This is a genomic window from Streptomyces sp. NPDC001770 (genome assembly GCF_053596135.1).
Genome location: NZ_JBSFFN010000020.1, coordinates 1 through 55,040 on the forward strand (window position 1 = coordinate 1; position 55,040 = coordinate 55,040).

The following is a 55,040-nucleotide window of genomic DNA, read 5'->3' on the forward strand; positions in this document are numbered from 1 at the left end:
TGGGAGTAGACCTGCCCGGTCGTGACGTTGGCGGAGCCGTCGAGGTCGACGTCGAGGAAGCGCTCGTAGTGGCCGATGTCCAGGTCGGTCTCGGCTCCGTCGTTGGTGACGAACACCTCACCGTGCTGGAAGGGGTTCATCGTCCCCGGGTCGACGTTCAGATAGGGGTCGAGCTTCTGCATCGTGACCCGCAGGCCCCGCGCCTTGAGGAGCGCGCCCAGGCTGGAGGCAGTCAGACCCTTGCCGAGGGAGGAGGCGACACCCCCGGTGACGAAGATGTGCTTGGTCGTCGTGGAATTCAGCTGCATGGCCAAGGGAAAACTCCTGTGATCAGGGCATGGACGAGGGACGGTCCCGCGGTGCTATCGCGGTGTGTTGCTGATGATTGACGCGCGTTTATAGCTTTTAGTCACGATTTCCGTCTCGATGCCCATGATCTTGGGAAACGGCGCAAACGTGAGGGAGAGGAAGTCGTACAGGCTGTTCTCGTCTTCGAGGCACACGTCCGCCACCAGGTTGTGCTGCCCGGTCAGGGCGGCGCAGCGGCGCACGCGGGGGCACTCCGCGAGGGCTTCGCCCACCGTGCCCGTCTCTGCGGGGTGGGTCTTCAGCCAGATTCGGGCCTCGACGGGGTAACCCACCAGGGCCGGGTCCACGATCGTGTGCAGGCGGAGTACCTGACGTTCCAGCAGCGCGGCTACCCGTCGGCCGGCCGTGGCGGTGGAGAAGTCCAGCTGCCTGGCAAGGTCCGTCAAGCTGATGCGGGCGTCGCTGATCAGAGCCGCGGCCACGCGTTCGTCGGTGGGGGTGAGCTCGTACCGGCCCGTGGTTGCGGGCAGAGGGTGGGCCATGCTTGCCCGCAAGCGCGCCTGTTCCTCCTCGGCCAGGACGGGGGCGTGCCACTGTGCCGCGGTTTTGAAGTGGCGCAGGCCGATGTGGGTGCTGAGCGCCTCGACGTCGTGGAGGCGCGGAAGCTCCTCCGTGGTCAGGGAGTGCAGGAGTGACCGCGAGGCGGCGAGCACTTCGCACCAGAGGTGCCCGCCCCTCCCGCTGACGGCGGCGAGGTCGAGTACGTCGCCGCGCTTCGCCAATGCGTCGGCGACGTCTTCCAACCTGCCCCGGGGGACTTTGAGGTGGACCTGCGCGGTGCGGCCGAGCCCGCACCGCGCGGGGTCGTACTCCGCCGTGGCGTGTACGACGCCCTCGGCGGTGAGCCGCTGCACCCGTCGTGCCATCGAGCGTTCGTGTTCGCCGAGGATGCGTCCCACTTCCGCGACGCCCGCCCGGGGGTTGATCTGGAGGGCGGCCACAACACGTTGGTCGATCATTTCAAGACAGTCTGTATCTTTCATAACGCAGACATGATGGCATGTTTTCCATCGAGAACGATATTGTTATTGTCGCAATCAATCATCCGACGCGAACTGTTGATCCGTCACGTAGGTGACGGCTGGTGAGCGTGGTGCAACCGAGCGGGCCATCAAGGCCGAGAGGACCGAGCTTGTTAGGCGAGAGCACCTCCACAGCTGTTCCGATCCAGGTCACCTCCGACGCCTTCCGCTCGGTCATGGGGAACTTCTGTTCCGGCGTCACGGTGGTCACTGCCATGGGCCCACAGGGTCCCGTGGGGTTCACCTGTCAGGCGTTCTCCTCGCTTTCCCTCGATCCACCGCGCATCGTCCTGGGAGTCAGCCGCACTTCGACGAGCTGGCCCGCCATCAGGGACCGTGCGCGGTTCTGCGTGAACGTGCTGGCGCAGAGTCAGCTTGCGCTCAGCGAGCGGTTCGCCCGGTCCGGCGGTGACAAGTTCACCGGTGTCGAATGGACCGAGTCACCGGATGGCTCTCCTCGTCTGGCCGGTGCCGCCGCATGGATCGACTGCTCTTTGCACACCGAGTACGACGGTGGCGACCACCTCCTGGTGGTCGGCGAGGTGCGTCGGCTCGACGCTCCGGACGCCGCTCGGGAGCCTTTGCTGTACCACCGCGGCCGCTACGCGCGAATCGCCGCTCTCCGCTGACCCCGGTCGCGGTCACCCCTCTGCCGGTGTCGACACCACCGTCGAGGGCAGGGGGCGCGCTCCGGCGTGCACCGAGCCCGTCGGCCGCTACCCGTGCCGGCGCATGCCGGTCCGGTGGCCGCCGCCGGGAAACGAGGCTGTCGTCCGACCGCCTCTCATCGAAGACGCCCCTGCCGGTGGGGCGTCCACCTTCATCGAAAAGGACCAGTACGCCATGACACACGCGTCCACCAAGGCAGCGGCGCTTACGCAGAGTGGCCTTCTCGCAGGGCTCGATGTCTTCGTCGGCGGCCCGATCCAGCACGCCATCCTGGGGAACGGTTTCGCCAACGACCTGGAGACCGCCATCACCAAGGCGATCGGCACGGTCAAGGAGCACGGTGGCAACGTCTTCTCGGCTCACGTCGTCGAGAAGTTCGGCGCCGAGACCGCGGCTTTCACGCCGGAGCAGGTCTCCGTACGTGACTTCCGGTGGATGAAGAAGTGCGACGTCTTTGTTCCCGTCCTGCCCGTGCTGGAGGACGGGATACTGCGGCGCACGGACGGCACCCACGTCGAACTCGGCTGGGCCACGGCCATGGGACGCCCCATCGTCCTCATAACCAAGCAGCCGTTCGCCGAGTCCGCGAGCCACCTCCTCAAGGGTCTGCACCGGGTGGGCTTCGTCCAGGCGATCGACTTCGATGAGTTCGCCGAGAAGCCCGGCCTCCTCATCGACGCCTTACTCGCCGCGACCGAACGGCAGCGCGAGGCGGTCGGCGCCAGTCTCGTCGCCTAGCACGTCCTGGCCCCTTCCCGCTCGTCGCTCAGAAGGTTCCGGCACCGCCCCAAGCCCCCCACCCTCGTCGTGCCTCACCGTTCTCCACCTCTGGACGGAGTCACCCAGTGCCCGATACGACCATTCTGGGTCTGTCGATCGCCACCCCTGTGATCGTCGGATCCGGACTGCTGACGGACCAGGAACGCAACATCCGCAAACTCTTGGAAAGAGGAGCCGGCGCAGTAGTCACCAAGACCATCCACCCCAACCCGCCCCAGGGGCTGGACGAGCGGATATTACGGTTGCCCGTCGGCATGCTGAACAGCACCACCTACTCCAAGAGGCCGGTCAACCACTGGCTCCAGGTGCTGCGCTCGTTCGCCGACGACCAGCTCCCCGTCATCGCCTCCCTGCACGCCGACTCCCCGGCCGAACTGGCCGCCCTCGCCAAGGACGTCGAGACGGCCGGCTGCCGGGCGCTGGAACTCGGCATCTCCTGCCTCAACGAGGAGGACGGTCTGGAGGACGACAGCCCCGACCGGGTCTACGCCTACACCTCCGAAACCCGCAACAACACCAGTCTGCCGCTGTCGGTCAAGCTGGCCATCGGGGAGGGGATGCAGGACCGGGTGCGCGCCGCCATCGCCGGCGGGGCCGACGCCGTCACAGTCAGCGACACCATCTCCGGTGCCGCCGTGTCCCCCACGACGGGTGATCTGGAACTGGGCGGCGTCTTCGGCTACTCGGGGCCCGGCATCAAGCCCCTGGTCCTGGCAGCCATCTGGCAGTTGCGCCGGCGCGGCATCGACTTACCCGTACTGGGCTGCGGCGGTGTCGCCGGCGGCCAGGACGTGGCCGACTACCTCAACGTCGGCGCGAACGCGGCCCAGGTCTACACGGCGCTGCACACCGACATGTACCAGACGCTGGACCGCATTCTGGCGGAGACCAGAGAGCTGGTCGTCCCGCAGAGCGCCACCCCGGGACAGACCGACCGCGAGCCCGAGGGGGCGGTGACGTGATGAGCGGGCAGTCCGACGTCCAACGGCTCACCGACCTGACCAGCAGTCAGGTGACCGAAGCGGTACGGGGGCGTACCGTCATCTGGCCGGTCGGGGCCATCGAGCAGCACGGCCCCCACCTCCCGCTCTCGGTCGACCTGCTGCTCGCGGAGGCATTCGCCGACGAGATCGCGCGAGATCTGGGCGCCTTCACCCTTCCCGCGCAGGCGATCGGCGCGCGCTCGCTGCCGCAGAGCGGTGGCGGACTGCACTTCCCGGGCACCGTGCACATCGCCGGAGACACCCTGATCCGCTTTCTGCGCGAGACGATCAGCTCCCTGGCCACGCTCCCCCTGAGCCGTCTCATCGTGGTCAACGGCCACTACGAGAACGAGCCGTTCCTCTTCGAAGCGCTGGACCAGGCGCGCGGGCAGGGCTTGCTGGACAGCACGGAGGTCTTCGCCTTCAGCTGGTGGAGCCTGGTGCGCGACTCCTTCACCGACGCGGAGATCCCCCGCTTCCCCGGATGGCACGCCGAGCACGCCGGAGTCACCGAAACCAGCCTGATGCTTCACCTGCGTCCGGACCTCGTCACCGACGAGCGTCCCGACCACGACCAGCCGCCCCGGGCCGGCGTCTACCTCCACCCCGTCGACGTGGAGAAGACCACCAACCAGGGCATCCTCTCGTCCACATCGGGGTCCAGCGCCGCGCTCGGCGAGAAGCTCCTGCACCACGTCGTCGACGAGGCGACGGCCATGGTGCGCGAGGGCAAGGGTCTGTTGTTCGCAGGGTTGCAGCCAGACCGCCGGCGCACCACGCCGGAGCCTCAGTCCGCCGCACGTCCCGGAGGGAAAGACCTGTGACCCAGAAGTTCCATCTCTCGTTCATCTGCAACTTCACCCCGGACGACTGGCAGGGCCCGTTCGGCACGGGCGGCTCCCCGTGGGACGGCAAGTTCTACACCGAGGTGGCCCAGGACCTGGAGCGCGCCTGCTTCGACTACGTGATCATCGAGGACAAGCTCATGGTCCCTGAGAGCTACGGAGGCTCCTCCGAACGGGCCCTGGGCCAAGGCATCGTCGCGCCGAAGCACGACCCGGTCCCGCTCGCCGCCGCGATGGGGCTGGCCACCTCTCACCTGGGTATCGTTGCCACTCTGTCGACGATGGCGTACCCGCCGTTCATCACGGCGCGGCTCTCCTCGACGATGGACAGCATGCTCGGCGGCCGGTTCGGCTGGAACATCGTCACCAGCGCCGAGAACCTGGCCGCCCAGAACTTCGGGCTGGCGGAGCTGCCGTCGCGGGAGGCCCGTTACTCGGCGGCCGACGAGTACGTCGACGTGGTCCGGCAGCTGTTCGCCTCCTGGGACGCGGACGCCGTGGTACTCGACCGGGAGAAGGGGGTCTACGCCGACCACACCAAGGTCCGGCCGATCCACTTCAAGGGCGAACACTTCCAAGTGCGCGGCCCGTTGAACACCGTGCCCTCCCCGCAGCACAGGCCCGCGTTCGTGCAGGCCGGCGCCTCACCCCGGGGCCGGCGGTTCGCGGCCCGCAACGCGGACTCGGTCATCGCCATCGCCAACGGCGTGTCCGGCATGAAGCAGTTCCGCGACGACGTGCGCAAGCACGCCGAAGAGGCCGGACGCGACCCCGACGACGTGAAGGTGCTGTTCTGCGTGACGCCGACCGTCGGCGAAACCGAACAGGACGCCCGCGACAAGTATGAGCGGGCGGTCTCCTCGCCCCAGTTCATCCACGACATCCTCGCCGAGACCTCCGCGCTCACAGAGATCGACTTCGCGCAGTTCGACCTCGACAAGCCACTGCCGTACCGGCTGGAGACCAACGGCGAACAAGGTTCATTGGACCAGCTGCAGCAATGGGGCAGCGGGAAGACCCTGCGCGAACTGGTCATCGACGGTGCCGGAGGGCTCGTCTCCTCGCTGGAGCTGATCGGTACGCCGGACCAGGTGGCCGAGCAGATGGGCGCGGCGATGGAGGAGGTCGGCGGCGACGGGTTCATGCTGACCACTCCGGTGCTGCGGCTGAACCGCCGCTGGATCGCCGACATCACCGACGGACTGATCCCCGCGCTCCAGCGCCGGGGCCTGACCCGGACGGCTTACACGCCAGGCAACACGCTGCGGCAGAATCTCAAGGAATTCTGAGCCGGGCCGTAGCGATCGGCACCCGCCGGTTCCTTCGGCCTTCGCCCCGCATCACGCCGTGGGGTGAAGGCCGAAGGGTGCCTCGCGGCGTATCGTCTCGCGGTACCAGCGGCCCCATTTGTCCAGTTCGTCGGTGATGGACTCCAAGCTCTGCCCGACCTCGGTGAGCGCGTACTCGACCCTCGGCGGCACCTCGGCGTACACGGTGCGTGTCACCAGGCCGTCGGCCTCCAGTTCCCGCAGCTGGCGGGTGAGCATGCGCGCGGTGACACCTTGCAGCGCGTGCCTCAGTTCACCGAACCGGTGGGTGCCCGAGACCAGCTGTTTGAGCACGGCCAGCTTCCAACGCCCCCCGAGCATCTCCATGGCGAACTCGACCGCACATTCCTCCGGGACGTCCTCGACGCCAGAACGCACTGCTGACCTCCATTGGTATACAGAATGTGCCTAGGGGACATCAAAGACCGTACTTGTGACGGGTGTTGGTACTCCCCGAAGCTGAGCGTATGGCAAAGAAGCAGGCACCGTCACCGGTGCGGGTCACCGGGAAGACGGAGAACACGGGGCCTTCTCAGCCCCCGTCCAAACGGCGGTGGCTGGTTCTGGCCGTGGTGTCGGGAAGCCTGCTGCTGTGCGGCATCGACCTCACCGTGCTGCACGTCGCCGTGCCCAGCATGAGCCGGGAACTCAATCCCACGCCCTCGGGGCTGCTGTGGATCGTCGACGTCTACTCACTCACGCTCGCGGCCCTGCTCGTCACCTGCGGCACGCTCGGCGACCGCATCGGTCGGCGCCGCATGGTACTCAGCGGGTTCGCCGCCTTCGGACTGGCCTCGGCGGCGGCGGCCTTCTCCACCTCGACGGCGCAGCTCATCGCGGCGCGGGCCGCACTCGGAATCGGTGCCGCCATGATCATGGCATCCACGGTGGCGATCATCAGGGTCGTCTTCCCCGACGACCGTGAGCGCGCCTTCGCCATCGGGATCTGGACTTCCGCCCACAGCGTCGGCGCGACGATCGGCCCGCTGATCGGCGGTCTGGTCACCGCGCGGTGGGGCTGGGGTGCGGTCTTCCTGATCAACGTTCCGATCGTCGTCGTCCTGCTGGCCGTCGGTGTCAGAGTCATTCCCGAGTCGAAGAATCCCGTCCCCCGCCGCTGGGACCTGGCCAGCGTGGCGCTGTCCGTCATCGGTCTGGCCTGTGTGGTCTACGCGCTCAAGCAGGCCGGCGAACACGCGGGCGTGAACTGGCTCATTCTCACCGCGGCCGCCGTCGGGAGCTTCCTGCTCCACCGTTTCGTACGCCGCCAGCGACGCATCGACGAGCCGCTCCTCGACTTCTCCCTCTTCGGCGAGCGTCGCTTCACCACCGCCACCCTGTGCGTGATCGGCTGCTTCGGCTCCTACGTCGCCCTGCTGTTCTTCCTCACCCAGTGGCTGCAGCAGGTGGGTGAGTACACACCCCTGCGCGCTGGACTGGCTCTGATGCCCCTCGCGGCCGCCAACGCCATCGGCGCGATCACCGCACCCTGGGTATCGAGCCGATGGGGCAACCGGTGGGCGCTCACCGGAGCACTCGTCCTGTTCGCCACCGCCCTTTCCGCCATGGCCGCCACCGGCGACACCAGCCACTACGGTGTGCTGCTCCTCCCGCTGCTCGGCGCGGGATACGGTGCCGGCATCGTGATGACACTCGGTGCCGACTCGATCATGGGCGCCGCCCAGCCGGAGCGTTCGGGGGAGGCGGCGGCGATCCAGGAGACCTCCTTCGAACTCGGCGCCGGCCTCGGTGTCGCCGTCCTGGGCAGCGTCCTCGGCGTCGTCTACCGGACCAGTCTTCCCTCACTGCCAGATCTCGATCCGGCCCAGCGGGCAGCGGCCGGTGAATCGTTCTCCAGCGCCGAGAATGTCGCCGCCGGCCTCCCGTCCGAAACCGCGCGGGAACTGCTGCGCACGGCACGACAGGTCTATGACCAGGGCTTCACCACCGTGCTGGTCATCGCCGCCGTCGGCCTGATCGCCACGGCTGCCGCCGCAGCCGTGATGCTGCGCCCGCCGGAGAACCCGTAGAGCGACCTGCCAGAACCGGCCGGGCGAGCAGGCGCCGGCTTCGAGCGGCCCACGACGGCACCTCGGAGGGCTCCCTGACCATCCGGCTGCGAGGGGCACGGGAGCACCGCGCGTGGGGCGCCGCGCTCGGTCGGCATCGGGCTGATGAGACCGAGCGGCTCGCGGCCGTCGCGCCGTACGACGGTCCGGCCGGGCGCCCGGCGCTCAGTCCCCCGGGGCCCAGAGCTCGTCGCCCTCACCGCGGTCGAGGTGCTCGGAGTAGACGCCGATCTTCCAGACGATGACGGAGTGGCACTCCTCCAGGGCCCGGATCTGTGCTTCGACGCGCTTCTGGTGGGCATCGAGGAGCTGGAGCCGGTCGGCCTCGTTGCCCGGCCCGTTCCGTACGAGCTCGGCGAACCGCCTGAGTTCGGCGAGCGGCATCCCCGACTCCCGCAGTTTCACGCAGACCATCAGCCATTCCACGTCCGCCGCGGTGTAGCGGCGCCGGCCGGCCGCGTCCCGTCCCACCGGTCCGACCAGCAGGCCCTCACGCTCGTACAGGCGCAGGGTGTGCACGCTCAGGCCGGTCCGCTCGGCCACCTCGCCGATGCTCAGCGGCACTTGGCGGGTCCTGGTAGTCGTCATGCCCTTCAACCTAATCGCCGTCCGCGGTTGTTGGCGGATGGTCTGCTCGCGGCTGTCGGCGGAGTTGACCTAGACCGCGCTCCAGCTCGTAGCGTCCTTCGCATGACCATCAGCGAACAGCAGCCGCTCGGCTCGCCCTTCTCCGCCGCCAGCACCGCCGAGGACGTCATGGCCGGGACCGACCTCTCCGGGAAGACCGCCGTCGTGACCGGGGGCTACTCCGGGCTCGGCCTGGCGACCACCCACGCCCTGACGGCCGCCGGAGCCCGGGTGATCGTGCCCGCCCGCCGCCCCGAAGTCGCCGAGGCCGCCCTCGTCGACGTGAAGGGTGTCGAGGTCGTCCCCATGGACCTGGCCGACCTCGACAGCGTGCGGGAGGCCGCCGCGCGGATCACCGCCTCCGTCGCTCGGCTCGACCTCCTCATGGCGGTGGCCGGTGTCATGGCCACCCCCGAGCGGCGTGTCGGGCCCGGCTGGGAGTACCAGTTGGCCGCCAACCACTTCGGGCACTTCACCCTCGCCTGCGAGCTCTACCCGCTCCTGGCCGGGGCCGGTGGTGCGCGGGTCGTCCTCAACAGTTCCGCCGGGCACACCCTGACCGGCTTCCGCTGGCAGGACCCGCACTTCCGCACCGGCTACGACAAGTGGCTGGCGTACGGCCAGTCCAAGACCGCCAACGCCCTGTTCGCCGTGCACCTCGACGCCCTCGGACGCGAGGACGGCGTCCGGGCGTTCGTCCTCCATCCCGGCAAGATCATCACGGGGCTCCAGCGGGAGATGACGCTCCAGGAACAGATCGCCCTGGGGTGGGTGGACGACCGGGGGAACGTCGTCGGTGAAGGATTCAAGACCGCGTCCCAGGGTGCCGCCACCGGCCTGTGGGCCGCGACGTCCCCGCTCCTCGACGGCCGTGGCGGGGTCTACCTCGAAGACTGCGAGATCGCGCACGTATCGGGCCCGGACGACGCCATGGACGCCGGCGGGGTCCGCGCGTACGCCGTCGATCCGGACGCCGCCGCACGGCTGTGGGACCTGTCCGTCGCCGCGACCGGCGCCGCCCCCGTCGGCGGGTGACACCCGTGGGCCGTGCCGGGGAGCCCTGGGGGTGCCGGACAGGCCTGCGGGGCCTTGGACGGGCCTGGGGGTGCCGGACGTTTCCGCGGCGCGGACGGGGCGGAGGCCGGGCCGGACGGGGCTGCCCTCAGTCGGCCGCCCGCTGCTCCCACCCCGTGAGGATGCGGGCGGCCTCGTGGCCGAGGTGGGCGTCCTCGGAGAGCCGGCGGAGCACCTCGGCCCGGCCCTCGCTCGGCCCCGCCTCGCTGAGGGCCGCCAGGGCGTTGTCGCGTACGAGCGGGTCGGTGTCGCCCAGCACGGCGGCGGCCAGGGCGGCGTGGACGACGGAGTCGTCGGCGTACGAGCCCAGTGCCATCACCGCGTACTGCCGGACCAGGTCCTCGTCCGGTTGCTCGACGGCGGACACCAGGACCGCGCCCGCGAGACGCCAGGTCTCCGGGTCCGACGGGGGCCAGAGCCGCAGCGCCTTCGTCGCCTCCAGGCGTGCGAGGTCGAACGCCTCGTAGTCGGCGACGACCTCGATGAGGAAGGACAGGATGCCCGGGTGGTCCGGCTCGGTGGAGAGCATGCGGCCGAGGTCGTAGACGATTTCGCGCCTGCGGTCGCTCTCCTGGGGCAGCGTCCCGTACTCCGTGATCAGCTTTTCCGTCCGGTTCATGGGATATGCGTTTCCCCCGACGCGAGGTTCCACGCATCCACGCATCCCGCCACCGTGCGGGCCACCCGGCCACGAGCCGTGCGGCCCGGAGGTGCGACGGGGCGTACGGGTGCGGCGCGGCCCGGCTTCTCCCCTCGTGGAAGCCGGACCGCGCGTTCGGGGTGGCCTGTCCTGCCGGTCAGGACAGGTACCGGCCGGCCAGGGCGGGAGTGGGGCCGGCGGCCGGACGGGCAGTGGGGCCGGCGGCCGGGCCGGGGTGGTCGGGCAGGGCGGTCAGTCCCACCAGAAGCTCCAGCTCTCGCGGTTCAGTACGGACTTCTCGGCGTACGCGTCGAGGTCGTACGGCGGGTTCTGGTCGATGGTGTCCGGGCAGAAGGCGTAGTGCTCGACGGCGAGCGCCCTGGCCTCCGCGAGGGTGGTCGGCGGGCGTCCGACCGACACCGTCAGGGTGTCGAAGCCCAGCACCACGACCCGTATGCCGAACCGGTCCTCCCAGGAGCGGAGCACCGCGCAGAGGCGGGCGACATCGCTCTCGTGGTTGACCGGACCCGTCCAGCCGATGACGGCGGGGATGTCGGCGCTGCGCCGGGCGGGTACGAGCGCCGGACGCAGACCGGTGCCGGAATCGTCCAGGAGGGCGCTGCTGAGCAGGTCGGCCAGGTCGGCGGCCAGGTGGTCCGGTTCGTCGGGCCCGGCGGTGGCCGGGGAGGGCGCGAGGCCTGGCCACTCGGGCGCGCTGCCGGGGGCGCCGTCCGACCCGCCGCCCGACCCGCCTGCTCCGTGGCCGAGTTCGTCGGCGATCGAGTGGGCGGCCGAGGGCTCCCAGAAGTCGAGAAGCACCTCCTCGGCGTCATGGTCCCCCGGGTACGAGACGCTCGCAGGATCGAGGGACCAGGCGCTCGGCGGCTCCCGGCGCGGGCCCTCGTCGATCAGCACGGGCAGCAGTCCGACCGGCCGTCCGGTGGCGCGCAGGTCCGCGAAGGCGCCCGGTGCCGCTGCCGTGGTCCCGTACCAGAACAGGGGTTCGTGCCAGGGGCCGTCGACCGTGGTGTCCACGAGGGAACCGGACGGAAGATCCAGCCCGTGGGAGGCAAGGGACGGAAGGGGGTTCGGGAGCGTCGCCATGCCGCAGACACTAGGGGGAGCCACTGACAACGCCCCGGCGGCGCCGTTGGCAGCGCTACTGGCAAGGGGGCCCAGAACGGCCTGAAGTGCTCGAACACGCCTTTCTCCAAGCCAGGTTCGCGCGAGAATTTCTCTTCGGGGCATCCGTGGAGCCCTCGCCGCCGAAGAGGAGACATGGCCCCTCAACCGAAACAACCCGAACAACCCGAGCGCCCCGAGCAGTCGAAGCGACCCGAGAGGTCCGCACGGCCGCAGCGGTCCGGACCGGCCCAGCAGGGCACCCAGAAGCGTGAGAGCAGCCAGAGCAGCCCGGGCAGCCGGCCCAACCGGGGCAAGCGGACGAAGACTTCGCGTCTCGCCGACGGCCGGCTGCTCATCGCGGACATCGATCTGGAGCTCCCCCCGGGCCGGAGCCCGCTCCAACGGGCCCTGCGCACGGCCGACATCAACCTCCCGCCCGCCCGGTCCAGGACGGGCGTAGCGGCGGAGGCGGGCGGGCCGGCCGACGAGGCCGGGGAAGCGGCGCCTTTGGGGGGAGCCGCTGCGGAGGAAGCCGCTGCGGAGGGGTGAACGGGCGGGAGGGGTGAACGGGCGGAGGGGGAACGGGCGAGGGCCCCTCGTTCGGAGCCCGCTCCCCGAGCCGGCCCGCTCCCCGAGCCGGCCCGCTCCCCGAGCCGGCCCGCTCCAAACGACAGGCCCCGACTCGCGTGCCCTGTTCAGTCGGCTTTCGGCGTCGTCGCGTACGTGAACGGGCCGACGACGCCCGCACTGTGATGGGCCGCCGCTTCGAGCGCGGCGGTGATCCGTTGGCGCGGACTCAGGTCGAGCGAGGCGGTGGCGTGGAGCGCGCCGAGGGCGATGTCGTCTCCGCAGCCGACCGCCGCGTACTGGTCCGAGGGCTCGCCGACCTGGTAGTCCGAGTGGATGGTGTAGAGCCGTCCGGCTATGCCGACGAGGAACGTACCGGCCTGCTCCTGCTCCGACTCCTTGCGCGCCCAGCCGCCGTCCTTGAGGCAGGAGCGCAGGGCGTCGATGAACTTGGTGACCATGAACCGGTCCAGGTCGCCGCTCGGATGCGGCACCTCGAACGCGTACCGCAGAAGTTGTCCCATGCGGAACGACGAGGTGAACCCCATGACGTAGGGGCCGTTGCGGAACACCTTGAGGTCCCGGCGCACGGTGATCGAGAGCCCGGCGACCCCTGCCGAGTCGCCGCCGAGGTGGACACGGTTCTTGTGGACGAGCCCGACGATCACGGTCATGCGACGGCAACCTCACAAGGGCGCGGTGGGGTGGGTGTGCGGATGTCAGGAGAGGCTTCCCGGGCGGGATCGCCGCGAATCGCGGTGGGGCGGGGCGAGTTCGAGGCGCGTTCGAGGCGCGATGGGGTGTGCGCGAGGCGCGGAGCAGCGCAGGGCGGCGCGCTCACGGGACATCGCGGTGCGCTCGCGGGGCAGGGCGGTGCGCTCGCGGGGCAGGGCGGTGCGCTCGCGGGGCAGGGCGGTGCGCTCGCGCGGCCTCTCCGCCGCGTTCGTCGGGCAACGGGTGAGTACGTCGACGAGGACGGCGCCGTCGTCCGCCGCATCCGTAGCCTCCTTGCCGCAGGCCTGAACACCTCGACGATCCGTACGGTCCTGCCGTGTCTGCGGGACGAGGGCGAAGGGCTCGTCCCCATCTGCTCGGACCTGGTCGCCGGCCTCCACCGGGAACGCGACCGGATCGCGCGGGCCATCACCGACCTGCGGGCCTCCATGGCGGCGCTCGACGGAGTCATCGCCGCCGCCCCGGCCGACGTCACCCGACGGGCGCTCTCCTCGCTCGGTGCCTGAACCGGACCGGCGGGCCGTGCCTGCCGTCGTGAATTCTGTACCTACTGGTATGTACACTCCAGGGTCATGAGCACTGCGGATCGCCTCATCGAGAGCACCCGGGAACTGCTGTGGGAGCGCGGATACGCCGCCACCAGCCCCAAGGCCATCCTGCAGCGGGCCGGGGCCGGGCAGGGCAGTATGTACCACCACTTCACGGGTAAGTCCGATCTGGCGCTCGCCGCGATCCTTCGCACCGCCGAGGAGATGCGCGCCAAGGCCGAAGCGCAGTTCTCCGCTCCTGGTACGGCAGTCGAGCGGATCACCTCGTATCTGCTGCGCGAGCGGGAGGTGCTCAAGGGCTGCCCGATCGGGGGGCTCACCCAGGACCCGGACCTGATGGCCGACCCCGTGCTGCGGGCGCCCGTCGAGGAGACCCTCGGACGGCTGCGAGGCCGCCTCGCCGAGATCGTGGCCGAGGGCCGGGCGAGCGGTGAGCTGAGTGCGGCGCTGGACCCGCGGGCCACCGCGGCGACGATCGTGGCGGTGCTGCAGGGCGGCTATGTGCTGGCCCGCGCCGCCGACTCCGTGGAGCCGTTCGACCAGGCGATCGCCGGAGTGCTGGGGCTGCTGGCCGCGCACACCGCGAACGCGGCCGAAGCCGAGGAGACCACCGAGAGGTAGCGCCGACAAGCGCCGGGAGACCACCGACAGGTGGCGAAAGCGCCGACGGACGGCGCCGGGACACCCCTTACCGAGAGAGGCAGCACCATCATGTACGCCCAGCAGTACGAGATCGCTCTGCCCGCCGACTACGACATGGAGATCATCCGGAAACGGGTGGCCGTGGGCGGCCCCACCATGGACGACCGTGCCGGACTCGGCCTGAAGGCCTTCGTGATCCGCGAGCGAGGGGTGAACGGCTCGCCGGTCAACGCGTACGCGCCCTTCTACCTGTGGAACGACACGGGCGCGATGGCCCGGTTCCTCGTCGGCGGGGGCGGGTTCCAGAACATCGTCCGCGACTTCGGGCGCCCCGCAGCGCACCACTGGACCGGCATCGCCTGCCACGCCGGTCCCGCCCGCGAGGCGACCGCCCGGGCCGCCTCGCGCCGGCTGACCCCGATCCCCGCCGACCCCGGCCTCCGGGCCGACGGCCTCGGCCTGGCCGAGCTGATCGAGCGGGAGGCCGAGGAGCTCCGGGCGCTCACCTGCCGCGAAGGGGTGCACACCGCCGCTCTCGCCTTCGACCCGCAAGCCTGGCAGTTGGCGCGTTTCGTGTTGTGGGCGCAGGACGCGGCACCGGACGAGGACGCCACCGAGCGCTACGAGGTCCTGCACCTCTCCTCTCCCGGCCTGGCCGGCCTCCCGGAAGGCCGCGCCTGGTAGGCGGCGGAGGGCGCGGGGCGACATGCCGGGCGGGGTGGGGGTCACGGGGCGGGCGGCCGCGCGCGCGTAAGGTCTCGGGCCACCCACCCCCGGTACGGGGCACCGTGCCGCGTACCCCACCCGCTCAGCGAGGACTCCGATGCGCAAGATCATCCTGCATATCTCCGTCTCCCTCGACGGGTTCTTCGAGGGGCCGGGGCACGACATCGGCTGGAGCCTCGTCGACGAGGAACTGCACCAGCACATGAACGACACCCTGCGGACGATGGGCGCGTTCATCCACGGGCGGGTGACGTACGAGCTGATGGCCGAGTTCTGGCCCACGGCGGACGCCGATCCCGCGAACGCCGGGGCGGTGGCCGAATTCGCCGGGATCTGGCGGGACATGCCGAAGTACGTCTACTCCCGCACCCTCACCGAGGCCGGATGGGGCTCCACGATCGAGCGCGAGGTCGATCCCGAGGCGATCCGCGCGCTGAAGGCGGAACCGGGCGGGGACCTGGTGGTCGGCGGGCCGATGCTGGCGGACGCGTTCCGGCGGCACGGGCTCATCGACGAGTACCGGATCTACGTCCACCCGGTCCTGATCGGGCGCGGCACCAGGCTCTTCCGCGACACCGACACCGACACCGACACCGACACCGACACCGACACGGACACCGACACGGACACCGGCACCGACGCCCGCACGAACCTGAGCCTCGCGGAGACCCGGCGCTTCGGCAACGGCGTGGTGATGCTGCGGTACGACGTGGAGGGCGCGGAGGGGAGCGGGAGCGGCGGCTGAGCTCACGACGGCGTGAAGTGGCCGGAACGGGTGTCGTCCGCAATCTGAGACCGGGAGCGGCACATGGGTCAAGCCCCTGTCAGGGGGCGCGGGTTCGCCGGACACCGCTTGGTGGCGTCCTTGACCCTCACGTGACGTCAGGCCGCATAGTCGGTGCCGTGGAGGATCACTGGACCGTGGGACGGGTGGCCGCGCTGGCCGGCGTGAGCGTCCGCACGCTGCATCACTACGACGCTATCGGGCTCGTACGTCCGTCGGGGCGGACCCCTGCCGGGTACCGGGCCTACTCCGCCGGCGACGTGGAGCGGCTCCGGGAGGTGCTGGCCTACCGGCGGCTGGGCTTCGGCCTGCGGGAGGTGGCGGAGCTGGTCGGCGACGCGTCCACCGACGCGGTCGCGCACCTGCGCCGGCTGCGCGGCCTGCTGCTGCAACGGCGTGATCGCGCCGATGCCATGGTGGCGGCCATCGACAGGGAACTCGGTACACGGGCGAAGGGACTGCTGGTGACACCGGAGGAGCAACTGGGAATGCTCGGGGCGCGGTTGTACGACGCGATCGGCGGCGCCTACCCCGCGACACGGCGTACCGAGCCGCGGTTCGCCACGCAGATCTGGGACGCGCTCGGGGACGCGCGGACGGTGCTGAACGTCGGGGCCGGTACCGGCTCCTACGAGCCCACCGACCGCGAGGTGACCGCGGTGGAGCCGTCGGCGGTCATGCGGGGGCAGCGGCCCGCGGGCTCGGCACCGTGCCTGGCCGCAACCGCGGAGAACCTGCCGTTCGAGGATCGCTCCTTCGACGTCGCGATGGCCGTCTCCACCGTGCACCACTGGGGGGACGCGATCGCTGGGCTGCGCGAGATGCGGCGCGTGGCCCGCCACGTGGTGGTCCTCACCTTCGACACCGACGAACCCGGGTGGCAGGACCGGTTCTGGCTCACCCGCGACTACCTGCCCGAGTTCGCCGGCGTCCTCGCTGGATTCCCCTCGCTCGCGGGAATGGCCGACGCGATCCGCGCCCGCGTCGAGCCGGTGCCCGTCCCGTGGGACTGCGCCGACGGCCTGTTCGAGGCGTACTGGCGCCGACCGGGCGCGTACCTGGAAGAACACGTGCGCCGGGCGATGTCGGTATGGACGAGGGTCGGGCCGGAGGCCGAGCAGCGGGCGGTACGCAGCCTCGGCAGCGACCTCCGTTCAGGCCGGTGGGCCGAGCGCAACGGCGACCTCGCGGACCTCGACGCGGTGGATCTGGGGCTGCGGCTGCTCGTCGCCTGAGCGGACGTCGGTCGCGGTCCTTGACCAGGCGTCCGGCACGCCCACGGCGCGGAGTTCTTCCCGCCCGGGGAACCTGAGGCGGCTAGGGATGGGCCAGTGCGGGCCGGGGTGAAGCAGGGCTACGTGTCAGGGAAGTTCGCGCTATCGGATGCAGATACAGGACGCCGCCGAGTTGCCGTCGGTGGCTATCGGGCGGACCCAGCGCGGGCCGTGTGGCTTTCTGCCTAAGCGGTGGCCGCGTAGGCGGCGAAAATGCTCCAAGTGTCGGTGGAGACGGTGAGGACGGGGCCCTCGGGGTTCTTGGAGTCGCGGATGTGGATGGCGGCAGGGTGGGCGGCAATCTCGACGCACGCACCGCCTTCTTCGTTGCTGTAGCTGGACTTCTGCCAGGCGAAGGCCACTTCGACGCAGGCGCCGCCTTCGCTGCCGCTGTAGCTGGACTTGAACCACATGTATGCGGTGCTCATTGCTCTCCTAGCAGCCGGTCCAGCAGGCACTTCGACTCTTCTGCGTTGAGAGCCTGCGTTCGCAGCATCGCATATTTCTGGGTGAGGATGCTGACCTCGTTCGCATCGGCCACGAGCTGGCTACCCCGTTGCGTTTCGGTGTATCCGAGATGCTGGAAGTCGGGGGTTTCCAGCAGGATGAACGGACCGTCGAGCGCCGCGTGGTCGGTCCGCCCCAGTGGCATCACCTGCAAGGTGACTCCCGACAGCTCCGCGCATTCGCGCAGGTGGCGAAGGGTCGAGAAGTATGTGGCGTCTCCGCCCAGACGATCCCTGATCACTGCTTCCGAGATGACGAAGCTCAAGGTGGGAGGGGTATCGCGTCGCAGGATGTCCTGTCGCCCGATGCGCGTGCCAACCTGCTTCTCGATCTCTGCCGCACTGAGGGCCGGGACCTTGCTGCGGAACACTGCACGCGCGTATTCCTCGGTCTGGAGCAACCCCGGTAGTACCTGGTTCTCGAACCATGACAGTGCCAGGGCTTCGCTTTCCAGGTCCATGTACCGCTCGGCCCATGCAGGGATCAGGTCCACTTCCGGCAAGTTCTCCACCGCAGTGGCCAACGCACCGTTACTGGGCAGCAGTTCGTCCAAGCGATCGGCCAAGTCAGGAAGGAGCGAGCGCCGGCCCTGCTCGATCGAGGCGATCGTTTCGATCTGTACGCCTGCTGCCGCGGCCAGCTGGGTCTGAGTGAGACCGGCCGCGACGCGGAACAGGGCCACCAGCTTGCCGACGAGTTTCATGGCCGAGGCGTTCCTGCGCTGCGGCTTCCTGGAATACATGGCCTGCCCCTCCCCATCCGGGTCCGTACTTCACGCGCGCGCGACCCGTACAAAAGATCTGTACGGGTGCGCGCACTGCAACAGACTAGTGACTGAGGGTGACTCTTGGTCGGTGAATGAAACAAAGAGGACCACCCCTCACCTGGCGCATCCCGTCCTCCCCATGCGCCCCGAGCCCACTGTCGCCGTCCGTGAACTCTTCTTCTGGCGGCGCCGGAACTCGGTTTCCGCCGTACGGGAGTTCGTCCAGCGGGCCGCTCAGGAGTGGGGGCTCGGTGAGCGTGTTGACGATGTCGTTCTGTGCGCGAGCGAGTTGGCGACCAACGCGGTGCTGCACGGGGTTCCGGCCGGGCGGGGATATCTCGTACGGATCGAGAGGCTGGGTGCGACGGCCGGTCTGCGGATCGAGTTCCACGACAGCGGTGACGGACGGGACTCGGTCCCGGTGTCCGGCCGGGCATGCCCGGCCGAGGCCGATCCGGGCGCGGAGTCCGGCCGCGGGCTGATCATCGTCAACGCCCTCGCCGACCGCTGGGGGGCGGCGGTGCGGAGGCCCGGGAAGATCGTCTGGTGCGAGTTCTCGGACGGTGCGCCTCTTCGGTGACGCCTTGCCCCCTGTGCGGGGCCGGATACGGCCCGGCGGGTGCCGGCTCGCGCCCGGCACCCGCCGTTTCGGGGTCACGTACGGAAAAGGGGGTCAGGTGCGGGAGAGCACGTCAGGGCGGGTCAGAACGAGGTGGCGGTCTCGAAGTCGGACTGCCAGTAAGTGACCTGGGCCGAGCTGTCGATCCAGACCGCCTTGGCGAGGGGGACGGTCACCTGGCCGTCGTTGAAGCCGCCCTGGTTGTCCTGGAAGGAGACCCGCAGCGCCTTCACGTTGAAGCCGCCCTCACCGCTGCCGTCGGCGGCCGAGGTGCGGACGGAGGCGTACGCGGACTGGCCGGGCTCCAGGGCGATGACGGCCTGCGGCACGCTGCTCTCGTCGTACGCCATGACGGCCTGGGCGCCCTCGTAGCCGATGCCCGGGTAGCCGACCGCGTTGCAGGCCGTCGATCCGGTGTTCGTCACCGTCAGCAGGACGTGGTTGATCGGGCGGCTCAGGATGCTGCCCTTCACCTTGCTGTTCGTGCCGTCGCAGCTCGGGTGGTTGGGTGCGTCGTCGCCCGAGGAGGTGCCGGTGGAGCCGGCGGATGAGCTGCCGGAGCCCGAGGTGCCCGAAGCGGAGGACTTGCCCGAGCCGGAAGTGGAACCCGAGGACTTCGAACCCGAAGAGCCGGAGGAGCCGGAGGAACCCGTGGAGCCCGTGGAGCCCGTGGAGGTCGAGGTGTTCGCCTGGGTGGCGGTGGTGCCGTCCTTCGCGGCGGCGGCACCGGCCGGGTCCGGCAGGGCTGCGCCGCCGTCGGCGACCGCCGGGGACGAGGCGATGGCCCGGTCGATCGTGGCCCGGTCCTCCTCGCTGCAGGCCGTCAGGGAGAGGGCGCCGATCAGGGCGGCGACACCGAATACGGAGGTACGGGTGATGCGGCGGGTGCGGAGCTGACGCATGGTGATGTTTCCCTTTCCGGGAATGTCTTGGGCGGAACGGGGCGCGCCGCTTGGGCGTCCCGAAGGTGAACCGGTGTGCTGGACAATGACGTGGTCGTCAGTGCCACAGGTGTGGGAGGACCGCCGCGGAGGCGGCGATCGACACCCCTGGGGCCACGGTTCCGACGACGGCCGCGAGGCCGGATTCGGACATGACGATTCCGTGTGTGAGGTGGGTGGGTACGTGCCGTTCGCGGTCGGCGACCCGGCATGACCACATGCTGTCCGGCTCCTCGTCCCAGCGGCAATGGATCAGGGCCGACATGGGACGCCGGAACGCTGGAACAGCCGCTGACCTGCGGATATGTGAGGTCCCTGGAACGCTCTTCCGGGACGGGAACGAGGGGGGAACGGTCGCGTGGGCACGGAATTCCAGGACTTCGCCGCAGCGCTGGTCGCGCTGAAGGAGCGGTCCGGCCTGAGTTACGGGGCGCTGGCCAAGCGGCTGCACATGAGTACGTCCACGGTGCACCGCTACTGCAATGGCGACGCCGTTCCACATGAGTTCGCGCCGGTCGAGCGGATCGCGAGGCTGTGCCGTGCGACGCCGGACGAGATGGTCGAGCTGCACCGGCAGTGGATTCTGGCGGACCAGGCGAAGAAGCAGGGCGGAGCGCGGAAGGAACAGGCGGCCCCGCCGCCGGTATCCGCCGCCCCCGCTGTCGCCGTCCCCTCCTGGGCCCGGCCGGCCGACGCGGAAGCGGAATCCGTCGTGGACGGGGAAGCGGAATCCGTCGTGGACGGGGAAGCGGAACCGGTTGCGGAATCGGGTGCGGAGGCCGAGGCGGAAGCGGAGGCGGCACCGGTGCGGGGCGGGAAGCCTGACGCGGCTGCGGCTGCGGCTGCGACTGCGGCCCCGGATGCCGTACCCCCCTCGTCCCCGGCCGCACCGGGCGCCGAGGAGCCGCTGGTGACGGGACGCCAGACGAGGACGAGTGGCCCCGGTGGCCCCGGCCGTCCGCGTTCCCGGCGCACGCGGGTCCTGTTGGCCGCCGCCGTGGTGATCGCCCTCAGCGTGCCGTCCGTGCTCATCGCCCGTAACGTCGCGGGCGGCTCCGACGACGGCCGGAACACCGACGTGGTCGGGGCCGGTGCCGCGACCGCCGTACGGAACGCCTCGCCGAGCCCGTCCCACAAGCCGTCCGCCAAGCCCTCGGCGAGCGTCTCCGCGTCCGCGTCCGCGTCGGCGTCGCCGTCCGTGTCCGCCGCCGGGCCGACCGCCACTGCGGACCCGGCGAAGAAGGGTGCGGGAGCGGTGTCGCCGGGCGGGGTTCCGCTGCGCGCCACCATCACCTCGTACAACTGGGATTCGCCCTGCGGGCAGCATGTCCTCCTGGACGAAAGCCCGAACGACGTGCCGCCTCCGCAGGCCGACCGGGCCTGGGCGAAGGCGCTGGGCGGGGTGGACGGCGGCTCGCAGCTGCTGGAACTGACGCTCCAGGGCTCCTCGTCCGAGGCGGTGGTGGTGAGCGGCCTCCACGTGCGGGTCGTCGCGCGGAAGGCACCGCTCCCCTGGAACTCCTTCTCCATGGCCGAAGGCTGCGGCAGCGCCATCACCCCGCAGAGCTTCGACATCGACCTCGACGACAGTCAGCCGCGGACGAGGCCCGTCGCCGGGAAGCAGGGGGACGCCGTCGTCCCCGCGCAGGACTTCCCCTTCCGTACGAGCTCCACCGACGTCCAGGTCCTCGACCTCGACGCCCACGTGGAGGGGCACGACGTGTCCTGGTACCTGGAGGTCGACTGGACCAGCGGGGACCGGAGCGGCACCCTGCGCGTGGACGACCACGGCGAGCCGTTCCGTACGAGCAGCGTCAAGGCCCGGCCCGAGTACATCTACTGGCAGGACCGGGCGCAGTGGATGGACAAGGACTACATCGATCCGTCCATGGCGGACGAGGGGGAGTGACACCGGGGGCACCGGCCCGCCGGTATCGCACGACGGGACGGTGACGGCATACCATGCCCGGCACCGGGCACGCCCCGCTAACCTGCCCGGCATGACCGACCCGTACGCAGCATCCGAGGACGCCGAGATCGCCGCAGCCGGGGCGGAGGCCGGCGCACGGGTGGTGCGCGCCCTGTACGGCCGCCGCCTCGCCCGTGTCGACAAGGGCGGTGGGGACTTCGCGACCGCCGCCGACCTGGAAGCGGAACGCGCGATCCTCGACGTGATCCGGGCCGCCCGTCCCGACGACGCGGTACTCGGTGAGGAGAGCGGGCAGCAGGGCGCGGCCGTCGCCCCACGCCTGTGGCTGGTGGACCCGCTGTGCGGCACGCTCAACTACGCGGCCGGGACGCCGGTGGTGGCTGTCAACATCGCGCTGCGGGGCGGAAGTTCGGGCGGTGGGACTCCGGACGGCCGGGCTTCGCGCGAAGGGACTCCGTCGCCCGGCTGCGTGGCGGCGGTGGCGGACCCGTTCGGCGAAGAGCTGTTCCAGACCGACGGCCGGAGCGCCTGGGTGCGGCGCGACGGCGCCGACACCCGGCTGGAGCCCTCGTCGGCGACCCGGCTGGTGGACGTCAACCTCGACCCGCCGTTCCCGAGCGCGCCCGGATTCCGGGCGGTGGACCTGCTGGCCCACCCCGATTTCGGCCGTTGGTTCCGGCCCCGGGTGGTGTCCTCGACGCTGGCGGTGGCCTGGGTCGCGGCGGGCAGGCGTGCCGCGTACGTCACCGACGGCGGCGACCTGACCGGGAGTGTCCACTTCGCCGCCGGTATCGCCCTCTGCCGGGCCGCCGCCTGCGTGGTCACCGGCCTCGACGGCGCCCCGCTCGGCCCGGCGTCCCGGGGACTCGTGGTGGCCGCCGACGTGGAGACGCACGGGCGGCTGATCGCGATGATCCGGGACTGAGAGGGTTCGGACGGCGGAGGCGGCTGCTGCGTACCACTCCCTCTGGGGCGGCTCCGAGGACGGCTGGGTCGTCCTTCGCGCACGGGTCGCGCCGGGCACCATCTTCCGTACGCGTGAACGCGTTGCCCTCGTCGTCGAAGTCGAAGGCGACGCCGTGCACGCGCAGGTGATTCGGCTCATGAGCGCGTACGGACGGCCGTTCCCGGACACCATCCCGAACCGGGTCAGGTGGGCCACCCCGCGCCCGAGGACGCGGACCGCAGCCCCTACTTCGTGACCTCGCCCGCTTCCCGATGGGTGACGACCGCCTCGCCGTTCTCCCGCGCCCATGCGGTGAGCATTCTGATGGGCTCCTCCAGGGTCCGCCCGAGATCGGTCAGGCTGTATTCCACGCGCGGCGGCGCCTCCGCGTACGCGTGGCGTTCGACGAGTCCGTTCGCCTGGAGGCGGCGAAGCGTCTGGGTCAGTACCTTGCGCGAGATTCCACCGCTCAGCTCGACCAACTCGCCGTGGCGCAAGGGGCCGTCGGTCAGCGCGAAGAGCGTGACCATGGACCATTTGCTCGCGATGATCTCCATCGCGAGGAGAGCGGGGCAGTCGGCGAGGAAGATGTTTCCGGGGCGCAGGCTCACGTCCTGAAGGTTACCTGGAGGTACCTGACGGCTGCCTATCGTCGGTGAGGTGCGCACGCCTCCCATCCGCCTCCCGCATGATCGGGGTCTCCCGTGTTCATCTCCCTTACCGTCACAACCGCCGTCATGGCGGCAGTACTTCTGACATCGGCCGGTGCCAAGTCTCTGCGCACGCGCCACATCATGGAGCAGATGTCCACTCTCGGAGTGCCGCAGCGCATGATGGCGCTCCTGATCGCCGCCCAGGTCGCGGGTGCGGCCGGTGCGGTCGCGGGACTCTGGTGGGCACCCGTCGGAATCGCCGCCGCCGGCGGCCTGACTCTCTACTTCGCCGGGGCCGTCGCCTTCCACCTGCGTGCCGGCGACCACAAGGGTGCGCTTCCGGCGGCCGTCCTCACCGTGGCCTCCGCCGCCCTGATCCTGCTGCGCGCCGCGACCCTCTGACCCGCCGCGACGACGTGGACGGCCCGGCACGCACCGCGGCCGCTTCCGCCAACCGGCGGCCGGGGCCGACCTCGGCCATCGGCCGGTGCCGCTGGGCCGGTCCGCGCCGTCCCGGCTCGCCGAGGTGCTTCCGTCCGGATCGTGCCGGGCTCGCGTGTTCCTCGATGCCGCATCCGGACGATTCGGACGGAAGACCTGGACCGCGGGAGTGGCCCGCCCCATCCCGGGCATCCGGAACGACGGCCGACTCGGTCCCGGTTCCCGCCGGGACGCCGTCCCCGAACCCCGGAGGGGGATCCATGACCAGCAGCAGCATTCTCACCGCCGCCTCCGGCAGCGACGGCAGCGAGGCCGGCGAAGACAGCGGGCGGACCGAACGGGCCGGAGCGACCGGCACGATCGACCCCGAGCTCTCCGCCCAGCGGGTCCAGCGCCTCAGACGGCGGCTGGAACGCCTCATCGGGATCGCCGCGACCGAGGGGAACGAGCTGCTCCCGCTCCGCAACGGCGACGAGATATTCGGCGCGATGCTCGGGGCGATCCGGGCCGCCGAGCACACCGTGGACATGATGACCTTCGTCTACTGGCGCGGGGAGATCGCCGAGAAGTTCGCCGAGGCGCTCTCCGAACGCGCCCGGGCCGGGGTCCGGGTGCGGCTGCTCCTCGACGGGTTCGGCAGCCGGCTCATCGAGAAGGACCAGCTGGCGATGATGAGCGACGCGGGCGTGCACGTCGCATGGTTCCGCAAGCCGCTCTACCTCTCGCCGCTCAAGCAGAACCACCGCTGCCACCGCAAGGTGCTCATCGTGGACGAGCGCACCGCCTTCACCGGCGGGGTCGGGATAGCCGAGGAGTGGTGCGGCGACGCCCGCAACGAACACGAGTGGCGCGACACCCACGTCCGGCTGCGCGGCCCCGCCGTCGACGGGCTCGCCGCCGCGTTCGCGCAGAACTGGGCCGAGTGCCACGAGGAGCTCTTCGACGCCGAGGACCGGTTCGTGCCGGGCGCTCCCGAGGGCGACGCGATCGTGCAGGTGGTACGCGGTTCCGCCAGCTTCGGCTGGCAGGACATGCAGACCCTGATCCGGGTCGTCCTCGAATCCGCCGAGGAACGCGTCCGCCTCACCACCGCGTACTTCGCGCCCGACGAGTTCTTCACCGAGCTGCTCTGCGCCACCGCCCGCCGCGGCGTCGAGGTGGAGATCCTGCTCCCCGGCCCGTACACGGACAAGCGGGTCTGCCAGCTCGCCGGGCAGCGGTTCTACGAGGACCTGACCGCGTGCGGAGTGAAGATCCACCAGTACCAGCCGACGATGATGCACACCAAGACCCTCACCGTGGACCGGGTCGCCGCCCTCATCGGCTCCACCAACTTCAACCGGCGCTCCCTCGACCACGACGAGGAGGTGATGCTCGCCGTGCTGGACCCGGAGTTCACCGCCGTGCTCGACGGCCACTTCGAGCAGGACCGCGACGCGAGCGTGCTGATCGACGGCCGCCGCTGGCGCCGCCGCTCGCTGGTGCAGCGGGCCCGCGAGGCGTCGGTGTACCCGATCCGCCGGTTCCTCTGAGCCCCGCCCCTCCGCCGGTTCCTCTGGGCCCCGCCCCGAGGTGTGGGGTGGGCCGCGCGGGGCACATGAAAGGCCCCAGCCGCCGTACGGCCGGGGGCATCGCCCGCCCCGCCCCCGGGCCGTACGTCACCTGAAGGGAGAGGCCCATGAGCGCGTTCGCCGACACTTCACGGGAAACGACGACGGCGGCGGTGATCACCGAACCCGTGCCGGATCTCCAGCTCCAGCTGCTGATCCAGCTCCTCGACCGTGAACTCCGCTCCAGCCTGCCGCTGACCCTCACCATCTCCGGCGGGGTCCTGCACGGGGACCTGATCGGCCACGAGGAGTGGAAGGCGGAGTGGGCGCGGAGCCTGCGCCAGGTGGAGGGCGAGGGGGCGAACCTCCTCGCGGAATTCCCGGAATCCGTCGACCAGGGGCTGAGCGAGTTCGGCGCCGAGGAGGACCCGGGGCTGCCGCGCTGGATCCACCTGCGGGACGTCACCCTCAGCGTCGGCGGGGTCAGCCCGGTGCTGCTGCCGCTCTGGCGCGGACGGCTCGCCGACGTGTCGGGGTGGGCGCTGGGACGGCCGCAGTAGCCGCAGGCCTGACGCGTACGGACGCCCGCATGGAGAAGGCCCGGCGGATCGGGAAGATCCGCCGGGCCTCCGTGCGTCGACCGCAGGGCCTGTGTGCGCCAGGCGCGCCCCGCCGTCAGAGGCGCTCGGGCGTCCGTGGCACCAGGACGTCAGAGGCGCTCGGGCGTCCGGATGCCCAGCAGCTCCATGCCCGTGTGCAGGGTGCGGGCGGTCAGCTCCACGAGGAAGAGCCGGTTCTCGACGACCTCGGGGGCGTTGTCGTCGCTGAGGACCTGGCACTGGTCGTAGAACGTCGTCAGGTGCGAGGCGAGCTGGTAGAGGTACGCGGCCAGCTTGTGGGGCTCGTAACCCGCCGCGACCTCGTCCAGGGTCTCGCCGAACCGGTCCAGGTGCAGACCGAGCGCACGCTCTGCCGGGGCCAGCTCCAGCTCCGGGTGGGCGGCGGGCTTCGCGTCGCCGGCCTTGCGGAGGATCGAGCGGATACGGGCGTAGGCGTACTGGAGGTAGACCGAGGTGTCGCCGTTGAGCGAGACCATCTGGTCCAGGTCGAACTTGTAGTCGCGCACGGCGGACGTGGACAGGTCGGCGTACTTCACCGCGCCGATGCCGACGTACCGGCCGTTCTCGACGATCTCCTCCTCGGAGAGGCCCACCTTCTCGGCCTTCTCCCGCACCACGGCCGTCGCCCGGGAGACCGCCTCGTCGAGGAGGTCCTCCAGCCGTACGGTGACGCCCTCACGGGTCTTGAACGGCTTGCCGTCCTTGCCGAGGACCGTGCCGAAGGCCAGCTGGTGCGCCTTGACGTCCTCGCCGAGCCAGCCGGCCCGGCGGGCGGTCTCGAAGACCATCTTGAAGTGCAGCGACTGCCGGGCGTCCACGACGTACAGCAGGGTGTTCGCCTTGAGGTTCTGCACCCGGTCGCGGATCGCGGAGAGGTCGGTCGCCGCGTAGCCGTAACCGCCGTTGGTCTTCTTGACGATCAGCGGGACCTGGTTGCCGTCCGGGCCCTTCACGTCCTCGAAGAAGACGCAGAGCGCCCCCTCGGAGCGCACGGCGACGCCGGTCTCCTCCAGGATGCGGCAGGTCTCCTCCAGCATGTCGTTGTAGCCCGACTCGCCGACGATGTCCGGGTCGGAGATCTCCATGTCGAGCTTGTCGAAGACGGAGTAGAAGTAGACCTTCGACTCGTCCACGAACCGCTGCCACATGGCGAGCGTCTCCGGGTCACCGGCCTGCAGCGCGACCACCCGGTCCCGGGCGCGGGCCTTGAACTCCTCGTCGGTGTCGAAGAGCGCGCGGGACGCCTTGTAGAGCCGGTTCAGCGAGGACATCGCGGCCTCGCCCGCCGAAGCGGCGTCGGCGCTCTCGTGGCCCAGCTGGTCCGGGTGCTCGACGAGGTACTGGATGAGCATGCCGAACTGGGTGCCCCAGTCGCCGATGTGGTGGCGCCGGACCACGGACTCGCCGGTGAACTCCAGGATGCGCACCATCGCGTCGCCGATGACCGCCGACCGCAGGTGGCCGACGTGCATCTCCTTGGCGACGTTCGGCTGGGCGTAGTCGATGACCGTCGTGCCCGCGTCCGGCGCGGCCGGCACACCGAGGCGGCCCTCCGCGTCGGCGGCCCGCTCGGCGAGCGTCCGGAGGATCGCCCGGTCGGTGAGGGTGATGTTGAGGAAGCCGGGCCCGGAGACCTCGATCTCCTTGATCAGCTCGCCCGCCGGGATCGCGGCCGTGACCTGCGAGGCCAGCTCACGGGGGTTGCCCTTGAGCTTCTTGGCCAGCGCCAGGATGCCGTTGGCCTGGAAGTCGGCCCGGTCGCTTCGTCGCAGCAGCGGGTCGGCGGCGCCGGCGTCCGGCAGAGCTGCCGTCAGGGCGTCCGCCAGCTGCTGCTGGAGCGTGGAAGCGAGGGAAGGGACCGAGGCCATGTGCCGGCTGCCGTTTCCGTAGGGGGTAATGGGTTTCCCCAAGTATCCCACGGGCGGTGAGCGCGTTCGCAAAGCCATTTGAGCGCGCTCACAAAGCCCTTTTCGCGCTCCGCCGTGTACCTGGGAGAATGGCAGGGCCCCCGAAAGATTCCTGTACGAGAGAAGGGCGTGCCGACCGTGGCCGAGAGTCAGACAAGCACCGAGACCGACTGGGTCTCCCGCTTCGCGGACGATGTCATCGCCGAATCGGAGCGTCGTGCGCCTGGCAAACCGGTCGTCGTCGCGTCCGGCCTGTCCCCGTCCGGCCCGATCCACCTCGGCAACCTCCGCGAGGTCATGACCCCGCACCTGGTCGCCGACGAGATCCGCCGCCGCGGGTACGAGGTCCGCCACCTGATCTCGTGGGACGACTACGACCGGTACCGCAAGGTCCCGAACGGTGTCCCCGGCATCGACGCGTCCTGGGCCGAACACATCGGCAAGCCGCTGACCTCGGTGCCCGCCCCGGCCGGGTCCGCGTACCCGAACTGGGCCGAGCACTTCAAGGCCGCCATGGTCGAGGCGCTGGCCGAGCTGGGCGTCGAGTACGACCCGATCAGCCAGACCGAGCAGTACACCGCGGGCGTCTACCGCGAGCAGGTCCTGCACGCGATGAAGCACCGCGCGGACATCGACGCCGTCCTCGACCGCTACCGGACGAAGAAGGACCCGGCCGCCGCGGGCAAGGGCAAGCAGCAGCAGAAGAAGATCGACGAGGCCGAGCTGGAGGCCGCCGAGGGCTCCGGCGCGGCGGACGAGGACGACGGCGGCGGCAGCTCCGCCGGGTACTTCCCGTACAAGCCGTACTGCGGCAACTGCGGCAAGGACTTCACCGTCGTCACCTCCTACGACGACGACACCACCGAGCTGAACTACACCTGCTCGGAGTGCGGCTTCGCCGAGACCGTGCGGCTCAACGAGTTCAACCGCGGCAAGCTGGTCTGGAAGGTCGACTGGCCGATGCGCTGGGCGTACGAGGGCGTGATCTTCGAGCCCAGCGGCGTGGACCACTCCTCGCCGGGCTCCTCGTTCGTCGTCGGCGGCCAGATCGTCCGCGAGGTCTTCGACGGCGTCCAGCCGATCGGCCCGATGTACGCCTTCGTCGGCATCTCCGGCATGGCGAAGATGTCCTCCTCCAAGGGCGGGGTGCCGACCCCGGCCGACGCCCTGAAGATCATGGAGGCGCCGCTGCTGCGCTGGCTGTACGCACGCCGCAGGCCCAACCAGTCCTTCAAGATCGCCTTCGACCAGGAGATCAACCGGCTCTACGACGAGTGGGACTCCCTGGAGCGCAAGGTCGCCGAGGGCACCGCGCTCCCGGCGGACCTCGCCGCCCACGGCCGCGCCGTCCGCACGGCCGCCGCCGAACTGCCGCGCACCCCGCGCCCGCTGCCGTACCGCACGCTGGCCTCCGTCGCCGACATCACCGCCGGCGCCGACGACCAGACCCTGCGCATCCTCAGCGAGCTCGACCCGGAGAACCCGCTCACCTCGCTCGACGCGGTACGCCCCCGCCTCGACCGCGCCGAGAACTGGATCACCACCCAGGTCCCGGCCGAGGCCCGCACGATCGTGCGCACCGAGCCCGACGCCGAACTCCTCGGCTCCCTCGACGAGCAGGGGCGCGAGTCGCTGCGCCTGCTGCTGGAGGGCCTGGACAGCCACTGGTCGCTGGACGGGCTCACCACGCTCGTCTACGGCGTGCCGAAGGTGCTCGCTGGCCTTGAGCCGGACGCCAAGCCGACGCCCGAACTCAAGGTGGCCCAGCGGTCGTTCTTCGCACTGCTCTACCGCCTGCTGGTCAGCCGGGACACCGGCCCGCGCCTGCCCACCCTGCTCCTCGCCGTCGGCGCGGACCGGGTGCGGGTGCTGCTCGGGGCATAAGCACAGCTAGGACGTGAAGGAGGGGCCGCCACCCGGAGTGATCCGGGTGGCGGCCCCTCCTCCGCTGGGTTGTGTCCGCTCTTCACGGGTTCGGGTGCGCGCTCCCCGTCGACACGGTGATCACCGCAGGCGTTCGCTACGGAGAGGGCGGACCGCACGCGCGGTGCGACGCCCGACGCCCGAACCCCGACGCCCGACGCTCAACTCCGACGCCCGGCTTCCGCTTCCGGCTCAGGCGATGTGGTCGGCCGCGAGCTCCGCGTCGAACCGCTGCTTGAACTCCGGCATCAGGCGGCGCAGCAGGGCTGCGCTGCGCGGGTGCTGGACGTTGTGGCCGTCGGCGAGGTGGATGCCGAGGACGTCGACGCTCGGGTAGCCGCTGTTGGTCCGGACGAAGGTCCGGAAGACCTGGTAGGCGATCTCGGCGTATTCGGCGTCTTCCGCGTTCTCCGCCTCGGTGGTGACCCGTGCGGCCCGCTCCGCCTGCTCGTTGGCCTCGCGCTCGGCCTCCCGCACGGTCTCCTCGGCCTCCTGGACCGCCTCCCGCGCGTCCTCGTCGGCCTGCGAGCCGCCCTGCGGCCCGGCCTCCGGCTGGTGTCCGGGCTCCTGCTGCCCGGCGCGCGGGTGCGGGACGGCGCCGATGGTGCCCACGTTGCCGAGCGGGCGGGTCCGGCCGCCGGGGCCGGTGGGCACCTGGGCGGGCGTGCGCTCGAAGGTGTCCTCGTAGAAGGGGTCGTAGTCGCCCTGGTACGGCTGGTCCGCCGGCTGCCCCGCGAACCACGGGCTGGTTTGCGCGTCCTGGTCGGGGTCCTCCGGCGCCCAGTCGCCGCGCTCCTGCTGCTGGGTGTCCTGCGGGTACGGCCCCTGGGGGTACGGGTCCTGCGGATACGCGTCCGGCGGGACGTCCTCGGGGGCGTACCCGTCCGGCGCATACCCGTCCTGGGCAACGGAGTTCCGCTGCCGCTGCTGAGGGAGGGACGCGCGCGGGGGGAGGCCGCGCTGCTGCGGGTGGGGCGCACCGCCCTGCCGGCGCTCCACGTCCTGCGCGTGCTCCGTGCTCTGCCGGTCCTGGTCGCCCTGCTGGTGCTGGCTGCCCTGCCGGTTCTGCTCCCCCTGGTACGGGACGAGTTCGGGCTTCGGAGCGGGCGGCAGCAGCACGGGCTCGATCCCGGCCGCCGCGAGCCCGGCCGGGGCGGTCTCGGCGAGCGGTACGCCGAACTTGGCGAGCCGCAGCGGCATCAACGCCTCGACCGGGGCCTTGCGCCGCCAGGTCCGGCCGAAGCGGGCCTGCAGCCGGGCCTGGTAGACCAGCCGGTCCTGTTCGAGCTTGATGACCTGTTCGTAGCTGCGCAGCTCCCAGAGCTTCATGCGCCGCCACAGCTTGAACGTCGGTACGGGGGAGAGCAGCCAGCGCGTGAGGCGCACGCCCTCCATGTGCTTGTCGGCGGTGATGTCGGCGATCCGGCCCACCGCGTGGCGGGCGGCCTCGACGGCGACGACGAAGAGGATCGGGATCACCGCGTGCATGCCGGTGCCCAGCGGATCGGGCCAGGCGGCGGCGCCGTTGAACGCGATGGTCGCGGCCGTCAGCAGCCACGCCGTCTGGCGCAGCAGCGGGAACGGGATGCGCATCCACGTCAGCAGCAGGTCCAGGGCCAGCAGCACGCAGATGCCCGCGTCGATGCCGATCGGGAAGACCAGGGAGAAGTTGCCGAACCCCTTCTCCAGGGCGAGTTCGCGCACGGCTGCGTACGAGCCCGCGAAGCCGATCGCGGCGATGACCACCGCTCCTGCGACGACGAGCCCGATGAGTACCCGGTGCGTGCGTGTGAGCTGCATCGCGGCCACCCGCGATCCCCTCCCCGACCTCTGTTCTCCGCCCGGCTTCTGACATCCGGTGGGGTCAGCCTGGCACATGTGTACGAGTCGTGATGCGCGGGGAGGCCGGGAGGGCCGCCCGGAGGGGGCTCAGAGGGGAGTCATGGATTCCGCAAAGAGGGCTCTGGGCTGCGACGTTGGCCCAGGGGCGATTTTCGGTCACGACTTGGGACCGGCCGGAGGGACCGGCCCTTCCCGGTCCTACGCTGAGCTCGCGACAGGGCGTCCGCGGCCCTCTCGGCCACTACGAGCAGGCCTGGTGATGACCCATGACCTCGGACGTCGTCTCCGTACGCCCCGGTGCCCGCCGCGCGTTGGCCCCCACCGCCATCCTCCTCGCGATCGAGGCGTTCAAGGCGTTCGTGAACGGCGGGGCGTTGCAGTGGTGGCTTTTCGGCGGCATGGCGGTACTGTTCCCGGCCGTCCTGATGGCCGTCCGCAGATGCGCCGTCACCGTCACCTCCCACACCGTCACCGTGCGGCAGCCCCTGCGGACCGTCTCCTTCCGTCTCGACCGGCTGCGTTCGGTGTCCGGCGGGCGTCCGCCGGACAAGAAACGTGGCGTGGAGGCGTTGAGGTTCGAGGGCGTCGGCGCGACCCGTACGTCGTTCGGCATGGCGTTCGTCTCCCCGGCCGACCGCCGACGCCTGGTCGCCGCCCTCACGGAGCGCACGGCGCCGGGCGTGGTGCGGTGGGACGCGCCGATGCGCGCCATGCTCGCCGAGGGCCGCCCGGACACACCTCCGGGGTCCGGCCCTCGGAAAGCAGCCGGACCCCGGAGCGGGACCCGCAAGACGTCCTGACCGGACGCCGTCCGGGCGTCAGGACTTCTTCGTCGCCTTGGGCGTCGCCTTCGCGGTGGCGTCCGAGTCGGAGTCCGCGTCGGAACCGGAGTCCGAGGCGGCGCTCTTGCCGCTGCTCGTCTTCGGGCTGTCGCTCTCGTCGTCGCCGCTCTTGCCGCTGCTGGTCTTCGGGCTGGAGCTGGTGGTGGCACTCGGGCTCGACGAGTCGTCCGTGGTGGTGCCGCCCGCACCGCCGACGGCCGCCACCGCCTCCTTCGCCGCGGTCTGGGCGCCCGCCAGGATGTCCGCGGCGGACGGGGCCTTGGCGCCCGCGTAACCGGTGCCGTTGTAGTTCACCGAGACGACGACGTTGGCCGTACGCACGACGACCGCGGCGTAGGAGAAGTCCTCGCTCGTCTTGTTCAGGGTGTACGTGACGGCGGTCGCCTGGTCGCCGATGCCGGAGACGGGTGCGGTCTCCAGCTTCTTGGCGCCGTCGACCGCCTGCGCCTTGGCGACCGACTTGGTGAAGTCGGCGGTCGCCCGGTCGGCGCCGCTGCCGAGGGCCTCGTCGGAGTCGTACCGGACGAAGCCGATGTCCAGCCAGTGGTAGACGGAGCCCTTGACGCCCTTGTCGTCCAGGCCGTTCCAGGAGCAGCTGCCCCGGGCGTCGTCGTCGGAGGACTTGCCCACGGTGCCGCCGGCCTTCTTCGCGGACGGGACGAGCTTCTTGACCGTCTTCGCGGAGAGCGCCTTGCACGGGTCGGGCAGCCCGGCGAACTTCGCCGGCTCCACGGTGGGGGTCGGTGAGGCTGAGGCGGCGGCGCTCGACGAGCCGGAGGCGGTGGAGCCGGTGCCCTTCTCCTTCGCGTCGTCGCCGGAGTCCGACGAGCAGCCGGCGGCGACGAGCATCACCGGGACGGCGGCGCAGAGGAGTATGCGGGACAGTCGCGGAGCTGATCGGTGCATGGTTCCTTCACTCGGACGGGACGGCGATCGCGGTCGTGCGGTCGGGCCGGCGTTCAGCCGTGCGGTCGTTCGTGCGCGGCTTTCGGGCGGGCGCCGTGCGGCGGTCGGTGTACGGGCGGGCGGTGGTGCGGGTGCGTGTTCCGAGGAGCCACCGTACGACGGACGCGGAAGCCGCGCGGCCACGGCGACGGCCCGCGACGGCCCCGGTGAGGGTCCTGCCGGCGCCCGCGGGAGCGGTCTATTCGTTGATGTTCTCGTCCAGCCCGCGGGCCAGTGCCTGGGCCTTCTCCTGGAGTTCCGCACTCTCGGGCACGTCGTCGGCGTCGGCATCCTGCTCGGCGTACCGGACGGTCACGACCACGTTCGATGTGCGGAAGACCACGCTGACGGTGCGACGCTGCGCCGCGGAACCTCCGCTTTCGAGCGAATCGTCAAGGAATGCGGCATTTCCGATGTTGTCGAGTACCCGGGGCGCGCGTTCGTCGGAGGCGTTGCCGCCGCTGTCGTCCCCGTCCGGGGTCGGTGACGCGGTCGCCGTCGGGGAGGTGGAGCCCTGCGGCGCCACTCCCGCCGCGTCGGACGCGGCCGGGTCCGACGGGGAGTCCGCCGAGGCGTCGGTGGAGGGGTCGGCCGAGTGGTCCGCCGAGTCGTCCGCCGAGGGGGACGAGGAGAGGGAGGGCGCGGGCAGGCCGACCGCCTCCGCCTTCTTCCCGTACACGGTGGCGGCGCTGTCCTCGTCGCTCACCGAGGGGTCGTAGGAGACGACCCGCTCGAAGTCGACCACCAGGGTGCGGGTCGAATCGGAGGTCCGCGCCTGCCAGCTGCAGCCCACCTTGCGGTCGGTGTCGTACGTGACCGAGGCCCGGCCCTCGTACGCCCTTTCCCGCTGGTCCTCCGGGAGCTCCGCCACACCCGGCAGGAGCTGCTTGAGCGTGTTCACGCTCACGGACCGGCAGGCTTCCGGCAGGGTCTGGTATTTGCCGGGGGGTGCGACGGAGACGGCCGGGGCGCCCGGCTTCGCGTCGGCGGTGGCGTCCTCGGTGCCCGAGCCCCCGGTGCAGCCGGCGACGAGCGCCGCGAGAAGCGCGATGCCGGGAACGTACGCCATGGGTCGCAAGGTCCCAGGCCCCCTTCGGTACGAAAACGAGTTGCCGCGCTACGGCGGCCGATGGACACAATGTGTATCGCACGTGCAGCTGTGCATGCCGGTCGGCCGAGATGTTTGCCGATCTTGGCACCGGTTTTGCGCTTTAAGTCTTTTGGGCCTTTTCGGGCCTCTTCTGCTGTCTGTCCTGTCGTCTGTTCTGCTGTCCGTCCTGCCAGGTCCTTGTCGGGGGAAATCGAGGGTTCATGTCGTACGTGGAGATGCCGGGAGCGCAGGTACCGATCCGGATGTGGACCGACCCCGCGTCGGTCGAGGACGTCGCGATGCAGCAGTTGCGCAACGTCGCGACCCTGCCGTGGATCAAGGGGCTCGCCGTGATGCCCGACGTCCACTTCGGCAAGGGGGCGACGGTCGGCTCGGTGATCGCCATGCACGGCGCGGTCTGCCCCGCCGCCGTCGGCGTGGACATCGGCTGCGGCATGTCCGCCGTCAGGACGTCCCTCACCGCGAACGACCTGCCGGGCGACCTCTCCCGGCTGCGCTCCCGCATCGAGGAGGCCATCCCGGTCGGGCGCGGGATGCACGAGGAGCTGGTGGACCCGGCCGGACTGACGGGGGCGGGAGCGGCGGACTGGGACGACTTCTGGAGCCGGTTCGGCGGGATCGCCGAGGAGGTGAAGTTCCGCCAGCAGCGGGCGGTGCGGCAGATGGGCACGCTCGGCGGCGGCAACCACTTCATCGAGTTCTGCCTCGACGAGGCGGGCTCGGTCTGGCTGATGCTGCACTCCGGTTCGCGCAACATCGGCAACGAGCTGGCCGACCACCACATCGGCATCGCCCAGAGCCTCCCGCACAACCAGGGACTCGTCGACCGCGACCTCGCGGTCTTCGTCGCGGACACCCCGCAGATGGCCGCCTACCGCAACGACCTGTTCTGGGCGCAGGAGTACGCCAAGTTCAACCGGGCCGTCATGATGGGGCTCTTCCAGGACGTGGTCCGCAAGGAGTTCCGCAAGGCCAAGGTCACCTTCGAGCCGGTCATCTCCTGCCACCACAACTACGTGTCGGAGGAGCGGTACGACGGTATGGACCTGCTGGTCACCCGGAAGGGCGCGATCCGGGCGGGCTCCGGCGAGTACGGGATCATCCCCGGGTCCATGGGCACCGGTTCGTACATCGTGAAGGGCCTCGGCAACGAGAAGTCCTTCAACTCCGCTTCGCACGGCGCCGGCCGGCGGATGAGCCGGATGGCCGCGAAGCGCCGGTTCACCACCAAGGACCTGGAGGAGCAGACGCGCGGCGTCGAGTGCCGCAAGGACTCCGGCGTGGTGGACGAGATCCCGGGCGCGTACAAGCCGATCGAGAAGGTCATCGACCAGCAGCGGGACCTGGTGGAGGTCGTCGCCAGGCTGAAGCAGCTGGTCTGCGTGAAGGGCTGAGACGGAGCACGCGCCCACAGGCCGGGCCTGTGGGCGCGCAGCCGCCGCTCAGAGCGTGCGGTGGACCTTGTAGTTGGACGCCTGGGCACGCGGGCGGACGACGAGGAGGTCGATGTTGACGTGGCTGGGGCGCGTCACGGCCCAGCCGACGGTGTCGGCCACGTCCTCGGCGGTGAGCGGCGCGTCGACGCCCGCGTACACCTTGGCGGCCTTCTCCTCGTCGCCACGGAACCGGTTGGTGGCGAACTCCTCGGTCTTCACCATGCCGGGCGCGATCTCGATGACCCGGACCGGCGTTCCGACGATCTCCAGTCGCAGCGTCTCGGCGAGCACGTGCTCGCCGTGCTTGGCCGCGACGTACCCCGCGCCGCCCTCGTACGTCCCGTGGCCGGCCGTCGAGGTCAGCACCACGACCGTGCCGTCGCCGCTCGCGGTGAGGGCGGGCAGGAGGGCCTGGGTGATGTTGAGGGTGCCGACGACGTTCGTCTCGAACATCTGGCGCCAGTCCGCCGGGTCCCCGGTGGCGACCGGGTCCGCGCCGAGCGCGCCGCCCGCGTTGTTCACGAGGACAGCGAGCGAGCGGAACGCGGTGGCGAACTCGTCGACCGCCGCGCGGTCGGTCACGTCCAGGGCGTACGCCGTCGCCTGGTGGCCCGCCGCGCCGATCTCCTCGGCCAGCGCCTCGATGCGGTCCTTGCGGCGCGCGGTGAGCACCACGCGGTAGCCCTCGGCGGCGAGCCGGCGGGCGGTTGCGGCACCGATGCCGCTGCTCGCGCCGGTGATGACGGCGATCGGGGTGGCGGCCATGACGAACTCCCTCGGACAGGTGACCGGTACGGGGCCAGGATAGGCAGAGGCGGACCCCGGGCTTTCGGCTGGATCAGGCCGGACCCCGGGCTTTCGGCTGGATCAGGCCGGACCCCGGGCTTTCGGCTGGATCAGGCCGGACCGGAAGGCCCCGGGCCCTCAGGCGGCGTCCGGCCCGCCGAACTCGCGCACCGCGTCCGCGACCACCGTCTCCAGATGCCCGTGGTGCGCGCCCCGCCAGTACACCCGCTCGCACACCGTGCACTGCGCGAACACGTCGTACGCCGCCTGCGTACCGTGCTCCAGCCGGTCGGCCACCGCGTCCTTGTCGGCCTCCCGCAGCGGCCCGTTGCACGCGGTGCAGCGCGACCACGGCACCAGGACCGGCGCGAAGCGCCCCAGCACGTCCCGGAGCTGCTCCTCGGGCCGGTCGCTGTACACGTACGCCCCTGCCCACAGCTCCCGCCTCCGCAGCAGCCCCCGGTCCCGCGAGAGCATCACCCGCCGCTCACGGGCGGAGAGCGCGGCCAGCGCGGGGTCGCCGATGTCCTCGCTCTCGTACGCCGCGTCGACGCCCAGCAGCCGCAACCGCCGCGCCAGCGTGCCCAGATGTACGTCCAGCAGGAACCGCAACGGCGCTCCCGGCACCCGCTGCGGACGCTCCACCGCGCGGACGACGAGGTGCTCCGCGGACCGCGGGACGTGCGACACCGGCACCACCGCCCCGTCCACCATCAGCGCTCCCGCCTCGGTGAGCGGCACGCCGAGCGACTCCACGACGTGCCCGAGGGTCGACACCCCGTCCGTCACCAGCGCGGTCACCCCCTTCCGCCGCTCGTGCGCGACGAACAACCGCAGCTCGGGGGCGACTTCGACGGTGATCTGCTGCTTGGCCGCGGGAGGCCCGGGCGCGGAAGGCTTGGTCACGGGCTCAGGATGTCACCGGGGAGGGCGGTGGAGCGAGGCGTTTCCGGTCCGGTACCGGCGTCAGACCTGCGGGGCCGAGCCGGAGGTGCGGGCCGAGGCCCGCGCGCCCGGGCCGGCCCCGTGGGGGTCCGCGCCCGGGACGGACGGGGCGTAGAGCGGCCCTAACGCCGCGTACGCGTCGGCGAGGATCTCCTCGGCCGTGACCAGCGTCCGTTCCTCGGCGAGCCGGAGCGCCTGGCGGGTGTACGGGGAGGGCGGGGCCGGGTGGCGTCGGCGCCACCAGCTCGCGCCCACGGCGTACGCGCCACTGGCGAGGGCCACGGCGGGGACGGACAGGATCGGCAGCACATCGCCCACGGCGGGACCTCCTACAGCGGATGTCCTCTTGTGTCGGCAGATTCCGGGGCCCGACTGGAGATCGTTCTTCGGCCAATTAATGGCCGGATGACTACTGATGGATGCGCAGGGCGCGCAGTCGCGCTCCGGTGCACCCGGGAGCGTTCCACTCCGGGGTCCACGCCCCGGTGCTTCCGTGCGTCAGGGCCACACCAGGCAGTAGGCCTGGTGGCCCGCGTCGTGCAGGCGGACGGAGAAGTCCTGCCACTCGTGGAGGAGGCGGTAGACGTTGAAGGCGTCGCGCGGGCCGCCCCGGTCGGGGACGGTCGACCATATGAAGGCCGCCGCGCCCACCGTCTCCTCGCCCACCTCACGCAGGGGGTCGACCACCGTCATCGGCAGCTTCACCACGGCGTAGTCGGGGTGGAGGACGACGAGCTCCAGCGGCGGGACCTGGTGCAGCGGGATCCCCTGTATACCGGTGAGGACCATGGCGGCCACCGTCTCCGGCTTGATCTTGGTGAACATGCCCCCCATGCCCAGCTCGTCGCCGCCCAGCTCCTCCGGGCGCATCGAGATGGGCACGCGTGCGGCGGTCGCCCCGTCCGGGGCGCCGAAGTACTTGTAGGTCACCCCCACCCGGCCACCGCTCCTGATTCCGGGACCGCTGCCGGCATCCGGTGCCGGTCTGCTGCCCTGTACGCGTTCAGCATCACGCCGGTGACGCCCACGCCGGGCAGGCTCGGGCCCCAGGCCGTCGGTGCCTTCGCCCACTCCGCCACCGCGATGCATATTTCATCCACCCGACTACTTCTTAGGAGACACAGCCCCACCGCGCAACCCGATCATCGTGTCAGTGACCTCCCCACCAGGCGTGCGGCGAAACACCTGCCCGCGAGTCCGCGCGCGCCTCTGACACCATGGCATGTGTGAGCTTTCCCCATGACGCCCCAGTTTCGCAGACGCGAGGGGGCTGACGCCCTTTCGTGATACGAGGAGTGCGCGCTCCTTGCTCACCGGTGGCCGCGATGTCCCCACCAGCCCTCCGACCCCCCGAATCGCAGATCAGGACCAAAGTGGCGTATTCATACGAAGCCCCAGTTTCACAGTCGCTCTTCGACCGCGCGTCCGTCGTGACACCCGGTGGCGTGAACTCACCGGTGCGCGCTTTCAACGCCGTAGGCGGTACGCCCCGGTTCATGGTGTCCGGCACCGGTCCGTACCTCACCGACGCCGACGGCCGCGAGTACGTCGACCTCGTCTGCTCGTGGGGGCCGATGATTCTCGGCCACGCCCACCCCGAGGTCATCGGCGCCGTGCAGGCGGCGGTCGCCCGCGGCACCTCCTTCGGTACGCCGGGTGAGGGCGAGGTCGCGCTCGCCGAGGCGATGGTGGCCCGCGTCGAGCCCGTCGAGCAGGTGCGCCTGGTCTCGTCCGGCACCGAGGCGACCATGTCCGCGATCCGGCTGGCGCGCGGCTTCACCGGCCGGGCCAAGGTCGTGAAGTTCGCCGGCTGCTACCACGGCCACGTGGACGCGCTGCTGGCCGCCGCCGGCTCCGGTGTCGCCACCTTCGCGCTGCCCGACACCCCCGGAGTGACCGGCGCGCAGGCCGGAGACACCCTGGTGCTGCCGTACAACGACCTGGAGGCCGTCCGCGCCGCCTTCGCCGCGCACCCCGGCGAGATCGCCTGTGTGATCACCGAGGCCGCCGCGGGCAACATGGGCGTCGTCCGGCCGGTGGACGGCTTCAACGCCGGGCTGAAGGAGCTGTGCGCGGCCGAGGGCGCGCTGTTCATCTCCGACGAGGTCATGACGGGCTTCCGTACCTCGAAGGCCGGCTGGTACGGCATCGACGGCGTCCGCCCCGACCTGATGACCTTCGGCAAGGTCATGGGCGGCGGCTTCCCGGCCGCGGCCTTCGGCGGCCGCGCCGACGTCATGGCGTACCTCGCCCCGGCCGGCCCGGTCTACCAGGCGGGCACCCTCTCCGGGAACCCGATCGCCACCGCCGCGGGCCTCGCGCAGCTGCGGCTGCTCGACGACGCCGCGTACGCGAAGGTCGACGCGGTCTCCGCCGAGCTCCAGGGCCTGGTCAGCGGCGCGCTCAGCAAGGAGGGCGTGGCGCACCACGTGTCCACGGCGAGCAACATGTTCTCCGTGTTCTTCACCGACGGACCGGTCCGGAACTACGCCGACGCGAAGAAGCAGGAGGCGTTCCGCTACACCGCCTTCTTCCACTCGATGCTGTCCCAGGGCGTCTACCTGCCGCCCTCGGCGTTCGAGTCCTGGTTCGTCTCCACCGCCCACGACTCCCGGGCCGTCGAGCGCATCGCCGACGCCCTGCCCGCCGCCGCCCGCGCCGCCTCGGAGGCCACCGCATGAGCGAGAACGGTTCCGCCCAGGACATCACCGTCGTCCACCTGATGCGCCACGGCGAGGTGCACAACCCGGAGGGCGTGCTCTACGGGCGCAAGCCCGGGTACCACCTCTCCGAGCTGGGCCGGAAGATGGCCGACCGGGTCGCCGAGCACCTGGAACAGCGCGACATCCGCCACGTCGTCTCCTCCCCGCTGGAGCGCGCCCAGGAGACCGCGACCCCGGTCGCCAAGGCCCACGGGCTCGACCTCGCCACCGACGCGCGGCTGATCGAGGCCGCCAACGTCTTCGAGGGCAAGACCTTCGGCGTCGGCGACGGCGCGCTGCGCAACCCGGACAACTGGAAGCACCTCACCAACCCGTTCAAGCCCTCCTGGGGCGAGCCGTACATCGAGCAGGTCGTACGGATGATGGGCGCCCTGGACGCCGCGCGCGACGCGGCCCGGGGTCACGAGGCGGTCTGCGTCAGCCACCAGCTGCCGATCTGGATCGTGCGCAGCTTCGTCGAGCGCCGCCGGCTCTGGCACGACCCGCGCAAGCGGCAGTGCACCCTGGCCTCGCTGACCAGCTTCACCTACCAGGGCGACAAGATCGTCTCGGTCGGCTACTCCGAGCCCGCCCGCGACCTGGTGCCCGCGCACCTGCTCGCCGGGGCGAAGCCGGTGAAGGGGAAGTCGAAGGCGTTCGGCGCCTGAGGCGTACGGGAGAGCACTGATCCCGGGGGCGGGCCACGCCAGGTGGCCCGCCCCCGGGATCGTTCGTTCCGGGCGGGGCCGGTCAGCCCTCGGGGCCGCCCTTCGCGCCGAACCAGTCGAGGCAGACGACCAGGGCGTCGTCCTCCGGCTCCGCGTCGCGGTGCTCGGCCAGGGCCAGCAGCACGGCCCTCGGTACGGACGGTGCGTGCAGCAGGCCGGCCGCCTGGATGGCCCGGGCGAGCGCCCGTTCGCCGTACGACTCTCCGGCACGGTTGTCCGCCGCGTAGACGCCGTCGCTGACGAAGACCAGCCGGTCTCCCGGCAGGACCTGGAACTCCTGGACGACGTAGGCGGTCTCGTCGAACATGCCGAGCGGCAGCTGCGCCTCCAGATCGATGCGTTCCACGGTCCTGCCGCGTCTGCGCCAGAGCTGCGGCGACCCGGCGTCCACCACCTGGACGTTGCCGGTGGCGAGTTCGAAGGTGAGCAGCAGTGTCGACACGTGGGACGCGCCCCGGTACTCGGCGTACAGCGCCTGGTCGGCGAGGGCCGCCTGGTCCGCTATGCCGATGCCGGCCCGGCGGGCGTTGCGCAGGGCGTTCACGGCCAGGTTGGTGAGGAGTGACGCCTCGATGCCCTCGCCCATGCCGTTGGTGACGGTGAGGGTGAGGGTGTCGGCGGTGGTGGACCAGTCGAAGTTGTCGCCGTGGATGGCGTACGCCGGTTCCAGCTGGGCGCCTATGGCGTACTCGGGCCGCGAACACGCCCGGGCGGGCAGGAGCTGCCACTGCATCTCGGCGGCGAGGGTCAGCCGGTTGACCCGGCGGGCCTGGAGATAGAGGTCGGTGTCCCGCTCGGCGACGATGATCTCGTGGCCGAGGAGCTGGGCGATCTCGGTGAGGTCGTGGACGGCGGCGGTCGTGCGCCGGTGCCGGGGGAGCGTCACGTCGAGGATGCCGAGGCGGTCGCCCCGGACGGTCACCGGCAGGTGCAGTACGACCGAGTCGTCCCGCCCCGGGGCGGTGCGCTCGTACGGCGTCTGGCTGCCGAAGGCGCGGCCCTCCGGGCTGCCGTTCACCGGTACCGGGCCCTCCGGGCGAGCCGGGGCGTCGACCGGCTGGAGCACCGTCAGGCTGTAGTCGGCCATCAGCAGCTCGATGTCCGTGGCGCCGTAGTGCTCGGCGAGTGCGGCGCGCGCTGCCTCCACCAGGGCGTGCGGCGCGGCGGTACGCAGGGCGCGTTCCACGGCCAGGTAGTTCGTCACAGTTGGTCGGCTTTCTTCACCAGGGTGCTGCTCGGGGGCGAGCAGAGTAACGGGACCAGGGGGTGTCCGGCGGGCCGGTGCCGGGCCCTTCGCGCCGCGCCCCTCCGACGGCGGAGCGGGGGAGCGGCGGCCGGAGCCTGCGCGTCAGCGGGTACGGGCGGGGCGGAGCGCCGGCGGCACGGGCGTCGCCCTCACGCGGTGTCCGTCCAGCCGAGGTGGAGTACGGCCACGTCGTCGGCGAGTCCGCCGCTGTCGGCGGCGAGCTCCTCGCACCGCTGGACGACCGCGTCCACGAAGTCGTCGGCCGGCAGGTGGTGGGCGTACTCCCGCGCGATCTCCACGAGGCCCTCCTCCCCGAGGCGTTCGTACCCCTTGCCGGTGCGGCCTTCGATGAGGCCGTCGGTGAAGAGCGCGAGCCGCGTCCCCCGGGGCGCCGCCAGGACGGTCACCGGCCAGTGCGCGCGGCCGGGCAGCAGGCCCAGTATGGGGCCGCCCGGCACCTCCTCCAGGCGGACCGGGCCGTCCGGCGGACGCACCAGGAGCCCCGGGTGGCCGGCGCGCATGACCTCCACGTGCGGAGTGCCGGCCGCCCGGCTGAGCGTGGTGAGGGTGGCGAAGATCTCGGGACCGGAGCGCTCGGCGACCAGCATCTGTTCCAGCAGGTCCAGCAGCCGCTGGCCGCGCGCCCCGGAGAGGATGAAGGAGCGCCACGCGACCCGCAGGCACACCCCGAGGGCGGCCTCGTCGGGTCCGTGGCCGGAGACGTCGCCGACGACCGCGTGCGTGGTGCCGTCGGGTGTCTGGACGACGTCGTAGAAGTCGCCGCCGAGCAGCGTCTGCGCGCGGCCGGGGCGGTAGCGGGAGCAGACCTGGGCGGTGTCGTCGAGGAGCAGCGGGGTGGGCAGCAGGCCGCGTTCGACCCGGCTGTTTTCCGCGGCGAGCAGCCGGCTCTCCCGGAGGTCGGCGGCGGCGCGCTCGGCGCGCTTGCGCTGTATCGCGTAGCGGATGGCCCGTACGAAGAGCTCGGCGTCGAGGCGGCCCTTGATCAGGTAGTCCTGGGCGCCGCCGGAGACCGCGGCGAGGCCGGAGTCCTCCTGGGCGAGCCCGGTCAGGACGACGACGGCCGTGTCCGGCGAGCGGGAGAGGATCGTCTCCAGCGCGCCGAGTCCCTGGGAGTCGGGCAGGTGGAGGTCGAGCAGGACGCACTGAGGGGTGTCCCGGTCGAGGGCGTCGAGCGCCTCCGCGAGGGTCCGCGCCCAGGACAGGTCGATGGCGACGCCGCTGTCGGCGACCATCTCCTCGACCAGCAGGGCGTCCCCGGGGTCGTCCTCGATCAGCAGGACGCTGGGCCCGTCGCCGCTCCACAGGTCGAAGCCCGGGGCCTCGCCGGTGCGGCCGGCGGGGAGGGCTGCGGTACGGGGCGCGGCGGTGCCGGTGCGCGACGGCTCGGGAGAACTGCCGTCACGAGGTGCGAGGACGGTGGGGGGCAGGGTGCCCAAGGCGCTGTGCCTCCTCTCACCATGGACCGGCCGGCCATGGGGCCGCACGATGCGACCGCGACGAGACTAGAGGTAATAGTTGTTCACTGACAACAATTGCAGGAAGGAAACATCCCTGGTCGGGGCGGTGCGGGATGAATCGGTGCATTCCCTGTCCCGCCACGGCGCCGGGGGGAGGGCCCGCCGGGCCCGGACGGGGCGGTGTTTCCGCGGGGCGGGAGTGGTGCCGTTCGCCGGTCGCCTTCCGCGGGAGGTCCCCCGGGCGGCTCCGGGTGGTCCCGGGCGGTCTCAGGCCGGGTTGGCCAGCCAGGCGGGTGCGTCCGGCTCGTATCTCTCCCCGTCGATGACCTCGGCGGCGGCGTCCCGGAACGCCGCGAGCCCCTCGCGCAGTGCTTCGGCCGCTTCGGGCTCCATCGCCGCGAGCACCAGGGACACCTCCCGCACCTGGCCGGCCCTGATCTCCTCCAGCAGCGCCCGGCCGGGCCGGCTGAGGTGCAGCTCTATCTCCCGGCGGCTGGCCGGACTCAGGCGCCGCTCGACGAGGCCGGCCGCTTCCAGCCGGTCGCAGAGACGGCTCGTCGCGGGCGGGGTCGACCCCAGCGCCTCGCCCAGGGCCCGCATGTTGCCGCCCTCGCGGCGCTCGATCGCCAGCAGCGCGCGCAACTGGGACGGGGAGGTGGGACCCGCCGGAGTCTTCGCCTGGGCTCTTCCCCAGAGAACCGCGAGCAGACTCGTCACCTCGGACGCGGTACGGGCCACTTCTTGGGGGGACGACGGCCGGCGCGGGAACATCGCTCCACTGTGCCACCCCTGCGGCGCCGTTGTCAGCCCGCGCGGCCCCCGGGTGGATGGCCGAAAGGCCTCGGGGCCGTCCCGCACAAGAGGAGCCGGTGTGGAGACCCGGTGAGGGTCCGGTCGTGTGGTGAAAATCGGATAATCATAGGAACCATCGCGTCGCTCCTTCCATCTCAGCCATAGGCAGTTTGTATGGACATGAGACAAAAGGACCGTCGATGGGGACGTGGACGTGAACCAGAAACATGCGAACAACATCAACCGGAGGGGACTGCTGGGAGCGGGTCTGGGAGCCGCGGCCGCCGCGGGAATCGCGGGCTGCGGCTCACTCGGTTCCGGGAGCGGGGCGCACCAGGGGCCCGGGAAGAGCTCCGGGGGCGCCGCCGGTACGGCTCCCGACCACGGCGCGCACGCCGGCGGAGAGAAAGAGCACGGCAAGGGGGCCGCGAACAGCGGCGTACGGCTGATCGGAGACGGTTCCACCTCCGACACCGGAAGGCAGCCGAAACAGCCCGACGCGCCCGTCCCGCTCGAACCCGGCCAGACTCCCCCGCAGTTCGTGATCTTTTCCTGGGACGGGGCGGGCGAGGTCGGCAACGGCCTTTTCCCGCGCTTCCTCGAACTCGCCCGGGAACACGACGCCGCGATGACCTTCTTCCTCTCCGGCATCTATCTGCTGCCCGAGTCGAAGAAATCGCTCTACCAGCCGCCCAACAATCCGCGCGGCGCCTCCGACATCGGCTATCTCACCGACGACCACGTCCGGCAGACGCTGCGGTACGTGCGCGAGGCATGGCTCGACGGCCACGAGATCGGCACCCATTTCAACGGCCATTTCTGTGCCGGTGGAGGGTCGGTGGAGAACTGGACCCCCGCGCAGTGGCACAGCGAGATCAATCAGGCCGTCTCCTTCGTGACGCAATGGCGCACCAACAGCGGCTGGGAGAAAGTCGAACCGCTGCCTTTCGACTACCGCAAGGAACTCGTCGGCGGACGCACTCCCTGCCTTCTCGGTCAGGAGAACCTGCTGCCGACCGCGAGCAGGCTCGGCTGGCGCTACGACGCGAGTTCGCCGGGCGGGGTGCAGATGTGGCCGGAGAAGCGGCTCGGCGTATGGGATCTCCCGCTCCAGGGAATCCCGTTCCCCGGCCACACCTTCGAAGTCCTCTCCATGGACTACAACATCCTCGCCAACCAGTCGCAGAATTCGACCCGGGGCATGCCCTCGCGTTATCCGGAATGGCGTGAGCAGGCGGCCAGTTCCTATCTTGCCGGATTCCGCAGGGCGTACGAGTCGAATCGCGCACCGTTCTTCATCGGGAATCACTTCGAGGAGTGGAACGGCGGCATCTACATGGACGCCGTGGAGGAAGTGATCAAGGAGGTCGCCGGACAGCCGGACGTACGGCTCGTCTCGTTCCGCCAGTTCGTGGACTGGCTGGACGTCCAGGACCCGGCAGTTCTGGCGAAGCTCCGTACGCTGGAGGTCGGTCAGGCGCCCGCAGGTGGCTGGAACGCTTTCTTTAAGCAGGCCTGACAAGGGGCTTTACGGGCACCGAGGGGGGTGCCCAAGATCTCCGGATCTGCCATGCGAAACTTTTCACATGAGCCATGGCCGCGCACCCCGACGCCGCTTCACCCTGCTCGCCGCCACGACCGCCGTCGTGGCCGGTGCCCTGACCCTGTCCGCCTGCGGCGGGGACGACATCAAGTCGGGCGGGGGCGGTGACACCAACTTCGTCACCGGCAGCGGCGGTATCTCGACCGTGGCCCTGAAGGACCGCCGGGCCGCCCCGGTGCTCGACGGCACCACGCTGGAGGGCAAGAAGCTCGACGTCGCCGCCTACAAGGGCAAGGTCGTCGTCGTGAACGTCTGGGGATCGTGGTGCGGCCCCTGCCGGGCGGAGGCGAAGCACTTCGCCGCTGTCTCCAAGGAGACCACCGGCCAGGGCGTCCAGTTCGTGGGGATCAACACCCGCGACACCCAGAAGGACGCCGCGCTGAACTTCGAGGCGGACGCGGACATCACGTACCCGAGCCTCTACGACCCGGTCGGCAAGCTCATCCTCCGCTTCCCCAAGGGCACCCTGAACCCGCAGACGATCCCGTCGACCGTGGTCATCGACCGCGAGGGGCGCATCGCCGCCCGCACCCTCCAGGCGCTCGACGCGGAACAGCTGCACAAGATGATCGACCCGCTGATCGCGGAGAAGTGACCCGGTGACCACCCTCGCCGCCGCCACGTACAACGAGACGGTCTTCAACGGTGCGCTGCTGGCCGCCGTGCCGATCGCGCTGCTCGGCGGTCTCGTCTCGTTCTTCTCGCCCTGCGTCCTGCCGCTGGTCCCCGGCTACCTGAGCTACGTCACCGGCGTCAGCGGCACCGACCTGGCGAACGCCCGGCGGGGCCGGATCGTGGGGGGCGCCTCCCTCTTCGTGCTCGGCTTCACCGCCGTGTTCGTGTCGGGCGGCGCGCTCTTCGGCTACTTCGGCCGCAACCTCCAGGAACACAGCGAGAGCCTCCAGAAGGTCCTCGGCGTGCTGATGATCCTCATGGGGGTCTTCTTCATGGGGCTGATGCCGTGGATGACCCAGCGCGAGTTCCGCATCCACCGCAGACCGGTCACCGGGCTGTGGGGCGCGCCGCTGCTGGGCGCCCTCTTCGGGATCGGATGGACCCCCTGCCTCGGCCCCACGCTGAGCACGGTGTCCATGCTCGCCTTCGATCAGGGCACCGCCGAGCGCGGGGCACTTCTGACCGTCGCGTACTGTCTGGGACTCGGTGTCCCGTTCGTCCTCGCCGCCGTCGCCTTCCGTAAGGCGCTGGGAGCATTCGGCTGGGTCAAGCGCCACTACGCATGGGTCATGCGCATCGGGGGCGTCATGATGATCGCGACCGGCATCCTTCTGCTGACGGGGCTGTGGGCCACGTTCATGCAGGACGTGCAGGGCTGGTCCGACGGTTTCACTGTGGGGATCTGAGTTCCATTGAGCAAGCTGAACACCACTGACGAGCGCGACGCCGCGCGCGCCGACGAGCAGGACACCCGGGAGCTCGGCGACGCCGGGGCGCAGCTCTCCACCGCACCCGTGGAGGAGCGTGCCGACCGCGAGGCCGGGCTGCCCGCCATGGGCGTCATCGGCTGGATCCGCTGGTTCTGGCGCCAGCTCACCTCGATGCGGATCGCGCTGATCCTGCTCTTCCTGCTGTCGCTCGGCGCCATCCCCGGCTCGCTGATCCCGCAGAACAGCGTGGACCAGCTGAAGGTGCTGACGTTCAAGAACGCGCACACCACGGTCACCCCGGTCTACGAGAAGCTCCAGCTCTTCGACGTCTACAGCTCGGTGTGGTTCTCCGCGATCTACATCCTGCTGTTCGTCTCGCTCATCGGCTGCATCCTGCCGCGCAGCGTCCAGTTCGTGGGCCAGCTGCGCAGCCGCCCGCCGCACGCCCCGAAGCGCCTCACCCGGCTGCCCGCGTACACGACCTGGCGTACGGAGGCCGAGCCCGAGCAGGTCCGCGAGGCCGCGCTCGCGCTGCTGCGCAAGCGGCGGTTCCGCACCCAGGCGGAGGGCGACGCCGTCGCGGCGGAGAAGGGGTATCTCCGCGAGGCCGGCAACCTGGTCTTCCACGTCGCGCTCATCGTGATGCTGGTGGCCTTCGCGGTCGGCGCGCTCTTCCACTTCCAGGGCGGCAAGCTCGTCACCGAGGGCGACGGTTTCGCCAACACGATGACGCAGTACGACGACTTCGACAGCGGATCGCTGTACGACAGCGACTCGCTCGCGCCGTTCAGCTTCACCCTCGACGACTTCGTCGGCACGTACGAGAAGACCGGCCCCCAGCGGGGCACGGCCCGTACCTTCGAGGCGCGGGTGACGTACGCCGAGGGCGCGTACGGCAAGGACAAGAAGGGCGTCATCAAGGTCAACGAGCCCTTGGTGATCGACGGAACCAAGATCTTCCTGATCTCGCACGGCTACGCCCCGGTCGTCACCGTCAGGGACGGCAAGGGCAAGCAGATCTTCAAGGCCGCCGTGCCGCTGCTGCCGCGCGACGCCAACATCACCTCGTCCGGTGCCATCAAGGTCATGGACGGCTACAAGGACAAGAACGGCAAGCGGGACCAGCTCGGTTTCAACGCGTTCTTCGTACCGACCTTCGCCGGCGCGGGCAGCGGGACGATGCTCTCGCAGTTCCCCGGCGCGGAGAACCCGGTGCTGGCGCTCAACGCGCTGCACGGCAGCCTCGGCGTCGACTCCGGACTCCCGCAGAACGTCTACCAGCTCGACACGTCCAAGCTGAAGCCCTTCAAGGACGCGGACGGCAACGACCTGAAGCAGCGGCTCGCGCCCGGCGAGACCATGCGGCTCCCGGACGGTGCCGGCTCCATCACCTTCGACGGTGTCGAGGAGTGGGCCAGCTTCCAGATCTCCGAGCGGCCCGCCGCCGGCTGGGCGCTCGGCGGGGCCATCGCCGCCATCGCCGGACTCGCCGGTTCGCTCTTCATCCAGCGCCGCCGCGTCTGGGTGCGGGCCGTGCGCGGGGCCGACGGGGTGACCGTCGTGGAGATGGCCGGACTCGGCCGCAGCGAGTCCGCGAAGCTGCCCGAGGAACTGCTCGGCCTGGCGGTGGCGCTGAACGACGTGGCGCCGACCGCACCTGATCCGCAGCCCGGCCCCGAACAGGGGCCGGAGACCGACTCCGCGGCCGAACCCGGCCCCGGTCCCGACGTACCTGCCGCAGAAACTGCCGAAGGGGCTGAGAAGTGAATCTCGCCGCCGCCGCCAACGAGAATCTGGCGCACACCAGCAATGTGCTGATCTATTCGTCGATGGCCGTCTACACCCTGGCCTTCCTCGCGCACATCGCGGAATGGGTGTTCGGCAGCCGCAGCAAGGTCGGCCGTACGGCCGCCGCGCTCGACGCCGGGGCCGCCGCCCAGTCCTCGGTGAAGGTCCAGGTCACCAAGGCCGGCGGTGCGACCGCCGTACTGGAACGCCCGAAGGTGGTCACCCGGTCCGCCGCCGGGACCCGGGACGTCCCGGACGGCCCCGGTGCCTCCGGAGGTACCTTCCAGGGCGACCTGTGGGGCCGGATCGCGGTCTCGATGACCGTGCTCGCCTTCCTCGTGCAGGCGGGCGGCGTCGTTGCCCGCGCGCTCTCCGTGGAGCGCGCCCCCTGGGGCAACATGTACGAGTTCTCGATCACGTTCTCCACGGTCGCCGTCGCCGCCTACCTGATCCTGCTCGTGCTGCGGAAGAACGTCCGCTGGATGGGTCTGCTGCTGGTCACCGTGGTCCTGCTGGACCTCGGCATCGCCACCACCGTGCTCTACACGGACAGCGACCAGCTGGTGCCGGCGCTCCACTCGTACTGGCTGTGGATCCACGTCTCCACCGCCATCATCTGCGGCGCGGTCTTCTTCCTCGGCGCGGTCGCCACGCTGCTCTACCTCTTCCGCGACAGCTACGAGAAGAAGGTCGAGAACGGTGAGACGCCGGGCCGGTTCGCCCAGTCCGTCCTGGACCGGCTGCCCTCGGCGGCGACGCTCGACAAGTTCTCGTACCGCGCCAACGCGGCCGTCTTCCCGCTCTGGACGTTCACGATCATCGCGGGCGCCATCTGGGCCGGCCAGGCCTGGGGCCGCTACTGGGGCTGGGACGCCAAGGAGACCTGGTCGTTCATCACCTGGGTCGCCTACGCCTGCTACCTGCACGCCCGCGCGACCGCCGGGTGGAAGGGCCGCAAGGCCGCCTACCTGGCGCTCATCGCCTTCGGCTGCTGGCTGTTCAACTACTACGGCGTCAACATCTTCATCACCGGCAAGCACTCCTACGCCGGGGTCTGACGCCCACCACGCGCAACGGCCGCCCGCCCCTCCCGTACGTTCCGGGGGGGAGCGGGCAGCCGTTTTTCGGTACCGGGGATCAGCCGAGCGGGGTGTCCAGGACGGCCTTGCGGTGGGTGAAGGTGTCGATCGAGTAGGGGCCGTGGTAGCTGCCCATGCCGCTCTCGCCGACCCCGCCGAACGGCAGGTCCGAGACGGTCAGGTGGGCCAGCGGCAGGCCGATCCCGACGCCGCCCGAGGAGGTCTCGTTCAGCAGCCGCTCGCGGGTCTCGGCCGACTCGGTGAAGGCGTAGAGCGCCAGCGGCTTGTCCCGGTCGTTGATGAAGCCGATCGCCTCGTCCAGGCCCGCCACGGTGAGGATCGGCAGCACCGGGCCGAAGATCTCCTCGCCCATCACCGGCGCGTCCGGGGCGACGCCGGCGAGCACGGTCGGCGCGATGTACTTCGTGGCCCGGTCGTGGGTGCCGCCGGTGACCGTGCGGCCGGAGTCCAGCAGGCGCACCAGGCGGTCGAAGTGGCGCTCGTTGATGATCCGGCCGTACTCCGGGGAGGCCGAGGGGTCCGTGCCGAACTGCGCCTCGACGGCGGCGGCGAGCGCGTCCGCGAGGGCGGCGGCGGTCTCCGGGTCGGTGAGGACGTAGTCGGGGGCCACGCAGGTCTGGCCGGCGTTGAGGAACTTCCCCGAGGCGAGCCGCTGCGCGACCGTCCTGAGGTCGGTGCCCCGGTCCACGAAGACCGGGGACTTGCCGCCCAGCTCCAGCGTCACCGGGGTGAGGTGCTTCGCGGCGGCGGCCATCACGATCCGGCCGACCGTGCCGTTGCCGGTGTAGAAGATGTGGTCGAAGCGCTGCTCCAGCAGGGCTGTCGTCTCCTCCACCGCGCCCTCGACGACGGCGACCGCGTCGGTGTCCAGGAAGCGGGGGAGCAGCCGGGCCACGGCGGCGGAGGTGGCGGGGGCCAGCTCGCTGGGCTTGGCGATCACGCAGTTGCCGCCCGCCAGCGCGCCCGCGACCGGGGCGAGCAGCAGCTGCGCCGGGTAGTTCCAGGGGGCGATGACCAGGACGACGCCGAGCGGGTCGCGCACCGTGAGCGCGGTGGCCCCGGCGGCGGCGAGCCCGGCGTGCACGGGGGCCGGTTCGGGGCGCAGCCACTCTTCGAGGTGCTCCAGGGTGTGGTCGATCTCCCGGACGGTGAAGTCGATCTCGGTCCGGTAGGACTCGGCGCGGCTCTTGCCGAGGTCGGCGCGGAGCGCGTCGGCCAGCTCGTCGCCGTGCTCGGTGAGCAGGGCGCGCAGCCGCTCCAGCTGGTGGGTGCGCCAGGCCAGGTCCTTCGTACGGCCGGTGCGGAAGGTGGTGCGGAGGCGGGCGGCGACGTCGGCCGGGGACTCGGCGGGCATGGGGGCTCCCTACTGCGGGGCGTCTCGATATCAGGAAGTTGACATCGTCAAGCAACACATTTCATGTAACGACCAGAAGTTGAGTAAGTCAAATAATCGGAACGCGGCGTACGGTGGATGTCCGCACCGCCCGCCCCTGCGCCTCTCTCCCCGCTCGCTCCCGCGCCTCTGCCCAAGGATGACCACCCCATGCCCCCGGAACCGGCACCCCGCGCCGTCCCCACCCCGGACGACCTGCTGGAGCCCCTGGCCGTCGTCGTGCGAGGACATTCCGACGACCTCACCGCCGTCGCCGCCCGCCACGGCCTGAGCAGCGCCCAGGCCCGCGCCCTCGTCGCGCTCGACGCCCCCATGCCGATGAGCGCCCTCGCCCGCCACCTCGTCTGCGACGCGTCCAACGCCACCGGGCTCGTCGGCCGTATGGAGGCCCGGGGCCTGCTCGTCCGCACCCCCGCCCCCGGCGACCGCCGCTCCAAGGTCGCCTCCCGCACCCCGGAGGGCACCGAGCTGGCGCACCGGATACGCGCCGAGATGCGCGTGGTGCACGGCGCGCTGGACGCGCTCACCCCGGAGGAACGCACCGCGCTGCTGCCGCTGCTGGAGCGTCTGGGCGGGCTGCTGAGCCCGTGAAACGCCGAAGCCCGCGCAGGTCCGACGGACGGCCCGCGCGGGCTTCGTACGGCTGACGGCCGTGAACCTCTGGTCAGGCGGTCGCCGGAGGAGGCGTCCCCGGTGCTTCGTCGGGGCCGGTACCGCGCTCGCGGCGCTTGAGCTCGTCCTCGCGGCGGCGCAGGTCCGCCTCCCAGTCCTTCAGGAGCGACTCGTCCCGCCTGTTCTCCGCGCGGAGGCTCTGGAGGAACTCCGGGTTGTCGTCCGGCGCCACCCACTGGGTGCGGTGGTTGCGGTGCCACTCGGAGGGCGTACGGCCTCCGGCGGGCGCGTGCCGCAGCTTGCCCGCGGCCAGCCAGACGATCGGACCGACGATCCAGAACAGCAGGATGATGAAGACCCAGGCGACCTTCGGCAGGTGCTTGGCCTCGTCCTCCGGGGTGTTGAGGCAGTCGATGAAGGCGTAGATCGTCAGCGCCAGCGGCAGGAGATAGATCAAAGCCCTGAACATGGTTGAGGATTCCCCCCGGGAACGGCGGTGGGGCGTGAAGGCCCCCGGTGAGGCGTCAGGGTACCGGCTGTGGATGACACCCCACGGCGAGCAGATGTGAACTGGCGGCGAGAAGCCCCGGATGAGCCTCCGCCAGACGGGCCGCGGCGAGCGCGGACTCGAACAGCGGCGAGCCCACGAGCGACTCCCCGGTGTGCTGTTCCGTCGCCTTCAGCAGCGACCAGGCCGGTCCCTCGATCCCGTACACCACCGGGTCCTCGCACCCGGAGTCGCGCAGCTCGGCCACCAGTTCCTCCGGGGTGTGGAAGTACGCCTCGGTGAACCCGCGCCGGCCGTCGTACACCCCCGTCGCCAGGCTCTCCACGATGCTCTCCCCGATGGCGGGGTGGTGCAGGTGGGCGTAGGCGGTGTGCTCGAAGAGCGGGGCGTACCGGTTGATGCCCGCCGCCGCGACCGGCCCGCCCGGCCGGACCACCCGGCGGGCCTCCGCCAGGGCGGCCTTCCGGTCGGCGGGGCCGGTCAGGTGGTAGAGCGGACCGAGCAGCAGCACCACGTCGTAGGCGGCGTCCCCGGCCGGGAGCGCCCGCGCGTCCCCCTGCTCGGCGGTGGCCCCGGTCTCCAGGGCCTCCCGGACGTGCCGCTCGACCGGGTCGACGAGGTGGACCTCGTACCCCGCCTCCACCAGCCAGCGCGCGTGAGCACCCGGGCCGCCGCCCACGTCGAGCACCTTCGCCGGGGCGGGCGGCAGGTGGCGGCGGAGCAGTTCCCGGGTCCGCACCAGCTCCAGCACCCCGTCGGCGCTCTTGGCGAGACGGGCGGACTCGTCGTAGCCGGAGGTGTAGAAGTCGATGATCCCGGGCGGTACCTGGTGGGGCGCCATGCGTTCCTCCTGGGGGCGGCGGATTCGCAGGACACGCTACGGCTGCCGCGTGCGGCGGGCACCCGCGTTCCCCCCGTTCCGCCCCGGCGCGGCGGCGGGGGAGCGCCCGAGGGGGAGTGCGGGGAGGATGACAAACTGGTGGGCATGGCTTACGACGATCTTCGCTCCCTGCTCCGGGCCTTGGAACGTGAGGGCGATCTCAAGCGCATCAAGGCCGAGGTCGACCCGTACCTCGAAGTCGGCGAGATCGTCGACCGCGTGAACAAGGCCGGCGGGCCCGCGCTGCTCTTCGAGAACGTCAAGGGGTCCTCGATGCCCCTGGCCATGAACGTGTACGGCACCGACCGGCGGCTGCTGAAGGCGCTCGGGCTGAAGGCGTACTCGGACATCAGCGACAAGATCGGCGGGCTGCTGAAGCCGGAGCTGCCGCACGGGTTCATCGGTGTGCGCGAGGCGTTCGGGAAGCTCGGCTCGATGATCCACGTACCGCCGAAGAAGGTGAAGGGGGAGAGCGCCCCCGTCCAGGAGGTCGTCCTCACCGGTGACGACGTGGACCTGGACCAGCTTCCCGCGCTCTTCACCTGGCCCGAGGACGGCGGCTCCTTCTTCAACCTGGGGCTGACCCACACCAAGCACCCCGAGACCGGCGTCCGCAACCTCGGGCTCTACCGCCTCCAGCGCCATGACCGCCGCACCATCGGCATGCACTGGCAGATCCACAAGGACAGCCGCAACCACTACCAGGTCGCCGCCAAGCGCGGCGAGCGGCTGCCGGTGGCCATCGCCTTCGGGGCGCCGCCCGCCGTGACGTACGCGTCCACCGCACCGCTGCCCGGGGACATCGACGAGTACCTCTTCGCCGGGTTCGTCCAGGGCAAGCGGATCGAGATGGTCGACTGCAAGACCGTGCCGCTCCAGGTCCCGGCCAACGCGGAGGTCGTCATCGAGGGCTGGCTGGAGCCGGGCAGGATGCTCCCCGAGGGGCCCTTCGGCGACCACACCGGGTTCTACACCCCGCAGGAACCGTTCCCCGCGCTGACCATCGACTGCGTGACCATGCGGAAGCGTCCGCTGCTCCAGTCGATCGTGGTCGGCCGCCCGCCCACCGAGGACGGGCCGCTGGGCCGTGCCACCGAACGGTTCTTCCTGCCGCTGCTGAAGATCATCGTCCCGGACATCGTGGACTACCACCTCCCCGAGGCCGGCGGCTTCCACAACTGTGCGATCGTTTCGATCGACAAGAAGTACCCCAAGCACGCCCAGAAGGTGATGAGTGCCATCTGGGGCGCCCACATGATGTCGCTGACCAAGCTGATCGTCGTCGTGGACTCCGACTGCGACGTCCAC

The 55,040-nt window shown here is 70.9% G+C and carries 55 protein-coding genes and 1 pseudogene (1 of these 56 running past the window's edge); 31 read left to right on the forward strand and 25 right to left on the reverse strand.

The window, feature by feature from the left end; genetic code table 11:
- Positions 1-308, reverse strand: a pseudogene (locus tag ACWCSV_RS18975) (CTP synthase); the annotation flags it as partial.
- A gap of 54 nt (positions 309-362) precedes the next feature.
- Positions 363-1,328, reverse strand: coding sequence for an Lrp/AsnC family transcriptional regulator (locus ACWCSV_RS18980; RefSeq protein ID WP_451143583.1), 966 nt, complete (start codon positions 1,326-1,328; stop codon positions 363-365).
- Between the two features lie 173 nt (positions 1,329-1,501).
- Here ACWCSV_RS18980 and ACWCSV_RS18985 point away from each other — a divergent pair, with 173 nt between their 5' ends.
- From ACWCSV_RS18985 to ACWCSV_RS19005, 5 genes are all read left to right on the forward strand, one after another.
- Positions 1,502-2,020 (forward strand): flavin reductase family protein, encoded by a 519-nt coding sequence (locus ACWCSV_RS18985; protein WP_451143585.1) that lies wholly within the window; start codon positions 1,502-1,504, stop codon positions 2,018-2,020.
- A 214-nt stretch (positions 2,021-2,234) separates the two neighbouring features.
- Positions 2,235-2,798 (forward strand): nucleoside 2-deoxyribosyltransferase, encoded by a 564-nt coding sequence (locus tag ACWCSV_RS18990; RefSeq protein WP_451143587.1) that lies wholly within the window; start codon positions 2,235-2,237, stop codon positions 2,796-2,798.
- A gap of 107 nt (positions 2,799-2,905) precedes the next feature.
- Positions 2,906-3,802, forward strand: coding sequence for a dihydroorotate dehydrogenase (locus tag ACWCSV_RS18995; protein WP_451143589.1), 897 nt, complete (start codon positions 2,906-2,908; stop codon positions 3,800-3,802).
- Positions 3,802-4,647, forward strand: a complete 846-nt coding sequence (locus tag ACWCSV_RS19000; protein ID WP_451143591.1) for a creatininase family protein — start codon at positions 3,802-3,804, stop codon at positions 4,645-4,647. Before ACWCSV_RS18995 ends, ACWCSV_RS19000 begins: the two co-directional genes overlap by 1 nt.
- On the forward strand, positions 4,644-5,957 hold the full coding sequence (locus ACWCSV_RS19005) for an NtaA/DmoA family FMN-dependent monooxygenase (RefSeq protein WP_451143593.1): 1,314 nt from the start codon (positions 4,644-4,646) through the stop codon (positions 5,955-5,957). Before ACWCSV_RS19000 ends, ACWCSV_RS19005 begins: the two co-directional genes overlap by 4 nt.
- Positions 5,958-6,008: 51 nt before the next feature.
- On the opposite strand, the gene ACWCSV_RS19010 is transcribed toward ACWCSV_RS19005, so the two are convergent.
- Positions 6,009-6,374: a winged helix-turn-helix transcriptional regulator gene (locus ACWCSV_RS19010; RefSeq protein ID WP_451143595.1), complete on the reverse strand. Its 366-nt coding sequence runs from the start codon at positions 6,372-6,374 to the stop codon at positions 6,009-6,011.
- An 89-nt stretch (positions 6,375-6,463) separates the two neighbouring features.
- Between ACWCSV_RS19010 and ACWCSV_RS19015 the strand changes: the two genes are divergently transcribed.
- Complete coding sequence (locus tag ACWCSV_RS19015) at positions 6,464-8,026, forward strand: MFS transporter (RefSeq protein WP_451143597.1); 1,563 nt, start codon at positions 6,464-6,466, stop codon at positions 8,024-8,026.
- Positions 8,027-8,230: 204 nt separating this feature from the next.
- Here the strand turns inward: ACWCSV_RS19015 and ACWCSV_RS19020 are convergent, their stop codons facing one another.
- Positions 8,231-8,653, reverse strand: coding sequence for a MerR family transcriptional regulator (locus ACWCSV_RS19020; RefSeq protein ID WP_451143599.1), 423 nt, complete (start codon positions 8,651-8,653; stop codon positions 8,231-8,233).
- A 102-nt stretch (positions 8,654-8,755) separates the two neighbouring features.
- Between ACWCSV_RS19020 and ACWCSV_RS19025 the strand changes: the two genes are divergently transcribed.
- Positions 8,756-9,727 carry an SDR family NAD(P)-dependent oxidoreductase gene (locus ACWCSV_RS19025; protein ID WP_451143601.1) on the forward strand — a complete coding sequence of 324 codons (972 nt, stop codon included), beginning with the start codon at positions 8,756-8,758 and terminating at the stop codon, positions 9,725-9,727.
- 127 nt (positions 9,728-9,854) lie between these two features.
- Here ACWCSV_RS19025 and ACWCSV_RS19030 read toward each other — a convergent pair whose 3' ends face one another.
- The gene (locus ACWCSV_RS19030; protein ID WP_451143603.1) at positions 9,855-10,385 is read right to left on the reverse strand and encodes a HEAT repeat domain-containing protein; all 531 of its coding nucleotides are present in this window, start codon (positions 10,383-10,385) and stop codon (positions 9,855-9,857) included.
- 273 nt (positions 10,386-10,658) lie between these two features.
- Positions 10,659-11,510, reverse strand: a complete 852-nt coding sequence (locus ACWCSV_RS19035; RefSeq protein ID WP_451143605.1) for a DUF4253 domain-containing protein — start codon at positions 11,508-11,510, stop codon at positions 10,659-10,661.
- Between the two features lie 174 nt (positions 11,511-11,684).
- Between ACWCSV_RS19035 and ACWCSV_RS19040 the strand changes: the two genes are divergently transcribed.
- On the forward strand, positions 11,685-12,080 hold the full coding sequence (locus ACWCSV_RS19040; RefSeq protein ID WP_451143607.1) for a hypothetical protein: 396 nt from the start codon (positions 11,685-11,687) through the stop codon (positions 12,078-12,080).
- A 146-nt stretch (positions 12,081-12,226) separates the two neighbouring features.
- Here the strand turns inward: ACWCSV_RS19040 and ACWCSV_RS19045 are convergent, their stop codons facing one another.
- On the reverse strand, positions 12,227-12,772 hold the full coding sequence (locus tag ACWCSV_RS19045) for a hypothetical protein (RefSeq protein WP_451143609.1): 546 nt from the start codon (positions 12,770-12,772) through the stop codon (positions 12,227-12,229).
- A 126-nt stretch (positions 12,773-12,898) separates the two neighbouring features.
- Between ACWCSV_RS19045 and ACWCSV_RS19050 the strand changes: the two genes are divergently transcribed.
- From ACWCSV_RS19050 to ACWCSV_RS19070, 5 genes are all read left to right on the forward strand, one after another.
- Positions 12,899-13,339 carry a MerR family transcriptional regulator gene (locus ACWCSV_RS19050; RefSeq protein WP_451143611.1) on the forward strand — a complete coding sequence of 147 codons (441 nt, stop codon included), beginning with the start codon at positions 12,899-12,901 and terminating at the stop codon, positions 13,337-13,339.
- A gap of 66 nt (positions 13,340-13,405) precedes the next feature.
- Positions 13,406-14,002: a TetR/AcrR family transcriptional regulator gene (locus tag ACWCSV_RS19055; protein ID WP_451143613.1), complete on the forward strand. Its 597-nt coding sequence runs from the start codon at positions 13,406-13,408 to the stop codon at positions 14,000-14,002.
- Between the two features lie 90 nt (positions 14,003-14,092).
- Positions 14,093-14,707, forward strand: coding sequence for a DUF4865 family protein (locus ACWCSV_RS19060; RefSeq protein WP_451143615.1), 615 nt, complete (start codon positions 14,093-14,095; stop codon positions 14,705-14,707).
- A 139-nt stretch (positions 14,708-14,846) separates the two neighbouring features.
- Positions 14,847-15,494, forward strand: a complete 648-nt coding sequence (locus ACWCSV_RS19065; protein ID WP_451143617.1) for a dihydrofolate reductase family protein — start codon at positions 14,847-14,849, stop codon at positions 15,492-15,494.
- Between the two features lie 176 nt (positions 15,495-15,670).
- Positions 15,671-16,768, forward strand: coding sequence for a MerR family transcriptional regulator (locus ACWCSV_RS19070; RefSeq protein WP_451143836.1), 1,098 nt, complete (start codon positions 15,671-15,673; stop codon positions 16,766-16,768).
- A gap of 224 nt (positions 16,769-16,992) precedes the next feature.
- On the opposite strand, the gene ACWCSV_RS19075 is transcribed toward ACWCSV_RS19070, so the two are convergent.
- Positions 16,993-17,235: a DUF397 domain-containing protein gene (locus tag ACWCSV_RS19075; RefSeq protein ID WP_451143619.1), complete on the reverse strand. Its 243-nt coding sequence runs from the start codon at positions 17,233-17,235 to the stop codon at positions 16,993-16,995.
- Positions 17,232-18,056: a helix-turn-helix domain-containing protein gene (locus tag ACWCSV_RS19080; RefSeq protein ID WP_451143621.1), complete on the reverse strand. Its 825-nt coding sequence runs from the start codon at positions 18,054-18,056 to the stop codon at positions 17,232-17,234. The genes ACWCSV_RS19075 and ACWCSV_RS19080 overlap by 4 nt, the downstream gene beginning before the upstream one ends.
- 163 nt (positions 18,057-18,219) lie before the next feature.
- On the opposite strand from ACWCSV_RS19080, the gene ACWCSV_RS19085 reads away from it, so the two are divergent.
- A complete protein-coding gene (locus ACWCSV_RS19085) occupies positions 18,220-18,660 on the forward strand; it encodes an ATP-binding protein (protein WP_451143623.1) in 441 nt (146 codons plus the stop codon).
- 122 nt (positions 18,661-18,782) lie between these two features.
- Here ACWCSV_RS19085 and ACWCSV_RS19090 read toward each other — a convergent pair whose 3' ends face one another.
- Positions 18,783-19,601, reverse strand: a complete 819-nt coding sequence (locus ACWCSV_RS19090; protein ID WP_451143625.1) for a DUF4232 domain-containing protein — start codon at positions 19,599-19,601, stop codon at positions 18,783-18,785.
- A gap of 397 nt (positions 19,602-19,998) precedes the next feature.
- On the opposite strand from ACWCSV_RS19090, the gene ACWCSV_RS19095 reads away from it, so the two are divergent.
- Positions 19,999-21,549 (forward strand): helix-turn-helix domain-containing protein, encoded by a 1,551-nt coding sequence (locus ACWCSV_RS19095; protein WP_451143627.1) that lies wholly within the window; start codon positions 19,999-20,001, stop codon positions 21,547-21,549.
- 91 nt (positions 21,550-21,640) lie between these two features.
- The gene (locus ACWCSV_RS19100) at positions 21,641-22,495 is read left to right on the forward strand and encodes an inositol monophosphatase family protein (protein ID WP_451143629.1); all 855 of its coding nucleotides are present in this window, start codon (positions 21,641-21,643) and stop codon (positions 22,493-22,495) included.
- Between the two features lie 266 nt (positions 22,496-22,761).
- On the opposite strand, the gene ACWCSV_RS19105 is transcribed toward ACWCSV_RS19100, so the two are convergent.
- Positions 22,762-23,073: a winged helix-turn-helix transcriptional regulator gene (locus tag ACWCSV_RS19105; protein ID WP_451143838.1), complete on the reverse strand. Its 312-nt coding sequence runs from the start codon at positions 23,071-23,073 to the stop codon at positions 22,762-22,764.
- 147 nt (positions 23,074-23,220) lie between these two features.
- On the opposite strand from ACWCSV_RS19105, the gene ACWCSV_RS19110 reads away from it, so the two are divergent.
- The 3 genes from ACWCSV_RS19110 (at position 23,221) to ACWCSV_RS19120 (ending at position 25,720) form a co-directional block, all read left to right on the forward strand.
- Positions 23,221-23,571: a DoxX family protein gene (locus tag ACWCSV_RS19110; RefSeq protein ID WP_451143631.1), complete on the forward strand. Its 351-nt coding sequence runs from the start codon at positions 23,221-23,223 to the stop codon at positions 23,569-23,571.
- A gap of 299 nt (positions 23,572-23,870) precedes the next feature.
- Complete coding sequence (locus tag ACWCSV_RS19115; protein WP_451143633.1) at positions 23,871-25,142, forward strand: phospholipase D-like domain-containing protein; 1,272 nt, start codon at positions 23,871-23,873, stop codon at positions 25,140-25,142.
- Positions 25,143-25,288: 146 nt separating this feature from the next.
- Positions 25,289-25,720, forward strand: a complete 432-nt coding sequence (locus ACWCSV_RS19120) for a hypothetical protein (RefSeq protein WP_451143635.1) — start codon at positions 25,289-25,291, stop codon at positions 25,718-25,720.
- Between the two features lie 149 nt (positions 25,721-25,869).
- On the opposite strand, the gene argS is transcribed toward ACWCSV_RS19120, so the two are convergent.
- Positions 25,870-27,648 (reverse strand): arginine--tRNA ligase, encoded by a 1,779-nt coding sequence (gene argS, locus ACWCSV_RS19125; RefSeq protein ID WP_451143637.1) that lies wholly within the window; start codon positions 27,646-27,648, stop codon positions 25,870-25,872.
- A 168-nt stretch (positions 27,649-27,816) separates the two neighbouring features.
- Between argS and lysS the strand changes: the two genes are divergently transcribed.
- Positions 27,817-29,571, forward strand: a complete 1,755-nt coding sequence (gene lysS, locus ACWCSV_RS19130; RefSeq protein WP_451143639.1) for a lysine--tRNA ligase — start codon at positions 27,817-27,819, stop codon at positions 29,569-29,571.
- A gap of 231 nt (positions 29,572-29,802) precedes the next feature.
- Here the strand turns inward: lysS and ACWCSV_RS19135 are convergent, their stop codons facing one another.
- Positions 29,803-31,419 carry a DUF2637 domain-containing protein gene (locus tag ACWCSV_RS19135; protein WP_451143641.1) on the reverse strand — a complete coding sequence of 539 codons (1,617 nt, stop codon included), beginning with the start codon at positions 31,417-31,419 and terminating at the stop codon, positions 29,803-29,805.
- 299 nt (positions 31,420-31,718) lie between these two features.
- On the opposite strand from ACWCSV_RS19135, the gene ACWCSV_RS19140 reads away from it, so the two are divergent.
- A complete protein-coding gene (locus ACWCSV_RS19140) occupies positions 31,719-32,252 on the forward strand; it encodes a hypothetical protein (RefSeq protein ID WP_451143643.1) in 534 nt (177 codons plus the stop codon).
- Between the two features lie 18 nt (positions 32,253-32,270).
- On the opposite strand, the gene ACWCSV_RS19145 is transcribed toward ACWCSV_RS19140, so the two are convergent.
- The gene (locus ACWCSV_RS19145) at positions 32,271-33,200 is read right to left on the reverse strand and encodes a DUF3558 domain-containing protein (RefSeq protein ID WP_451143645.1); all 930 of its coding nucleotides are present in this window, start codon (positions 33,198-33,200) and stop codon (positions 32,271-32,273) included.
- A gap of 238 nt (positions 33,201-33,438) precedes the next feature.
- Positions 33,439-34,308 (reverse strand): DUF3558 domain-containing protein, encoded by an 870-nt coding sequence (locus tag ACWCSV_RS19150; RefSeq protein WP_451143647.1) that lies wholly within the window; start codon positions 34,306-34,308, stop codon positions 33,439-33,441.
- 242 nt (positions 34,309-34,550) lie between these two features.
- On the opposite strand from ACWCSV_RS19150, the gene ACWCSV_RS19155 reads away from it, so the two are divergent.
- On the forward strand, positions 34,551-35,744 hold the full coding sequence (locus ACWCSV_RS19155) for an RtcB family protein (protein ID WP_451143649.1): 1,194 nt from the start codon (positions 34,551-34,553) through the stop codon (positions 35,742-35,744).
- 48 nt (positions 35,745-35,792) lie between these two features.
- Here the strand turns inward: ACWCSV_RS19155 and ACWCSV_RS19160 are convergent, their stop codons facing one another.
- The 4 genes from ACWCSV_RS19160 to ACWCSV_RS19175 all read right to left on the reverse strand — a co-directional run bounded on the left by ACWCSV_RS19160 (position 35,793) and on the right by ACWCSV_RS19175 (position 38,606).
- Positions 35,793-36,551, reverse strand: a complete 759-nt coding sequence (locus tag ACWCSV_RS19160; RefSeq protein WP_451143651.1) for an SDR family NAD(P)-dependent oxidoreductase — start codon at positions 36,549-36,551, stop codon at positions 35,793-35,795.
- 159 nt (positions 36,552-36,710) lie between these two features.
- A complete protein-coding gene (locus tag ACWCSV_RS19165; RefSeq protein WP_451143653.1) occupies positions 36,711-37,478 on the reverse strand; it encodes a Mut7-C RNAse domain-containing protein in 768 nt (255 codons plus the stop codon).
- Between the two features lie 60 nt (positions 37,479-37,538).
- On the reverse strand, positions 37,539-37,835 hold the full coding sequence (locus ACWCSV_RS19170) for a hypothetical protein (RefSeq protein ID WP_451143655.1): 297 nt from the start codon (positions 37,833-37,835) through the stop codon (positions 37,539-37,541).
- A gap of 180 nt (positions 37,836-38,015) precedes the next feature.
- The gene (locus tag ACWCSV_RS19175; protein ID WP_451143657.1) at positions 38,016-38,606 is read right to left on the reverse strand and encodes a hypothetical protein; all 591 of its coding nucleotides are present in this window, start codon (positions 38,604-38,606) and stop codon (positions 38,016-38,018) included.
- A 284-nt stretch (positions 38,607-38,890) separates the two neighbouring features.
- Here ACWCSV_RS19175 and hemL point away from each other — a divergent pair, with 284 nt between their 5' ends.
- Together hemL and ACWCSV_RS19185 are read left to right on the forward strand one after the other, a co-directional pair.
- Entirely contained in the window at positions 38,891-40,198 is a 1,308-nt protein-coding gene (hemL, locus tag ACWCSV_RS19180) for a glutamate-1-semialdehyde 2,1-aminomutase (protein ID WP_327177267.1), read from the forward strand.
- A complete protein-coding gene (locus ACWCSV_RS19185; RefSeq protein WP_451143659.1) occupies positions 40,195-40,887 on the forward strand; it encodes a histidine phosphatase family protein in 693 nt (230 codons plus the stop codon). The genes hemL and ACWCSV_RS19185 overlap by 4 nt, the downstream gene beginning before the upstream one ends.
- A gap of 82 nt (positions 40,888-40,969) precedes the next feature.
- On the opposite strand, the gene ACWCSV_RS19190 is transcribed toward ACWCSV_RS19185, so the two are convergent.
- From ACWCSV_RS19190 to ACWCSV_RS19200, 3 genes are all read right to left on the reverse strand, one after another.
- On the reverse strand, positions 40,970-42,151 hold the full coding sequence (locus ACWCSV_RS19190) for a PP2C family protein-serine/threonine phosphatase (RefSeq protein ID WP_451143661.1): 1,182 nt from the start codon (positions 42,149-42,151) through the stop codon (positions 40,970-40,972).
- A gap of 191 nt (positions 42,152-42,342) precedes the next feature.
- Complete coding sequence (locus ACWCSV_RS19195; protein ID WP_451143663.1) at positions 42,343-43,650, reverse strand: PP2C family protein-serine/threonine phosphatase; 1,308 nt, start codon at positions 43,648-43,650, stop codon at positions 42,343-42,345.
- 288 nt (positions 43,651-43,938) lie between these two features.
- Positions 43,939-44,442: a MarR family winged helix-turn-helix transcriptional regulator gene (locus tag ACWCSV_RS19200; protein WP_451143665.1), complete on the reverse strand. Its 504-nt coding sequence runs from the start codon at positions 44,440-44,442 to the stop codon at positions 43,939-43,941.
- A gap of 235 nt (positions 44,443-44,677) precedes the next feature.
- On the opposite strand from ACWCSV_RS19200, the gene ACWCSV_RS19205 reads away from it, so the two are divergent.
- The 5 genes from ACWCSV_RS19205 to ccsB all read left to right on the forward strand — a co-directional run bounded on the left by ACWCSV_RS19205 (position 44,678) and on the right by ccsB (position 50,297).
- Positions 44,678-45,982: a hypothetical protein gene (locus tag ACWCSV_RS19205; RefSeq protein WP_451143667.1), complete on the forward strand. Its 1,305-nt coding sequence runs from the start codon at positions 44,678-44,680 to the stop codon at positions 45,980-45,982.
- Positions 45,983-46,049: 67 nt separating this feature from the next.
- Complete coding sequence (locus ACWCSV_RS19210) at positions 46,050-46,661, forward strand: TlpA family protein disulfide reductase (protein ID WP_451143669.1); 612 nt, start codon at positions 46,050-46,052, stop codon at positions 46,659-46,661.
- A 4-nt stretch (positions 46,662-46,665) separates the two neighbouring features.
- Positions 46,666-47,427 (forward strand): cytochrome c biogenesis CcdA family protein, encoded by a 762-nt coding sequence (locus tag ACWCSV_RS19215; protein WP_451143671.1) that lies wholly within the window; start codon positions 46,666-46,668, stop codon positions 47,425-47,427.
- A 6-nt stretch (positions 47,428-47,433) separates the two neighbouring features.
- Positions 47,434-49,218: a cytochrome c biogenesis protein ResB gene (gene resB / locus ACWCSV_RS19220; protein WP_451143673.1), complete on the forward strand. Its 1,785-nt coding sequence runs from the start codon at positions 47,434-47,436 to the stop codon at positions 49,216-49,218.
- Positions 49,215-50,297 (forward strand): c-type cytochrome biogenesis protein CcsB, encoded by a 1,083-nt coding sequence (ccsB, locus tag ACWCSV_RS19225; protein ID WP_451143675.1) that lies wholly within the window; start codon positions 49,215-49,217, stop codon positions 50,295-50,297. Before resB ends, ccsB begins: the two co-directional genes overlap by 4 nt.
- A gap of 79 nt (positions 50,298-50,376) precedes the next feature.
- Here the strand turns inward: ccsB and ACWCSV_RS19230 are convergent, their stop codons facing one another.
- A complete protein-coding gene (locus ACWCSV_RS19230) occupies positions 50,377-51,693 on the reverse strand; it encodes an aldehyde dehydrogenase family protein (RefSeq protein WP_451143677.1) in 1,317 nt (438 codons plus the stop codon).
- A gap of 189 nt (positions 51,694-51,882) precedes the next feature.
- Between ACWCSV_RS19230 and ACWCSV_RS19235 the strand changes: the two genes are divergently transcribed.
- Positions 51,883-52,323, forward strand: a complete 441-nt coding sequence (locus ACWCSV_RS19235) for a MarR family winged helix-turn-helix transcriptional regulator (protein ID WP_451143679.1) — start codon at positions 51,883-51,885, stop codon at positions 52,321-52,323.
- A gap of 73 nt (positions 52,324-52,396) precedes the next feature.
- Here ACWCSV_RS19235 and ACWCSV_RS19240 read toward each other — a convergent pair whose 3' ends face one another.
- Complete coding sequence (locus ACWCSV_RS19240; protein ID WP_390965317.1) at positions 52,397-52,813, reverse strand: PLD nuclease N-terminal domain-containing protein; 417 nt, start codon at positions 52,811-52,813, stop codon at positions 52,397-52,399.
- A 55-nt stretch (positions 52,814-52,868) separates the two neighbouring features.
- A complete protein-coding gene (locus tag ACWCSV_RS19245; RefSeq protein ID WP_451143681.1) occupies positions 52,869-53,693 on the reverse strand; it encodes a class I SAM-dependent methyltransferase in 825 nt (274 codons plus the stop codon).
- Between the two features lie 144 nt (positions 53,694-53,837).
- On the opposite strand from ACWCSV_RS19245, the gene ACWCSV_RS19250 reads away from it, so the two are divergent.
- A protein-coding gene (locus ACWCSV_RS19250; protein ID WP_451143683.1) for a menaquinone biosynthesis decarboxylase crosses the window boundary here: on the forward strand, positions 53,838-55,040 show its 5' portion. 255 nt of this gene lie beyond the right edge of the window; only the first 1,203 of its 1,458 coding nucleotides appear in the window; it begins with the start codon at positions 53,838-53,840; the stop codon falls past the right edge of the window.

What these genes read in the sequence shown, in the direction of transcription:
- ACWCSV_RS19090 (WP_451143625.1), bottom strand. Translation starts at nt 19,601, where the DNA reads ATGCGTCAGCTCCGCACCCGCCGCATCACCCGTACCTCCGTATTCGGT.
- ACWCSV_RS19075 (WP_451143619.1), bottom strand. Translation starts at nt 17,235, where the DNA reads ATGAGCACCGCATACATGTGGTTCAAGTCCAGCTACAGCGGCAGCGAA.
- ACWCSV_RS19175 (WP_451143657.1), bottom strand. Translation starts at nt 38,606, where the DNA reads ATGCATCGCGGTGGCGGAGTGGGCGAAGGCACCGACGGCCTGGGGCCC.
- ACWCSV_RS19030 (WP_451143603.1), bottom strand. Translation starts at nt 10,385, where the DNA reads ATGAACCGGACGGAAAAGCTGATCACGGAGTACGGGACGCTGCCCCAG.
- ACWCSV_RS19045 (WP_451143609.1), bottom strand. Translation starts at nt 12,772, where the DNA reads ATGACCGTGATCGTCGGGCTCGTCCACAAGAACCGTGTCCACCTCGGC.
- ACWCSV_RS19060 (WP_451143615.1), top strand. Translation starts at nt 14,093, where the DNA reads ATGTACGCCCAGCAGTACGAGATCGCTCTGCCCGCCGACTACGACATG.
- ACWCSV_RS19025 (WP_451143601.1), top strand. Translation starts at nt 8,756, where the DNA reads ATGACCATCAGCGAACAGCAGCCGCTCGGCTCGCCCTTCTCCGCCGCC.
- ACWCSV_RS19040 (WP_451143607.1), top strand. Translation starts at nt 11,685, where the DNA reads ATGGCCCCTCAACCGAAACAACCCGAACAACCCGAGCGCCCCGAGCAG.
- ACWCSV_RS19230 (WP_451143677.1), bottom strand. Translation starts at nt 51,693, where the DNA reads ATGCCCGCCGAGTCCCCGGCCGACGTCGCCGCCCGCCTCCGCACCACC.
- ACWCSV_RS19150 (WP_451143647.1), bottom strand. Translation starts at nt 34,308, where the DNA reads ATGGCGTACGTTCCCGGCATCGCGCTTCTCGCGGCGCTCGTCGCCGGC.
- ACWCSV_RS19020 (WP_451143599.1), bottom strand. Translation starts at nt 8,653, where the DNA reads ATGACGACTACCAGGACCCGCCAAGTGCCGCTGAGCATCGGCGAGGTG.
- ACWCSV_RS19120 (WP_451143635.1), top strand. Translation starts at nt 25,289, where the DNA reads ATGAGCGCGTTCGCCGACACTTCACGGGAAACGACGACGGCGGCGGTG.
- ACWCSV_RS19015 (WP_451143597.1), top strand. Translation starts at nt 6,464, where the DNA reads ATGGCAAAGAAGCAGGCACCGTCACCGGTGCGGGTCACCGGGAAGACG.
- ACWCSV_RS19035 (WP_451143605.1), bottom strand. Translation starts at nt 11,510, where the DNA reads ATGGCGACGCTCCCGAACCCCCTTCCGTCCCTTGCCTCCCACGGGCTG.
- ACWCSV_RS19100 (WP_451143629.1), top strand. Translation starts at nt 21,641, where the DNA reads ATGACCGACCCGTACGCAGCATCCGAGGACGCCGAGATCGCCGCAGCC.
- ACWCSV_RS19115 (WP_451143633.1), top strand. Translation starts at nt 23,871, where the DNA reads ATGACCAGCAGCAGCATTCTCACCGCCGCCTCCGGCAGCGACGGCAGC.
- ACWCSV_RS19085 (WP_451143623.1), top strand. Translation starts at nt 18,220, where the DNA reads ATGCGCCCCGAGCCCACTGTCGCCGTCCGTGAACTCTTCTTCTGGCGG.
- ACWCSV_RS19210 (WP_451143669.1), top strand. Translation starts at nt 46,050, where the DNA reads ATGAGCCATGGCCGCGCACCCCGACGCCGCTTCACCCTGCTCGCCGCC.
- ACWCSV_RS19160 (WP_451143651.1), bottom strand. Translation starts at nt 36,551, where the DNA reads ATGGCCGCCACCCCGATCGCCGTCATCACCGGCGCGAGCAGCGGCATC.
- ACWCSV_RS19235 (WP_451143679.1), top strand. Translation starts at nt 51,883, where the DNA reads ATGCCCCCGGAACCGGCACCCCGCGCCGTCCCCACCCCGGACGACCTG.
- ACWCSV_RS18990 (WP_451143587.1), top strand. Translation starts at nt 2,235, where the DNA reads ATGACACACGCGTCCACCAAGGCAGCGGCGCTTACGCAGAGTGGCCTT.
- ACWCSV_RS19240 (WP_390965317.1), bottom strand. Translation starts at nt 52,813, where the DNA reads ATGTTCAGGGCTTTGATCTATCTCCTGCCGCTGGCGCTGACGATCTAC.
- ACWCSV_RS19185 (WP_451143659.1), top strand. Translation starts at nt 40,195, where the DNA reads ATGAGCGAGAACGGTTCCGCCCAGGACATCACCGTCGTCCACCTGATG.
- ACWCSV_RS18980 (WP_451143583.1), bottom strand. Translation starts at nt 1,328, where the DNA reads ATGATCGACCAACGTGTTGTGGCCGCCCTCCAGATCAACCCCCGGGCG.
- ACWCSV_RS19245 (WP_451143681.1), bottom strand. Translation starts at nt 53,693, where the DNA reads ATGGCGCCCCACCAGGTACCGCCCGGGATCATCGACTTCTACACCTCC.
- ACWCSV_RS19200 (WP_451143665.1), bottom strand. Translation starts at nt 44,442, where the DNA reads ATGTTCCCGCGCCGGCCGTCGTCCCCCCAAGAAGTGGCCCGTACCGCG.
- ACWCSV_RS19065 (WP_451143617.1), top strand. Translation starts at nt 14,847, where the DNA reads ATGCGCAAGATCATCCTGCATATCTCCGTCTCCCTCGACGGGTTCTTC.
- ACWCSV_RS19000 (WP_451143591.1), top strand. Translation starts at nt 3,802, where the DNA reads ATGAGCGGGCAGTCCGACGTCCAACGGCTCACCGACCTGACCAGCAGT.
- ACWCSV_RS19145 (WP_451143645.1), bottom strand. Translation starts at nt 33,200, where the DNA reads ATGCACCGATCAGCTCCGCGACTGTCCCGCATACTCCTCTGCGCCGCC.
- ACWCSV_RS19105 (WP_451143838.1), bottom strand. Translation starts at nt 23,073, where the DNA reads ATGGAGATCATCGCGAGCAAATGGTCCATGGTCACGCTCTTCGCGCTG.
- ACWCSV_RS19080 (WP_451143621.1), bottom strand. Translation starts at nt 18,056, where the DNA reads ATGTATTCCAGGAAGCCGCAGCGCAGGAACGCCTCGGCCATGAAACTC.
- ACWCSV_RS19140 (WP_451143643.1), top strand. Translation starts at nt 31,719, where the DNA reads ATGACCTCGGACGTCGTCTCCGTACGCCCCGGTGCCCGCCGCGCGTTG.
- argS (WP_451143637.1), bottom strand. Translation starts at nt 27,648, where the DNA reads ATGGCCTCGGTCCCTTCCCTCGCTTCCACGCTCCAGCAGCAGCTGGCG.
- ACWCSV_RS19155 (WP_451143649.1), top strand. Translation starts at nt 34,551, where the DNA reads ATGTCGTACGTGGAGATGCCGGGAGCGCAGGTACCGATCCGGATGTGG.
- ACWCSV_RS19055 (WP_451143613.1), top strand. Translation starts at nt 13,406, where the DNA reads ATGAGCACTGCGGATCGCCTCATCGAGAGCACCCGGGAACTGCTGTGG.